Genomic DNA, 57,032 nt, shown 5'->3' on the forward strand with positions numbered 1-57,032 from the left:
GGTCGATGAGCTGCTTGGCTCCTTCTTCTTTCGAGAGAAACCGGACTTGCGGCTGCCCATCCTTCACGGCAATGTAGGGCTTGCGGGAAAGGTCTTGCTGCAGCCGCAGAAGCTGCGTTTCGGGCAGGCCGCGCTCCAAATACACCTGCATTTCCAGGTTTTCCTTTACCAGCGTTGAAATCTTGTGCGCGTGAATCAGCAGCAGTCCAAACAGCCCGATTACTAGCAACGCCAGTGTAATGCTGAACACCACCATAGTGTGCGGGTAGCTGCCTAGCTTTTTCTTACGAGTCGGGCGGGGTTGCGGCATTGGTGAAATTGTGAGAAGTGAAGTTGTGAAAAAGCGTGGAGAGTGACTGGTGGTATGCACAACTTCACCCTTCACAATTTCACCTTTACATTACGGTACGAGGATCATCGTCAATCTGTAGTTCGCGGGCTTTGCGGGCATTCCGGTCGCGGCGACTGAGGCGCTTACGGGCAAACAACTCGCGGAAAGAGTCAAACTGCTCCGTGTGCAGCAACGAGACGCCAGCCCGCGCCTGGTTGGTGTTCTGGTTCAGGCCCGTAAGGTCGCGCGGCGTGGTTTCGTAGCGCAGCTTGGCCCGAAACTTACCATCGGGTCGCAGGTAATATTCCAGGCTCAGGTCGCCGAGCACCGAGGACTGGGCATTCGGGATAGGCTGCGGGCCGTTGGTGCCGTTGGAGTTGTTGCCGAAGCTGCCTTCCCGCGTAATGCGTAGGCGTCCGTTCATAAACGAATAGCTCAAGCGCAGCTGCAAAGCCTGCAAGTCTTCGGCTGTAAGGCCCGTCAGGTTAAAGCTGATTTCCAGGTTTGGGTCGATTTGAGACGTAAGCAGGCCTAGCTGGGTGGAAATAATCTGGCCCAGGCTGTTGCCGATGGCGTTATTTTCTCCCTGCAAGCGCGTCACGGCCAATGAGCCAATCGGGGTCAGCTGTCGGAATACTACTAAGCTAAATACCTGTCGGTTCAGCTCCTGTTCATCATTTCGCAGCGCCGAAAAGAAGGCCGCCAAGTCTCCTTCCAAGGAGGATGGAATGTCGTTGAACTCCAGGTTAAGTCGAATGATGGGCTGCAGCAGTGGCCCCGTCAGGTTCATGACGGCCGTAACGGGTACTACGGCCGTGTTGGTAGCCAGTACAGGGGCTAGGGAGGTGCGCTGGGTATACGTGGCTGTTACGTTCATCTCGCCGGCCAGCGGGTCGCCGTTCCAGGAAATGGTGCCACCGGGCCGCACCACAAACTCCTTATTCACGAGGCCTTGCAGCGTGAAATTGTAGGCTCCGCGCACAATCTCTACCTGCCCGTACATGTTAAAGTCGCCGCGGGTATCAATGTTGAGGCGCAGTTGGCCGGCCGCCGTACCCCGGATAATGTCGCCGGTACTTTCATCCAGCAGCAACTCCACGTACGCATCCGGCGTGATATCCAGGTTCATGTTCAGCCGAATGCCCGATAGGTCGGAGGTGCCGGCTATTTCCACTGGCCTGGTGCGGGCCGTATCCGGAATGTTGCGGTTCACAAACCGGATGTACTTGGCCTGCTCGGCTTTGGCGGCGTTGTCAAAGGGAAGCGAAACGCGAGTGCCCGCGTCGCTACGTGCCGTCACGTTTATGAATAAGTTATCGGAGGGACCGCGCACAATGGCTGTGCCGGTGGCATACGCCTGCCCAAAATACAGCTCGTTGTCTTTGCGGGTGGTATTAAGCACCTGCAGCTTTCGGAAAGAGGCATTCAGATCCAGCCGCATGTTCTGGAAGCCCTGTTCGTAAATGCTGCCGCTTACTACCCCCGTATTGCCCTGCGGGTCGCGCAGCGTGATATTCTGCAGCGCAATCCGGTCTTGCAGGAAGCTGATGCGGTCCGAGAACGTGTACGTGGTGCCTAGGTAAATAAACGTGAGCTGCCCATCGGTAACATCAATATTGCCGGTGAGCACGGGCGCTTTCAGTAGGCCACTCAAGCGCAGCGTGCCGCGGGCGCTACCCCCCAGGTCGCGGAAAATCGTGTTCAGAAAAGGCTCCGCCAGCTTTACCGGCGCATCGGCCAGCACACCGGTTAGGTTGAGTTGCTGGGTTTCAGAGCCTGGGGAATAATAGCCAGTAAGGGCCACTACTCGTGTCTGGTCGCGCTCCACATCTAGGTTCACGGCCAGGCGTTTGGACCCGTTTTCCCAATCACCCCGGCCTTTCACGTTGCCAATGAGCACGTTGTCCATGCTCAGAGAATCAACGCTCAGTGTGGAGTTGATAACCAGTGGGCCAAATACGCCACTGATGGTGCTGAGCGCATTCACCCGCCCCCCAAATTTCTGACTGCCGGTTAGCCCGTTGAGCGTAGCTAGCTCGAAGTTACTTACCGTCAGGGCCAGCGGCTTGTTAACGTTTTCCGACAGAAAGCCTTGGGCACTAATGCTCTGTGGCCCGTTGCTGAGCGTTACATTCTGAAAATCGAACTCGCGACCGCCGCCCGAAATTACCAGGGAGTTGTCGGGGGCAATAGCCCATTCCTTGCCCAGCACATTCACGCCCGACTGTCGGAAGGTAATTTTGATGGCATCTTCCAGGAAAGCCAGGGCACCGTTGATCTGGGCTTTGTTGGTAGTGCCGGTTTGAGCTAGGGAGGTAGAGAAGTTGATGCGTTCCTGGTCCCAGACGCCTTCTACATAAAACTTCTCAGTAGCGCCCAACCCCGGCACTCGCTGTTGCTCTGAGGTCACGCTGGCCTGGGCCAGTATTTCGGGTCGATAGGGGAGCTTGGAGGTAGTCAGGTCAAACTCGTTGTTGCGCAGCTGCACACTATCGTAGCGCAGCTCGCGCACGCGGCCACCCAGCTGTAAAATAGAAGTCTGGCCGTTGCGGAACGTGCCATCAATGCGGGTGGAGTCGGAAATGGTAAGCTGCGGCACAAACAGGTGCAACACCGGATTCGGCTGCTTCAGATACAAATCCAGCGCAATCTGGTAGTCTTTCAGCGGCACCTGGCGCTTGCGGCGGTAGTAGGCAGCCAGTGCTGCGTCGTTGCTCTCAAAGTTGAGGCGATACTCCGTCAGCAGGGTGTTCACGTCCCGGATGACGGTGGTGGGTGTGAAGTTGCCGTCGAGGTTCAGGTTTAGTACTTCGGAGCGAACCGTAAGGCTGCGTTGTCCGGCTTTGTAGCGGCTGAAAATGTCCAGCGTGTCAACAGGCACGGTGCGGCCCGCGTAGCTGATACGGGAGTTTCGCAGGCGCGCATAGCCTAGCAGCGCATCCAGGCGCAGGCCTTCAAACTTGACATCAGCCGTTGTTGCCACCGTTACACTTTGTCTGGTCAGGCCAAGCGCGCGCAGGTCGGCGCGCCGGATGCGGGCGCGCAGGTCGAAGGCCTGGCGAGCTTTATTGAGGCTGATGGTGCCGTCGGCGTCAAACTGCAGGCTAGGGTCGTTGGCGGCCAGCTTGCCCGTGAACGACTCGCGGCTGAACTGCCCGTTGGTGGTGATGTTGCGGTAGCGGTAGCCATTGAGCCAAATGCTCTGCACTGTGGCGTTGGCCGTGAGGCGGGCCGTGCGCATATCAAAGCCCACGCCCTCTACCTTGCCATTCATGGTGATGTCGCGAATGGTCCTTTCATCACCGAGCAGCTTGCCCAGCTGGAAGCCGGTGGTGCGCACTTGGCCTTCGTAGCTGGAGTAGCGCGGGTCGGTTTTGAACTTGAGGTTAACGTCGGAGACGACTGAACCCAGGGCCGTTTGGAACGAGCCATTGGCCACAAAGTCGTTGTAGAAACCGAGGAATTGGCCTTTCAGCTTTACTACCCCTAGGCGCTGCACATACGGCCAGCCCGAAGCCGGAATGTAGCGCCGGATGTCGCGCCCATCGAGCACCGAGGGCTGCAGGCGCATTTCCACGAAGCTTTCCTTGATGTTAGGCAAGCCCTCCACGTTGATGTCGCCTTTCACGCGGGAGTTTTTGCCGTACTGGATGTCGAGGTTTTTGGTGGTGAAATTGCGCACGTAACCTTTGGCCTCGCCCGAAATCAGCACGGTTTCCTTCAGGTCGCGCATGAACGGCTGAGGCGCAAACTTGGCAATATCATCGGAGTACACGCGGCTGGGCTTGAGCCGTGCCACTACCCGCACGGAGTCGTTGAAGTCTGTGAAATTCAGGAAGTGCTGGTATTCAAAGCGCAGATAATCATGGAGCTGACTGTTTTGCACGCGCAGCATCAGCTTATCAAACTCCCAGAATTTATCGGCGTAGGTCATGTTTGCCGTCAGCTCGCGCAGGCGCGTGCCGGAAGGCGTATCCACGGTGCGCAGGCCCCGAATATTGGCGTGAATGGTGTCGCCTTTAATCCACAGCTGGTCAGCATCGGCATAGATGCTGTCGAGGTACATATGGGCGTAATCCATGGTGCGGCCGTATTCCGGAATGCGGGGCACGTGCTGGCGGTCGAGCACAAAACGGCCGTTGCGCAGCCCAATAGCGTCAATCTTGAAGTCGAAGGGCTTGCTGACTTTGGTCGTGTCTGAAGGACCAATCAGGCGCTTTACCGACTTGATGAACTGATCGAGGGTAGTGGAATCAGGCTGATCCTTATAGGTGATAAGGTTAAAGCGCGGCTCTTCCAGCGTGAGCTTGCCCACGTGCAAGTGGCTAGGATCCAGAACGGTAAAAAGCCGGATGTCGGCATCGGCCCGCCCAATGTTGAAGAGCTCGTTGCCGCGCCGATCCAGTACTCGCACGCCTTCCAGCAACACCCGAGAGAAGGGGCGAACATCTACGCGGCCTACCAGCACTTTCTGGCCCAGCTTATCGGTAAGGATGCGGGCGGCGCGCTGAGCAATATCCGTCTGCACACTCGGAATGCGCAATGCCACCAAGGCACCCACCACCGCCAGCACTACCAGCAGCAGCAGAGCAAACAAGACCTTAAGGGTGACGGATAGGAAACGAGGCACGAGCGGCAGATAGGGAAAGGTCAGCGGCAGACCGCAACAAAGATACAGGGTTAGGCCCGACCGTTGCCTGGGCAAAAAACGTTTCTGCGGCAGCGAAGGTTAGCTATAAAACGCACCTAGCGGCAATCTGGTGTTTTGCTCCGACCTTTGCTAGTAAGTTTGGTATTCCGCCGACTTTTCTGGTGGCGCGGGCCGCAATGGGTTTGCGGCGCCAGATAAGTTAGGGGGCTGCTTGGGCATCAGCCCCCGTCCTGCGTTAGTGGTGGTTACTATGCTGCTTCAGCAAGCAAACCGCCGACGCCTTTACTTTTGACACTTACTATAGTAGTATGCATCCTGTAATTCTGGCCATTGAGTCTTCCTGCGATGATACCTCGGCAGCCGTGTTGGTGGGCGGTGAAATCCGCGCTAATGTGGTGGCCACCCAGCAGGTACACGTGCAATACGGTGGCGTAGTGCCCGAGCTGGCCTCGCGGGCCCATCAGCAGCACCTGATTCCGGTAGTAGAAGCGGCCCTGCAAAAAGCCGGCGTTTCAAAGCAGGACCTCGATGCAGTGGCCTTCACGCAAGGCCCCGGCCTGCTGGGCTCTTTGCTGGTAGGTGGCATGTTCGCCAAAACGCTGGCCCTCGCCCTGGGCAAACCCTTAATTGCCGTAAACCACATGCGGGCCCATATTCTGGCGCATTTTATTGACGCGCCCCGGCCAGTATTTCCGTTTCTGTGCCTGACCGTGAGCGGCGGCCATACCCAGCTGGTAGTAGTGCGCAGCGCGCTGGATATGGAAATCATCGGCCAGACTATTGACGATGCCGCCGGCGAAGCCTTCGACAAAACCGCCAAGCTGCTAGGCCTGCCGTACCCCGGAGGCCCCCACCTCGATAAGCTAGCGCGCCAAGGCAACCCCACACGCTTTCCGTTTCCGGTAGGCGCCATGTCTGGCTACGATTTCTCATTCAGCGGGCTCAAAACGGCCGTGCTGTACTTTCTGAAAAAGGAAACCGCTCAGAACCCCGACTTTGTGCAGGAAAACCTAGCCGACCTCTGCGCCAGCATTCAGTACACCATCATCCAGACTCTGTTGCGCCAGCTGCGCCGCGCCGCTCACGATCAAGGCCTGACTCAGATTGCCCTGGCGGGTGGGGTTGCGGCCAACAGCGGCTTGCGCGAAGCATTACAGCAGGAAGCCGAAGCGCAAGGTTGGCAGGTGTTTATTCCGGCCTTCCAGTACTGCACCGACAACGCCGGCATGGTAGCCATGACGGCCCAGTTCCAGTACGAAGCCGGCGACTTTGCCACGCAGCTCGTCAGCTCCGATCCGCGCCTGAAGCTGGCCTAGGCCGCTGCTGCTCCTAAACCCCTCGTTTAAATTCGCAACCTTGCTGCCCGCATTTGCGAATCCTGCTTACGCCGCCTCTTCTGCGGCTCCTTTCTCATGGCCAAACAAAAAGACGATACACCCAAACGGGTAAATATTTTAAACCGCCGTGCCAGCCACGAGTATGCTTTCCTGGTGAAGTACGATGCGGGCATTATGCTGCAAGGCACGGAAATCAAGAGCATTCGGGATGGCAGTGTCCAGATTCAGGACGGCTTCTGCAGCTTCCACCCCGATGGCAGCCTGTGGGTGCATAATCTCACCATTGCCAAATACACCGAGGGCACCTACAACAACCACGAGCCCACTCGCCCCCGCAAGCTGCTGCTTAATAAGCGCGAGCTGAAGCAACTGGCCAACAAAAACCAGGAGCAGGGCCTCACGATTATCCCAATCCGGATGTTTGTGAACGACCGGGGGTTTGCCAAGTTGGAAATTGCCCTGGCCAAAGGCAAAAAGCTGTTCGATAAGCGCGACGACCTGAAAGCCAAAGACCAGAAGCGCGAAATGGACCGCGCCAAAGACTACTAGCCTACCGGGCGAGCCAAAGGTGTTTTCCAGCAGAAGTTTGGCTAGCTGGAGTTTAAGCAGCAGCTTCGTGCAAAAATCAAAAAGTAGACGCGGCCTCCGGCTTACCTTTACGCCCGATGAGCAGCCAGCTCATCGTGTCACTATTTCACTATTTCACCACTTTGGAACACGGAGTCTGCGCTCTGAGCGCCGTGCCAGTGCGGGCCGAACCGACAGATAAGGCCGAAATTGTTACTCAGCTCATCTTCGGGGAGTGCTATTCTATTCTGCTCACCCAGGGCAACTGGTATCAGGTGCGTCTAGCCGCCGATCAGTATGTGGGCTGGATTGACGTGAAGCAGCATTTGCCCGTGTCGGCGGAGTACTTGCACGCCTGGCAAGGCCAAGACCACCCCCGCACCTTAGATGTGGTACAAATGGTAAGCGACCATGGCTCGCGGATTCCCGTCACGCTAGGGGCTAGGTTGCCGTTTTTCGATGGCATGACGCTGCGCCTCGGCGAGCGGCAGTTTTTCTATAACGGGGCCGCTACTAACCCCCAGAACGGGCACGGTCCGCACGGCCCCGTTGACCAGCGTCTGCGTTTGGTGGTCAAAATGGCCCATACTTTTCTGAAATCGCCTTATTTGTGGGGCGGCAAAACGCTATTTGGTATTGATTGCTCGGGCCTGATGCAGCAGCTCTATGGCCTGGTAGGCGTGCAACTGCCCCGCGACGCGCATCAGCAAATTAATTTGGGCCAGCCGGTCCATTTTGTGGCCCAAACCCGCCCCGGCGACTTGGCCTTTTTCGATAATGCCGACGGTCGTATTGTACACGTGGGGCTGCTGCTGGAAGACCAGCAGATTCTGCATGCTAGCGGGGAAGTTCGCATTGACCCCCTAGACCATAACGGTATCTTCCGCCGCGACTTGCAGAAGTACTCCCACAAACTGCGCCTCATCAAGCGCATCCTGCCCGAGGATTAAGCTGTTTCGCAGCATAGCGGGGCTCGGCGTAGCTGCCTTCGTGAACTAGGCTTGGCCCATCTCGGATACCTAGTAAATGGCCACGACCACTTGGCCGAACTAAACGGTTTGGCTATTGTTAATGCGCTAAGAATCATCTAGCTTTCTGGCAGACCAGATTCTTTTCTCTTAGCGTGTATGGACCAAAAAGTGCTTGTGTTGAACGGTGACTACACGGCTATTACGCTGTGCAGTGTACAGAAGGCCTTCGTACTTCTGTTTTTGGAGAAAGCCGAATTGATTGCCAAGTCGGATGGGGTGTTGCGTTCGGTCAGCAAAGCGTTTCCGAAGCCCAGCATCATCCGGTTGCAGCGCTACGTGCGTGTGCCCTATAAAGGCATTGCGCTGAGCCGGCATAACATCATGAAGCGAGACCATTTTGAGTGCCAGTATTGCGGCTCTACAAAAAACCTGACGCTAGACCACGTACTGCCTCGAAGTAGGGGCGGCGACTCCAGTTGGAGTAACCTGCTGACGGCCTGCTCCCGCTGCAACCACGCCAAGGGCCACCGTACCCCGCAGGAAGCTGGCCTCACCATCAGGCAGCAGCCCAAAAAACCAACCCTCACGGGGTTCCTCAAACTCAGCGCCGGTACCCTCGACCAAAACTGGCACCCCTATCTGCACTAAAGCCGGCAGCCCTCTGGGCCGACCGGCTTTTTTGTTGCTTGCTAGGGGTATGGCTATATAGCTACCTAGCTGAACAGGTGTATAAAAGCCAAAACGCGTCGTTGCAAGAGCAACAACGCGTTTTGGTAGTGCAGTAAGTAACAGCCTTTAGCTGGCGCTATTAGATACTTTACCTCCGCTCGCAAATGCAAGCAGGTCGCGGTTCAGGCGCTCTTTCTCTGTTACGAATAGGCCGTGAGGCGCACCGCTGTATTCAATAAACTGAGCGTGCGGTACATATTGTGTCATCCGCTCGCCGCTTACTTTGGCCGGTACTGTTTCATCAGAACTGCCATGAATAACAAGGGTAGGAACCTTCAGCGCTGCTAGGTCTTCGCGGAAGTCAGTAGCCGCAAAAGCATATACGCACTGTTCCGTTGCGCGGGGCGAGGCTAGTTGGCAGATCGACTGCATCCAGTCGAGGGTAGCTTGGCTTACGGGGTGTTTGATGGTGCCCACGCCAAAGAATTGCTTGCCAAAGGTCTGCAGAAAGTCAAACCGGTCTTCCTGAATACCAGCAACCATTTTATCGAAGTTGGCTTTAGCCGCACCGTCGGGGTTATCGTCGGTTTTAAGCAGAAAGGGCGTTACGGCCGAGACGAAAGCCACACGGCTCACGCGGGCACCGCCGTAGCGGCTCATGTAGCGGGCCACTTCGCCGCCTCCCATCGAGAAGCCAACCAGCGTTACGTTTTGTAGATCCAAAGTATCCAGCACGGATTTCAGGTCGTCGGCAAACGTGTCATAGTCGTTGCCTTCCCACGTTTTCGAGGAATTACCGAATCCTCTGCGAGTGTAGGCAATTACGCGGTTGCCATGCTTAGGTAGCTCGGCCAATTGGTATTCCCACATTTCGTAGGTAGCTGGCCAGCCATGAATCAGCACGATAGGATTGCCTTGACCCTGATCGATATAGTGCAGTTTGACGTCGTTGCCATGGGCATCGGTGCCCGCCTTTATGTAACTCATAACCGAAAGAAAAAGTGGTGTTGGTGAATAGGTTAGGGGTAGTATGTTGCTACATACGGCCGTGCTTAATGCCACGGATAAGCAATGCCAAGATGTTGCACCCGGTTGGAAGGCTAGCCTGATTCTGCTTTCTTTGAGCTAATGAGCAACTCGTATTCCTTTCGACTCCCCGCTTTGGCCCGCTTTCTGGCTGCGCCACTAGGCCTTGGCTTACTCCTGACCGCCTGTAACTCAGGCTCCGATTCCTCGGCCTCGCAAACTACGGCTACTACCCCCGCTGGCCCCGCCGACTCTCCTGGCACGTGGTACCGCCAATACCGCGGCTTGCTGCCCGGCTCCGCTGATAGCGTTACGATTCATCTGCAAAACCTGGGCGACATTCCCGAAGAATCTACGCTGGGGCCGGTAGTGGGCTACTATGCTACTTCCGATGGGCGCCCCTACGAGCTATCCGGTGTGCCCGGCATAAACCCCGACAGCCTGTACTTGCGCGATGTAAGCGTGGAAGTAGTAGGTGACAAGGAATCGGGCCCGCGCTGGATGCTCAAGCAGGACGGTACGCGCCTGGTAGGCACCCGCGACGGGCAGCCCGTGGTACTGCGGCGTTTGCAGCCGCCCATTGGCGTCAGCTTTGTTTCGCGCAGCTTCTCTTCGGAAGTTCCGGCTCGTCCGGGTCAGCCACAGGATAGCGTTTCAGGCCGCATTACCATGCAGGCACTTATTCCGGTTTCGGGAGCTAGTAAAGATGCGTTGGCAGCCAACATCGTGCGTGGCCTGCGCGGCGACTCCGTAGAAACCAAGCCAGCTCCGGCGCTGGAAGATGTATGGAAAGAGCAGTCGGCCACGTTCACGCGTGACTATCAAAAGGAAGTTGGTCCTCTGGTTGCTAAGCCTAAAACACCGGGCGAATACAGCCCCCAGGCCGCGCTAGCCTATGAGCAGTCTTCCAACACCTATGTACTCTGGAACGCCGGCAACCTGCTGAGCCTGGGCTATTTCGGCTACGACTTCTCGGGGGGCGCGCATGGCATGTATGGCACCTACGTCCGGAGCTATGATACCCGCACCGGCCGCGGCCTGGGCTATGATGATATCTTCCGCGAGGGCACCAAAAAGCAACTGGAAGCGGTAATCGGCCGCTATGCCCGCCCGGCCTTGGGTCTGCAGCCCAATGAGCCCCTTTCAACCGAACTGACGACGAACACGCTGCCCGTTACGCGCAATGTGTACCTGACCAGCGGCGGTGCGGTGTTTGTGTATCTGCCTTTTGAAGTGGCCTCGTTTGACCAAGGTGAAATCAAAGTGTTTGTGCCGATGGTAGCGTTGCAGTCTTTCCTAAAGCCTGGCCTGCCGATTGGCGGTGGGGGAGCGGTAGCAACGCGGTAGGTCCGGTTACTACCCCCTCCAATCAGTTAAACTGCTCTGTTTGCTTGCTGCCCTACTGGCCGAAGCAAACAGAGCAGTTTGGTTTATAACGGTATGTATTGAACATAGTGTCGAGCCTAGGCGTTAATGAATGAAATAAGAACCCTCCCTGTACGCTTGTGCAAAATCCGGCCCTTTTCTGGCTGTTCATTCGGCAGCTAAGCAGAAGCGGTATCTTTGTAGCCGTTTCTCTTACCCACCCCGTATGCAAGCACCCAAATTCGCAGCCTCTCGTTCCTTTCATCAGGAACTGAAGCGCCGCACTAATGCCTATTTCCAGGAAGCTGGCAAATCCACCACTGGCGATGCTAGCTTATTCATCAAGGCCGTCATCCTGACGGTTTCGTTTGTGGCAGTATATCTGCACCTGGTTTTCCTTACGCCCTCTACTTGGGTTGCTCTGGCTGAGTGCGCGTTACTAGGCCTTATTGGCTCGGCAATCGGTTTCAACGTCATGCACGATGGCGCCCACGGCTCGTTCAGCAAGAAGCGTTGGGTCAATCAGTTTGCCTCGTTCACGCTTAACGTGCTAGGCGGTAACAGCTTTATGTGGAACGTAAAGCACAACCTCATTCACCACATGTACACCAACGTGGACGGCGTGGATGATGACCTGGACGCGCAGCCGTGGCTGCGCCTGAGCAGCACGCAGCCTCGCCACCGCCTGCACCGCTTTCAGCACCTGTATTTCTGGTTTTTCTATGCCCTGCTGTTCATTGCCTGGGTATTCTTCATGGATTACCAGAAGTACTTTAAGGGCAAAGTAGGCGAGATGCCGCTTAAGAAAATGACGGCTGCCGACCAGGGCGTGTTCTGGGGCTTCAAAGCCTTGCACCTGTTCCTGTTTGTAGCACTTCCTATTTACACTACTGGGTTTGTGGCGTGGCTGCTTGGGTTCATCGTGTTTACCACAGTAGTAGGCTTCACCATGAGCATCGTGTTTCAGTTGGCACACACGGTAGAGCACACTGCCTTCCCGATGCCCGACGAAATCACGAACAAGCTAGAAGATGAGTGGGCTATTCACCAGATCAAGACGACGGCCAACTTCGCTACCGACAGCAAGGTTATCAGCTGGTTGGTAGGTGGCCTGAACTTCCAGGTAGAGCACCACTTGTTCCCGACCATCTCGCACGTACACTACCCCGCCCTGAACAAAATCATCCGTCAGGCCTGTGAGGAATTTGGCGTTGAGTACAACGAGTATCCGAAGATGCGCTACGCTGTTGCCTCACACGTTGCCCACCTGCGGCAGCTAGGCCGAGTGTAAGCTGAGAGTACATTAAAAAAGGGCTGCTTTACCAAAAGCAGCCCTTTTTTAATGTACTTATGGTCTGAAGCAACTAGTTATTTGTATCTGCCTGTTTCTATTGAGCTTCCACTTGTCTTGGGGCCAAACAGGAAGTATCCGGGGTGTATTATTTAACAAACCTGAAAATAAGGGCTTTGCATACAACGCTACGATTGTATTACCTGAGTTGAAGATGGGGGATATGTCAGACTCGTTAGGGCATTTTGCCATTAAAAACATCCCTATAGGTATTTACGAAGTAGAAATTTATAGTCCTGGATATCGTGATACAACGATTACAAGCGTTCGAGTCGTTGACAATACGGTAACGCCATTGAATATCAATTTCCCAATAGGATGTCACGTACTCAATCATGAGAATGGTAGGTGCCCCTACTGTAAGAAATCTGATGAATCAATTCCTATCATTTATGGCTTTCCTAATAAACGGATGATGGATCGTGCTAAAAGGAATAAAGTGAGGCTAGGAGGTTGTCAGCTAACGGGTTGTGACCCTCAATGGTATTGCAAAAGAGACGAACGGGAGTTCTAACACAACTTATTATAAACACAAATACTCTGCGGCAAACTCCTTATCTTTGCGCCCCCGCCAGGGTGGCGAGGCCGGTGCAATAGCGCTGTGTATCAAACAAAAACGCGTTCCGGAGGCGGGCCCTGCGCCGGACGTGTACACGAGGGCCAATGCTAATATCATGGCAGAAGTAGTAGACAACTTCGACTGGGACAACGTTTCAGCCAGCAGCTTTGGTGGTAACTATACCGCTGAGCAGCGCGCTGAAATGGAGCAGATGTACAGCGAAACGCTGACCACTGTTCAGGAGGAAGAAGTAATCAAAGGCACCGTTGTAGGCATCACTGAGCGCGACGTAATCCTGAACATCGGCTTCAAATCCGATGGTCTGGTGCCCCTTTCTGAATTCCGCGACCTGCCCGAGCTGAAAATCGGCGACGAGGTTGAGGTATTCATCGAAGACCAGGAAGACCAGAACGGTCAGCTAATCCTGAGCCGTAAGAAGGCTAAGATTAAGCAGGCTTGGAAAGCTATTTACGACGCTCTGGAGAACGACACAGTTCTCGAAGGTGTAGTAAAGCGTCGTACCAAAGGTGGTCTGATCATGGATCTGGACGGCGTTGAAGCCTTCCTGCCCGGCTCGCAGATTGACGTGAAGCCTATCCGTGACTTCGACATCTATGTTGGTCGTCGTATGGAAGTGAAAGTGGTAAAAATCAACGCCGCTTTCGACAACGTGGTAGTTTCGCACAAAGTCCTGATCGAGAAAGACCTCGAGAAGCAGCGCGAAGCCATCCTCAACAACCTGGAAAAAGGCCAGATCCTCGAGGGCGTTATCAAGAACATGACCAACTTCGGTGTGTTCATCGACCTTGGTGGCGTAGACGGTCTGCTGCACATCACGGACATCTCGTGGGGCCGCATCGCTCACCCGAGCGAAGTACTGCAGCTCGACCAGAAGCTGAACATCGTAGTTCTGGACTTCGACGAAGCTAAGAAGCGTATCAGCCTCGGTCTGAAGCAGCTGACTCCTCACCCATGGGATTCGCTGCCCGCCGATATGGGCGTAGGCTCGAAGGTGAAAGGCCGCATCGTGAACGTTGCCGACTATGGCGCGTTCATGGAAATTATCCCTGGCGTAGAAGGCCTGATCCACGTTTCAGAAATGAGCTGGAGCCAGCACCTGCGTAACCCGCAGGACTTCATCAAGCAGGGCGACGTAGTAGAGGCTCAGATCCTGACCCTCGACCGCGAAGACCGTAAGATGAGCCTGGGCATCAAGCAACTGAGCGAAGATCCATGGACTCGCGGCGACTTCGGCACGAAGTACGCTGTAGGTACCAAGCACAACGGTCTGGTGCGTAACCTGACCAACTTCGGCCTGTTCGTAGAGCTGGAAGAAGGTGTGGATGGCCTCGTGCACGTTTCGGACCTGTCGTGGACCAAGAAGATCAAGCATCCTTCAGAAGTTGTGAAGGTAGGTGACCGTCTGGACGTAGTAGTTCTGGAACTGGACGTAGCTAACCGTCGTCTGGCCCTGGGCCACAAGCAGCTGGAAGAAAACCCCTGGGATACGTTCCAGACGGTGTTCACTCCTGGCTCGGTGCACAAGGCTACCATCACCGAGAAAAACGACCGTGGTGCCGTGCTCGAGTTGCCATACGGCATCGAGGGCTTCGCATATCCTAAGTCGCTGGTGAAGGAAGACAACAGCAACGCTGAGAACGGCGAGACGCTGGACTTCCGCGTAGTTGAGTTCTCGAAGGATGACCGTCGCATCGTGCTGTCGCACACTGCGGTGTTCAACCAGCAGCAGGAAGAAGATAGCCGCGCTGCCAAGTTCGCGAAGAAGAAGCCCGCTACTGGTGCAGCTGCTGCCCAAGGCGAAGGCAAACTCAGCGACCTGAAGAAGCCTGCAACGGCTGAAAAGTCGACCCTCGGTGACCTGGACGCTCTGTCGGCTCTGCGCGACAAGATGATGGGCAACGAGCGTGACGCTGAGTAGTCATGGCTTTAGCTCTCCTGCCTACCTAGGAAGGAATAGCTAGAAGTTGTAACAAGAGGCCCCGGAGCAATCCGGGGCCTTTTTGTTGCGGCCTAGTTGAAGGCGGTACGGTTGGGGCGAATGCAAGGGGTAGTAGAAAATTTCCTGCACAATGCCAAGTACTTACCCAAACACTAGGCTAAAAACCGGTGTCTATCTTGGCATAAGTCAGATTAAGCCGTATGTTTGCATCCTCAAAACCACTGGTGACGTGACCGAGTGGCTAGGTAGAGGTCTGCAAAACCTCCTACAGCGGTTCGAATCCGCTCGTCACCTCTTTTCCTGTTTTCAGAGTGCCTAGTGCCCCGGTTGATTAGCCCCGACCGGGGTTTTTTGCGTGTAGGGGGGGTAGGGCACGAGAAATTTTTAGGTGGCATATTGCCTGAAAATGACGTAGGTACGGGAAGCGACTAGTGAAAGGCGAAAATGTATTTCCTGACGCATTATCCCTACATTTCATTCTCGCGTAGAAACGCGCACGTAAGTATAGTTTCCACCTCTCTCCCGTATGAAGATAATTGACCTCCGCACTATGCGCGGCCCCAGCTACTGGTCCGTGAAGCATCACAAACTGATTGTGATGAAAGTGGACTTAGAGGACCTAGCTGATGTGTGGTCGAATAGCGTGCCGGCCTTGGCTGAGCAACTGCCGCTGCTGCTGCCTGAACTAGGCCAGCCCCAGCCCGCAGAAACTGAGAAGTCGCTGCAGAAGCACCCGCCGCTTACCGAAGAGCAGCTGACGGATGGTGAGCCAATCGGCCATGTCATTCAGCACGTAGCACTGGCGTTGCAGCGCATGGCCGGTATGCCCGTGTACTGGGGAAAATCGTATCCGGCATACCAGCCAGGTGTAGAATTTGTAGTATTCAGCTACCAAGAAGAGCGCGCCGGCCGAGTAGCAGCCGAAGCTGCCGTACAGCTAGTAGACGACGTAAGCCAGGGCCGCCCGGTAAACGTGAAGGCCATTGTTGATGAGCTGCACGAGATTCGGGAGGATGAGTTTTTCGGGCCCAGCACCTGGAGCATTGTTTCTGAGGCTGCCTCGCGCAACATTCCATACATCCAGCTTAAGAACAGCAGCATCATCCAGCTTGGGTACGGCGTCAACCAGAAACGCATCTGGGCCACTACCACTAGCTACACCTCGCACGCAGGGGTGGAGGTAGCCGGCAATAAAAACCGCACCAAAGCCATGCTCAAAGACTCCGGAGTGCCGGTACCTAATGGTACCACGGTGTACTCGGAGGATGGGCTGCGCGACGCGGTAGAAGAACTAGGCTTCCCAATCGTAACGAAGCCCCTAGACGGCAACCACGGCAAAGGCGCCACCATTCGGATAATGAATTGGGAAGATGCCGTGGAGGGCCTTAAAGCAGCGCAGAAGTATTCGCGGGCTGTAATTGTAGAGCAATTCATTGAGGGCCACGACTACCGCATGCTAGTAGTGAACGGGCGACTGATTGCGGCTGCCAAGCGCACTCCCGCGGCCGTGAAAGGCGACGGCAGCAGCACGATTCAGCAGCTCATCGATAAGGTAAACGAAGATCCGCGCCGGGGTGTGGGCCACGAAAAGGTGCTCACTAGCATCAAGGCTGATCAGCACACCCAGGACCTGCTGAAAGCCAACGGGCTGACTCTTGAGTCGGTGCTGCCAGCTGGGCAGGAAGTGTACCTGAAGAGTACCGCTAACATCAGCACCGGGGGCACCGCTACCGATGTAACGGACCTAGTGCATCCGTACAACGTGCTGCTAGCAGAACGCGTGGCCGGCATCGTAGGCCTAGACATTTGCGGCATCGATTTGCTGACCTCCGACATTGCCATTCCGCTGAATGAAACGCGCGGTGCCGTTATCGAGGTGAATGCGGCCCCGGGCTTCCGGATGCACATTTCTCCTACCGAAGGCCTGCCGCGCAACGTAGCGGCTCCGGTGGTAGATATGCTGTTTCCGCAAGGTAGCACGGCCCGCATCCCGATTATTGCCATTACAGGCACCAATGGCAAAACCACCACTACTCAGCTTATAGCGCACATTGTGGGCTCGAAGGGGTATAAGGTGGGCCACACCACTACCAATGGCATCTATATACAAGGCGTGCAGCTGCAAAGCGGCGACTGTACGGGCGGCCAGAGTGCGGAATTTGTCCTGAAAGATCCGACCGTAAACTTTGCGGTGCTAGAAACGGCACGGGGCGGAATGCTGCGCTCGGGGCTGGGGTTCCATACCTGCGATGTGGCTGTGGTGACCAACGTAGCCGCCGACCACTTGGGCATGCGCGATATTTACACGGTAGAGGAAATGGCCGCCGTAAAAGGTGTACTACCCCGCACCGTGCGTAAAAACGGCTGGGCCGTGCTGAATGCCGACAACGACCTAGTGTACGCTATGCGCGAGAAACTGGAGTGCCGCGTGGCGCTATTCAGCATGAATGAGCACAGCCCGCGCATCAGGGAGCATGCTGAAAATGGTGGCCTAGCTGCCGTGTATGAGGAAGGCTACATCACGATTTATAAAAACAGCTATAAGCTCCGTATCGACCGGGCTTCCGAGTTCCCCATCACGTTCGGTGGGAGGGCCACGTTTAACATTGAAAACTCGTTGGCGGCGGCCCTGGCCTGCTATTGCTACGGATTCGATAAGGACGATATCAAACAGGCGCTACGCACGTTTGTGTCGTCGGCGGCCAAAACGCCGGGCCGAATGAACGTGTACAAATTCCCGGACTTCGAGGTGATTGTCGACTACGCGCACAATACGCACGGTATCGAGAAGTTCGGCGAATTCTTGGAGGCCACTCAGGCAACACGCAAGGTGGGCGTCATTTCAGGGCTAGGCGACCGGCGCGACGAAGACACGATAGGCTTCTCTCGGATAGCCGGCCGTATTTTCGATGAGATTGTGCTACGCCAAGACCGTGACCTTCGTGGTAAAACGGCTGAGGAACTGAAAGAAATTATGACCCGCGGCCTGCGGCTAGATGCTCCGGAGGTACCCATTACATACATCGAAAACGAGATGGAAGCCATTGACCACGTGTTGCATACCGCTGTGCCTGGCTCCGTTATCGTGCTCTTCACGGAGAATATTAAAGGCACTATTCAGAAGCTAGATGAGTTTGAGGCTTCTTTGAAGGTTTAAGCCCAAAAGACACCTAGTAGCTACACAGAAAAAGCCCCGACTGGTACCAGTTGGGGCTTTTTCTGTTTTGGGTACTTAGCAGAATGGCTTTCACCATCTGCTAGGGTTCAGGATAGGCTACTTCAGCGTGAACGTGGTTTTGCCGATCATCACACCACCTTCGTAGAGTTCTACAGTGTGCAGACCAGTTTTGTACGGAGCACCTTTGGCGTAAAGGAACTGCACGGGCTGGCGGGTATTGTCATACACGATGTCTTGCTTAGCTGTGTAGAAGGCTTCAGCGCCATCAATCATGAAGGTGCCACCGCCAGTGCTCAGGTTGTACAGAGCAGCGCCATCGGGCTCAATCAGACGCATCATGATCTGCTTGGTTTCCTTCGGCGATACATCGTTGCGGGCCAGGTTGAAGGTCACTTTAATCTTTTCGACCCGCTTCGCCTTGAATTCGTTGTCCTCATCCGCCTTTTCTTTCTCACGGCTGTTTACCACGCCAATGCGGATGTTTTCAGCTTGCAAGCGCGAGGCCACCGCTACTTTTTCGCTGAGCTCCTGGTTGGAGCGAACTACCGTCGAGATGGTGTCTGTCAGTTTGTTCTGACGCTCTTTCAGGGTAGTAGTTTCGGTGTACAGCGCTTCGTTGTCAGCTTTCAGCTGGGCGATTTCCTCGTCTTTCTTGCGCAGTTGTACTTCGAAGTTAGCGGCCCGCTGCTTAAAGCGGCGCTGCTCCGTAATGCTGAAGGAGCCGGCCCGGAAAGAGCGCAGCTTCAACAGGTCAGCATTGATCTGAGAGAGTTTGGCTTCCAATGAATCGTTGGCCAAGCCCATGCCCTGTACTTCCTGGCTCTGGCGCTCGTAATCGGCTTTCAGGGCCTCGTATTGTTTAATCTGCTCCTCCAACTTCGCGTCCTTCGTCACCACGTCAGCCTGGAGCTGCTCGTTCTGCTTGGTCTTTTGCTGGTTCATATAAAACAGCAAGCCATTGATGCCAAGCAGCACCAAGATAAGGGCCACAATCAGGAGTACGCGGTTATTGTTCTTCGGCTCGGGGTTGTGGTCTTGTTCCATCGAAAGAGGGGTTAAGTGAAGCCCGGAGAGTCCGGGCGCAGGTAGTACCTTTAGGGCAAAAATAACGGAGTTCCGTACCCAGGCAAGTGCCGAAGGTACAACCCTGCCACAATATGTCCCGGAAACTGCAATTTGATGCTGCGTATTGGCAAAATCGCTACACCACCAGCCAGACCGGCTGGGATGTGGGGGGCATAACGCCGCCGCTACAGGAATATTTTAGGCAGCTCGGCCCGCCTGATGACCGCCGCATCCTGATTCCGGGCGCGGGTAGGGGATATGAGGCTGAATTCCTGCATACGCAGGGCTGGCCGAATGTATTCGTAGTTGATCTGGCTCCGCAGCCGCTCCAAGACTTGCAGGCCCGCGTGCCGGACTTTCCGGCGGAGCATCTGCTGCTTCAAGATTTTTTTGACCTAGCGCCAGACCAGCCTTTTGATCTGCTGGTAGAGCAAACTTTCTTTTGCGCCCTCGACCCCAGCTTGCGGCCCGCGTATGCCCGGCAGTGCTCTACCCTCTTGCGGCCCGGCGGAACCCTGATGGGACTGTTGTTCGATACGGAGTTTACGCAGCCTGGACCCCCATTTGGCGGTACCCGTGAGGAATATCGGCAGTACTTTGAGCCGTACTTTACCCTAGTACATTTCGATACGGCCACAAACTCCATTCCGCCCCGCCAAGGCCGCGAGTTGTTTATTTGCCTTACCAAAAAGTAGCGCGCATTCCAGCTTCGTGCATTCTGGCTTGATTTCACTAGCTAGGCTACTTTCACTACTACCTTGGGCGCGGCGCTGGAGCTGCGCGCTACCTACTACCCTCCAAAATGCTTGAAACCCTCGCTAAAGCCCTACCAAACTTTCGCCATACTGATTCCGGCCAGTTTTTTCTGATGGCAGGCCCCTGCGTGATTGAAGGCGAAGATATGGCCCTGCGTATTGCGGAGCAGGTGCGCCAGCTCACCGATAAGCTCCAGATTCCGTTCATCTTCAAGGGCTCGTACCGCAAGGCCAACCGCTCCCGCCTCGACTCTTACACCGGCATCGGCGACGAAAAAGCGCTGCGGATTCTGCAGAAGGTAAGCCGCGAAATTGGCGTGCCCACGGTCACGGATATCCACGAGTCGGATGAGGCGGCGCTGGCGGCTGAATACGTAGATGTGCTCCAGATCCCGGCTTTCCTGTGCCGCCAAACCGATTTGCTGATTGCCGCCGCCAAAACCGGTAAGGTGGTTAACATCAAAAAAGGCCAGTTTTTAAGCGGCGAATCAATGCAGTTTGCCGTTGACAAGGTGCAGCAGTCGGGCAATGAGCACGTAATCCTGACGGACCGTGGCAACTCGTTCGGCTATTCCGACCTAGTAGTGGACTTCCGTAACCTGCCCGCCATGCGCGCGTTTGGCGTGCCTGTAGTGATGGACGTAACGCACTCCTTGCAGCAGCCCAACCAAAGCAGCGGCGTGACGGGCGGCAAGCCGGCTCTCATCGAAACGATTGCTAAAGCGGCCATTGCCGTAGGTGCCGATGGCCTGTTCATCGAAACTCACCCAACGCCCGCCACAGCCAAATCTGATGGCGCCAATATGCTAGCTCTCGACCAATTGGAGCAACTTTTAGTGAAGCTAACCCGGGTGCGAGAAGCAATTCGCTAGGGTCTAAAAATTAGCAAACAGGTTTCCTTTTAGCTGAGCTTAAGGGCAGCCTGATTGTGAAAACATCCGGTATATTTGTTTCGTTGTAAACGAAAGTAGCAGGAAGCATACGCCTCCTGCTACCGATGCCACTAGGTGCTGAACAAGAGGTAAAGTCCTCCTATTCCGCCTAGCGCGGCCACTACCCTTACTACAAAAGTAGTGGTGACATGGAGTGAGCATTGGAAACGAAGCCCATCCATATCAGTACGACCCTGTCCCATACCAATGGATTTGAGGGTGGCCAAATCACCCACTTATCCTGAAGCCCGTGCTCGCAACACGGGCTTCACTGCTTTTTAAGCAGCCGCATTGGCGGGGTGACAACCGTACGCGTGCTAAATATAATAGTATTTAACCGGTTTGTTTTGCTATTAAATTTAGTAATCAGTCATTTGCTAGATGCGGTTTAAGCAGAAAGCCACTTTGTCTTTTCTAACAGCATATCTACCACGTTATCAAACCGCAGTGAGAAGTGCTGCTTTGGCTGATTGCGGCGGAAGAAAACCAAGCCGATATAAAACAGGTCAATAGTCAAGGTTACGTCAGGATGCTGCTTGATGGCTTCCCAGGCTCGTTCCATTTCCGCTGACCAGTGAATGTCATCCAGCACGAACACGCTGTGTTCCATGCGGTGTTGGTTCATGAGCTCAAAGTAGCGCAGCGTCGGTTCGTAGCGGTGGTTGCCATCGAAAAACGCAAAATCGACGGGGGCTTTTAAGGCGGCTAGGGCGGGGGCCAAGGTAGCATCCAGGTTGCCTTCTACCAGTTCCACATTCCGCAGGCCAAGCTTCGTGAACGTATCCTGGGCCACTGATGCTGTTTGCGGGCAGCCCTCAAAGGTGAGCACGTGGGCGCGGGTGTTGGCGGTGGCCAAGTAGCTAGTCGTCAGGCCCAGAGATGTGCCGAGTTCCAGCACCGTGCGCGGTTGGAAATGATTGACCAAGCGAAACAGCAGCTGCCCTAGCTTGGGCGGTTTGGCGGCTGTGCGCGCAATGTCGCGCACCTGACGTACGCGCCCGGCGCCCGTGTGCGAGCCGGCCCCAAAATCTTGTACCTGAATGCTGCCTGGGTCAGCCAGTAGCTCTTGCCGCCTGGCTTCTACGGCGTCGTAGGCTCTAAAGTGGCCGGTGTGGTTTACTACGTGCGTATACAGCCCAAACACGAATGGAGAGTGCAATCCGTGCGCATTGCCGGAATGAAGTAAAAAGCGGAGGTAGCTAACAGCCTGAAACAGCAACGGCAGAAGTAAAACGTGGGCAAAGCGATGCTTCGGCCTGATTTGAAAAAGGAGGGGGTAGTGGGCGGATGTTCTTTCTCACGAAAAGCCGCGGCCCGTGCGGCCGGCGAAGATACCGAACGCCACAAAAAAAGCCGCCCCGATCTGCATCGGGGCGGCCTGAAAGAAGTGCGCCTAGGGTTAGTTCAGGCGGTAAGGCACCACCAAGGTGAACTCCGGAATATCAACCGTGAATTCGCTGCCGTCCATAACGCGCTCCATCTGGTAGGTGCCACGCATCTTGCCCAGCCCCGATTTCAGATTACAGCCAGAAACGTACTGGTGTGCTTCGCCGGGTTCCAGCACGGGTTGCTGGCCCACCACGCCTTCGCCCTCCACCTCGCGCACTACGCCGTTGGCATCGTAGATGTACCAATGACGGCGTAGTAGCTTTACAGTGAATTCGCTGTTGTTGCGGATATCGATTTTGTAAGCAAAAACGTAGTGTTCCTGACCCGGGCTCGAGTAATCGGGCAGGTAGTTGGTGGTAACGCTGACGGTTACTCCCTGGGTGGTGGTAGTATTCATAACGCCTGGGGTCCGGGGTAGAAAAAAGCTAACAGCCGTATGCGGGATTTGGTTTATCTACGCAGCCGGAGCACACAATGGCCTACCAAACTGAAAAAATAATCCTCTCCTGTATGTCTGTAAAGATAGAAGAAAGCTGGCGCAAGGTACTAGCTCCCGAGTTTGAAAAACCGTACTTCCAACACCTGATTGCCTTCATAAAAGGCGAATACGCTACGGCTACGGTATATCCGGGCGGCTCGCAAATTTTTCACGCCTTCGATGCTTGCCCCTTCGATAAAGTTAAGGTAGTGATTCTTGGTCAAGACCCCTATCATGGTAAGGGTCAGGCGCATGGACTTAGTTTCTCGGTGGCCGATGGGGTGCGTACGCCGCCTTCACTACAAAATATTTTCAAGGAACTGCAGAGCGACTTGCCCGGTACGCCGCCCGCTCCGAACGGCAACCTCGACCGATGGGCGCAACAAGGAGTGCTACTGCTCAACGCAACGCTTACCGTTCGGGCCGGCGACCCAGGTAGCCACCAGAAGAAAGGTTGGGAGCAGTTTACGGATGCCGTTATTCAGCAGATTTCAGACCTCAAGGAGAACGTTGTGTTCATTTTGTGGGGCGCGTACGCTCAAAAGAAGGGCGAGGTAATTGACACCCGTAAACACCTAGTCCTGAAAGCAGCGCACCCCTCTCCGTACGCTGCGGACCGCGGCTTTTTTGGCTCCCGTCCGTTCAGTCAAACCAACGCCTACCTCGAACAGCACGGCGAAGCGCCCATTCAGTGGTAAATTAAATCACTGATTGAAACGGATTACACGGATTCAGTGATTTGGCTGATGCTGTTCAAAATGCAAAAGGCCTTTCTCCTAGGAGAAAGGCCTTTTGCATGCGCTGGATTTACTAGGTAGCCAAAGCAGGCAAACCCACGGTAACACGCTAGCTTAGTCAACCAAGTTAAACAGGCGGTTCCAGCGGATTTTGTTGGCGAACGTAGCATTCGGGTCAACGGACAGCCAGATGAGCACGGCTTTGCCCACGATGTGGTCTTCGGGTACAAAACCCCAGAAACGCGAGTCAAGAGAGTTGTGGCGGTTGTCGCCCATCATGAAGTAGTAGTTCTGCTTGAACGTGTAGCTCTGCAGTGGCTTTCCGTTCTGCAAAATCTGGCCATTATCAGCCACGCTCATACCCTCGTTGTGCTCATAGCGCAGAATGATTTTCTGGTATTGCGGCGAGTTCTGGGGCGTAAGCTGCACCGTCTGGCCTTCTTTCGGAATTTGGAGCGGGCCGTAGTTATCCTTGTTCCAGGTTGGGAAGGGCGGAGAGGCTAGTGTTTGGCTGTACGGCGAGTCGGGGTTGTTGGGGAACACCTGCTGGCGCTCCGGCTGACCGATAGGCGTTTTTAGATCCACAATGCCCTTTACGTAAGGCTGCTGCTTGAAGTACTCATACGCCGCCTGCGTCATGTGCACCTCGTAGCCCTGCCCATACTGAGCAGTCATCATCGGATACGGCAGCCCGTCGGGCGTGCTTTGTTCCCACACGCCAAAGCGCTTGAAAGCGTCGTTCAGGTCGTCGTTGGGCTGGGGCACCTGCATAAAGTAGCTGCTCTGCATTTCCGGGTAGTTCTTGGCGGGCTTGCCGTTGATGAACACCTGGCCTTGCTTGATTTCGAGCACGTCGCCGGCAATGGCAATGCAGCGCTTGATGTAGTTCGTCCGCAGGTCAGCGGGGTGCTCCGCCTCAAAAGGCACATTGAACACCACCACATCGTTGTTTTTTATTTCCGAGAAGCCCGGCAGGCGGTAGCTCGGCAACTGAATCAGCTCGGAGTAGCTCTTAAGGCTAGTGCCCCAAATAGTTTGGTGCGTAAGCGGCACCTGCAGTGGGGTTTGCGGTGTGCGCGGGCCATAGTGAAGCTTGCTTACAAACAAATAGTCGCCGACCAGCAGGGAGTGCTCCATGGACGGCGTCGGGATGGTGTATGCCTCGAAGGTGGCCCAACGGATAAGGGTAGCGGCAACTACCGCAAACAGAATGGCGTCGCCCCACTCACGAGCGGCGCTTTTACGCTTCTTCGGTGCCCCGTTGGGGGTAGCGGGCGGCGTCGACTTATTCTTTTCGAGGTATTTCTCCCAGGATTGTACTGCCATAATGAGTCAGAGGCCAGAAAAAACGAGCAGCCGGCACACGCCAGCTCCTTTCCGGTTTGAACGCCGGAAGATGCGAAATAATGCGTGAAGTAAGATGAAATAGTAGGGTCGTACTACTGTAGTTGGCCCTAGGGCACCGCCAGCACGCCAGAAGCGCCGGTTTACTACCCCCTTGCCGAGCTTAAAGCCCGAGCAAGTCGTTCATCCCAAACACGCCTTGGCGGCCCGGCAACCACTCTGCTGCCAGCAACGCGCCTTGCACAAATCCGTCGCGGGTGTGTGCTTCGTGCTTCAGCTCAATGGTATCGGCCGGGGAGGAATACGTGACAATGTGAGTACCCACCACGGCGCCTTCGCGCTCCGAGAGAATGGCCAGTTCCCCGGCTGCTTCCGTAGCCTCGTTGCGCCACGTAGTTTTGGCTGGGAAATGACGCAGGATTCCTTCGGCGGCCGTAATGGCGGTGCCGCTGGGCTGGTCAACCTTCTGGGTATGATGGATTTCCCGAACCTGCACATCGTACCCGCCAAACTGGTGCATTTTGGCGGCGATGTACTCATTGAAGTGAAAGAACAGGTTTACGCCCACACTGTAGTTGGAGGCATAGAACAGCGGAGTGCCGGTTTGCTGGCTTAGAGCTTGGGCTTCGGGGAAATGGTGAAGCCAGCCCGTAGAGCCGCACACCACCGGAATGCCCTGGCGCAGGCAAGCCGTTACGTTCTGGAAAGCAGCATCAGGGTGCGTAAACTCAATGGCGGCGTCGGCTTCAGCAGCGGTAAAATCGGAGATGCGTACATCGGGCCGGCTAGGGTCGACGATGCCGACAATCTGGTGGCCCCGGGCAATGGCCTGGGCTTCGATGGCCCGGCCCATTTTGCCGTAGCCAATCAGCAGGAGCTTCATGAGGAAAGTTTAGGTAGAAAGAACGGCGGGAGAGTTGGGTTCGGAAAAAGCAGCCCCGCCGGTTTATTTGAAATATAATGTAACGGCCAGGCCCGTGCGGGGCACTGCCGTAGTGGTGGGCAGCAACGCCGGATCAAGGCGCAGCCCTAGGTCGTCGCTGATGTCAAAGTCGCGCAGGTGGGCATCAACCAGTGCATCCAGCACCGTAATGCCATAGGCCAGAGCCGTGTAAGCAATATAGGTGTCGCGGTTGCGGCGATAAAATACAATGCCCCGCTGCACATTTTCGGCGCTGGTTTCCTTGCGCACGTTTTCACCCGAAAGTTCGGCTAGTGGCACCCCCTTCAACAGCTGCTCTTTGCCTTGTACGTACTCCTTGTAGCGACTCTGGTAGAAAAACAAGACGTAGCCCGTTCCACCCAGCGCGCCATACACCAGCGGTAATTTCCAGTAGCGGTGGTTATAGATCTGGCCGGCTCCCGGCAACACCAAGGCTAGTAATGTAGCCTTCTGAGGCCGCGTGACGCGCATACCAAACAACCGCTCCGTACGCCGAAGTGAGTCTGACACGGCCGATGACCTAGTGGCTACCCGAGCCGAATCGGGACCGGTGGTAACCGTTTGGGCATGGGTTGAAACGCTTAATAGCAGCAGCACTATCCCAAGCCCCTGCCGAAAAAAACGGAATGCCTTTGATGGTGTCATAAGCAACGGGTGGTTTTGGCTGGCGCCTTTATTCGAAGTTGCCATTGCATACTAGGCGCTACGCTTCCGGTGGCAATCAGTTGAAGAGTAGGCCGCATATGCAGGGTCAGATTATCATTGACATCAAAGTCATGCAAGTGGGCATCTACCAGCGCATCCAGCACCGTGATGCCGTACGCTAGGGCCGTATAACCGATAAACCTATCCCGCTGCGTGCGGTAACGGTCTAAGCCAACCAGCACCCCTTGGTTGGTAAGCTCCAGCCGAACGGTAGAGCCGCTGAGGTTCTTTACGGAGCTGCCTTCTAGCAGCTCACGCTTGCCGGTAGCATATTCCTTATAAAGCCGCTGATAATGAACCAACCCATAAGTGGTTCCGCCCAGCAATCCATACACAATCGGCAGCTTCCAGTACGTGCGGTTGTACACCTGTCCGGCACCTGGCAGTGCAAGAGCTAGTACCATTGCTATACGCGGCCGTGTGAGGGCGCGCCTCAAAAACCGCTCGGTGTACTTCGTTGAGTCTGGAGTAGGCACTATTTGCTGCGCTTTGCCACTGAGCGGAAGCGCTACCAACAGCGGACTCACAAGCAAGGCAAAAGCGCGGGCGGAATACATGGCAGTAGAAACAAAGGGGCGGAACTAGGTTCCGCCCTTCATGTCTGGTTAGGCTGGTTGCAGGATGTGGAGGATGCGTTGCATGTCTTCCACGGAGTCAAAGGCAATTTTGATTTCGCCTCTTCCCTGTGGCCCAGGCTTCACGAGCACCCGGCTGCCAAATCGTTCGGAAAGGTGGCGTTCGGCGCGTTTCAGCTCAGCGGGCGGCACGGCAGGCGTGGCGGGCTGAGCAGGCTTCTTGTCCGTTTCTGGGCTAGCACCGGCGCCATTGCGTACCAGTTGCTCTACGCGGCGCACGGAAAGGTCTTCATCTACAATGCGGCGGAACAGGTTCAGCTGCTGCTCCGTGTCCTCTACGTTTACTAGGGCGCGGGCGTGGCCCATGCTGATAACGTTGTCGCGTAGGCCAATTTGAATATCGGGCGGGAGCTTGAGCAGACGCAGGTAATTAGTTACCGTAGAGCGGTTTTTGCCAACCCGGTCGCCGAGTTCTTCTTGCTTGAGGTTACACTCGCTTACTAGGCGCTGGTAGCTCAGGGCAATTTCAATGGCGTTGAGGTTTTCGCGCTGGATATTCTCGATCAGCGCCATTTCCAGCATCTGCTGGTCATCAGCCTTCCGGATGTAGGCCGGAATGGCATCGAGGCCGGCTAGTTTAGAGGCCTGTAAGCGCCGTTCTCCACTAATGAGCTGATAGGAGTTGGTGCCCATCTGGCGTACCGTCACGGGCTGGATAATGCCCTGAATCCGGATGCTTTCGGCTAGCTCCTGCAGCGCTGCTTGATCAAAGTGCGTGCGGGGCTGGTAGGGGTTGGCTTGGATGTGGCCCACCTGAATCAGGCCCACCGAGTTCACCGGATGCGGAACTAGGCCCAGCCGCTCGCTTTTCTTTTCGTAGCTGCCTTCAATCAGGGCATTCAGGCCCCGGCCCAAACCACCAATTTTGCGCTTTGCTGGGGCAGAAGCTGCTGCCGGAATATTCTTCTCTTCGTTTTTCTCTGACATACCTGCAATCAGCCCTCGCCCAATAGCACGGGGCGAAAGCGGGATTCAAAAATACACAAACGCCCGGGATGACCCGGATATTTTTGTTCCACGCCAAAAATAACGTGGAACATAGGAGTAAAAGAAAAGTCGGCCAGCAACTTAAGCTGCTGGCCGACTTTTATAATAGGGTCTGTATGGTGACTATTTGATGAGTACGAGCATCAAATTATGCGAGTAGCCCACGCATTTCGTGTGCAAGAGGCAACGTCTGCCAAGTGGTGCGTTTGTCCCAAGAAAGTGACTCGGCAGTCGAGATTATAAGATATATTCTCGACCAAATCCCACCTGATGATTACGCCGCCGTATCCTCGGTAGCCTGTTCTGGCTCGTCGGCGGCTTCCACATTCTTTTCCACGATTTCGCGGGCCAGGTTGAGGTAGCTGATGCTGCCCTTGCTGTCAGCATCGTGCAGAATAACCGGAATGCCAAAGCTCGGTGACTCCGACAGCTTCACGTTGCGTGGAATGATGGTATCGAACACCAACTGCTGGAAGTGCAGCTTTACTTCTTCTACTACCTGGTTGCTGAGGCGCAAGCGCACATCGTACATCGTGAGCAGAATGCCTTCAATTTCGAGGTTCTCGTTGAGGCGGCTCTGAATGATTTTGATGGTGTTGAGTAGTTTCCCCAAGCCTTCCAAGGCAAAGTACTCGCACTGCACCGGAATAATAACCGAGTGGGCAGCCGTGAGGGCATTTACTGTAATCAGACCTAGCGAAGGGGAGCAGTCAATAATAATGAAATCGTACTGCTCGGCGAGGGGGCGCAGGGCCTCCTTCATTTTTTCTTCGCGGTTAGGCAGGTTAATCATCTCTACCTCAGCGCCCACTAAGTCAATGTGGGAAGGCATTAGGTCGAGGTGAGGCAGGAGGGTAGTTTGCAGGATGATATCCTGGGCATTAATGCCATCTACCATGCACTCATAAATGCTATTCTGAATATCCTTCGGGTCGAAGCCCACGCCGGAAGTAGCGTTGGCCTGCGGATCGGCGTCCACGAGCAGGGTCCGATATTCCAGCGCGGCCAGCGAGGCTGCGAGGTTGATCGAGGAAGTGGTTTTGCCCACTCCGCCCTTCTGGTTGGCTACCGCAATGATTTTGCCCATTTTCGTCAGTTGTGAGTTGTCAGTTGCCGGTTGTCAGTGGGTGCAAGCTGCGATTTAAGCTACTAAATAAGCAACGGGCAACTGACAACTGGAAACTCATATGGTAATCGTTTCGCCAATGTTCAGCAGCACTAGCTCTTTACCAGCCTGCTGAGCCTTGGTTTTTACTTCGTCGTGGTTGATGGTAATGGGCGGGAAGGAGTCGAAGTGCATCCCGATTATTTTAGAAGCGCCGGTCCAGTCGGCGGCAATCAGCGCGTCATCGATGCCCATAGTGAAGTGGCCACCGATTGGTAAAATGGCAAAGTCGAGCTGGTGCCGCTCACCAATCAACTTCATGTCGTAAGTCAGGGCGGTGTCGCCGGCAAAGTAAAAGGTTTTGCCTTCCGCCTCTACCACAAAACCCGCCGCCAGCCCGCCGTACGAGCCATCGGGCATAGAGCTAGAGTGCGCCGCTGCTACCATTTTCACGGAGCCGAAGGGCAGCTGTACGGTGCCACCTAGGTTCATGGCATAAGTAGCTTTCAGGCCTTTCTGCCCAAACCACCCTAGTACCTCCACCATACCTAGCAGCTCAGCGCCAGTGCGCTTGCCAATTTCCTCAGCATCAGCTACATGGTCGGCGTGGCCGTGGCTAAGCAGAATATAATCCGCCTGAATTTTGTCCACGTCAATGGCTGCAGCCAACGGATTGGGGCGGATAAACGGGTCAAAAAGAACGTTGCTGCCGCCGGCCTCGAGGAGGAAGCAGGAGTGGCCGTAGTAGGTCAAGTTCATAAAGTGTGGGCAGTTATGCGGCGTGGTGGCTGCAAACCCCGGATGTGGGATACCTTTGCAAATATACACTGTTTCGTCGTTCCCATGCTCCCGTTTTCGCGCTGTGCCGCCGGTTCTGCTTTGCTTCTGACTTGCCTGCTCACGGCCTGCTCTGAACCTGCCACTACCACCGATGCGCGCCGCGTATTTCGCTACAACCAGCCCGAAAGCCTGACTTCCTTGGATCCGGCTTTTGCCCGTAATCAAGCCAATACCTGGGCTGTGACGCAGCTCTATAATGGCCTAGTGGAGCTGGATGATCAGTTAAAGCCGGGGCCTTCCGTAGCCCGCCGCTACACCATCAGTCCCGATGGCCGCCAGTACACATTTACGCTGCGCCCCGACGTGTTCTTTCATGATGCTGAGGTGTTTCCGGGTGGCAAAGGCCGGCGCGTGACGGCGCAAGACTTCGTGTATAGTTTTAAGCGCCTGCTGGATGGGGCGACGGCTAGCCCGGGCGGCTGGATTTTCCGAGGCAAGGTGCTGGAAAACAGCCAAGGCGAACCGTCGGATACCTGCTTTGTGGCGGTAAATGACACCACCTTGCGCATTCATTTGAAAGAGCCCTTCATTCCCTTTCTGGGTATCCTGACGATGCCTTACGCCTATGTGGTGCCTAGGGAAGCGGTGCAGAAATACGGAAAAGATTTTCGGGAGCATCCGGTGGGATCGGGGCCGTTCCGGTTTAAGGAGTGGGATGAAGGCAACGCCATCATCTACCACCGCAACCCAACCTACTGGAAGAAAGACGAAAAAGGCCAGCAGCTGCCGTATCTGGAGGCCGTGCAAATCAGCTTTGTCCAGGACCGCAAAACCGAGTTCCTGACGTTTATGCAGGGGAAGCTGGACTTTCTGAGCGGCATCCGGAGCGGCTCCCGAGACCTGATTCTGTACCCCGATGGCACCGTGCGTGAGGACTTCCGGGGCAAGTTCCGGCTCCAGAAGGTGCCGTATCTGAACACTGAATATCTGGGGATGCAGCAGGACCCCGCCAACCTGCGCGGCGACAACGCCGAAACCGGCCGCGCCCTCCGCGATAAACGGGTACGCCAAGCCCTGAATTATGCGCTTAATAAGCCTGAGTTTCTGGCGTACTTCCTGAATAATGTGGGCAAGCCCGGCAGCTCAGGGTTTGTGCCGGCTTCGCTGCCTTCCTTCAGCCAGCAACTGGTGCCCGGCTACACCTATCAACCCGACAAAGCCCGACAGTTGCTCAAAGAAGCCGGCTACGGCCCGGGCAAGCCGCTGCACTTGCGCCTGAGCACCGTGGCCGAAACCAAAGAGTACTGCGAGTACTACCAGAAAAAATGGGCCGAAGTTGGGGTGCAGGTAGATATTGACGTAAACCAGGGCGCGGCCCATGGCGAGCTGATTGACAACGGACGCGCTGCCTTTTTCACCCGCAGCTGGCTCGGCGACTATCCTGACGCAGAAAACTACCTCGCCCTGTTCTATAGCAAAAACTTCGCGCCGGCGGGCCCCAATAAAACGCACTTCAAAAACGCGGCTTATGACCGCCTCTACGAGCAGGCCAAGCTGGAGCAAAACACTGAAAAGCGCTACGCCCTCTATCAGCAAATGGACCGCCTGATAGTGGAGGAAAGCCCAGTTATTGCTGTGTATTATGATGAGGTAGTGCGCCTCACCCAAAACAATGTTCAGGGCCTAACGCCCAACCCCATGAACCAACTAGTGCTAGAGCGCGTCCGGAAAGAGTAAGAATAGCACTAGAATTGGTCCTCAATTACAAAAGCGCGGCGCATCTCAATACGAGAGATGCGCCGCGCTTTTGTAATTGAGGGAGGTTTAGCTCTTTTCCCGCCCTAATGTCTTGCTACTACCGTTCAGCCAACACACCGAGAGCTTTTTCCACTTCAGTATTTACTAGGGTATACAGGCGCTGCAAGGCCTCTGGCGTGCCATCTTCGGCCCGCACGGCTTTGGTCGTTCCGTTGGGGTAGCGAATACTCAGGGTAGTGGATGGCATGTCGGAGGCGCCGCTGGAATACTCGGCTTTCAGCTTGCGAAACCCGATTTTGTCGGCCTCGCGCAAAATGCGCTCTATGCTGGCTACCGGCATTTTTACGTCGTGCTTGCCCTGTACCGGTGCGTGCTCAAATCCCTCATATTGCACGCGGCCATCGGGGAAGATGCGGGCCGTGAAGTGGGGGCAACGGCCTAGGCAAGGCGTACGGCCAAACGTAATAACCGGCTGCGTGGCAGCGGCTGGCTTGGCAGTCAGGGGTTTCGGTTTCTTGCTTTTTACTTTGGCCTTAACCATTTTCTGGTTTTTAGGCGCTTGCTGCGCCCCGGCTGAACAGGCAAGCAGAAAGAACACGAGCAAAAAGGAAGACCAACGGAGTTGCATATGCAGGGAGGTTAGGAGAAGCTGAGCGGTAAATGCCAAAAACCAAGCCGAAACGCAATCAGCATGAGCCTAAAGGTAGTCCTGCGCACTAGGTGCTTGATTACTTTAAACCCAAACGCCCCGCTGCCGGAGGGGCAACAGGGCGTTTGAAGGTACTAGAATGCTAGCTTACGAGCGGCGCGTTTTGCGCGGCGGCTTCGGCGAAATATCAGAGGCGCCAGTGCCGGGCTCCGAGTCCGTGTCATCGTTGGTGTTATCCGAAGCAGCGGAGCGGCCACCTTTGCGGTCCTGGACTTCGCGCTCCTGAGCCGTTTTCATGGCTTCGGCCAAGCGTGCCTGGAAACCGCCGGGCTTCTTGTCTTTGTTTTTCACCTTGTTGGCTTCCAGCTTGGCGCGCACCTTGTTGTCATCCACAAAGCGGCGCGTCAGGGCTTGCTGGCCCAGGGTTACTAGGTTCGAAACGAGGTAGTACCACGTAAGGCCGGCAGCGAAATCATTCAGCACAAAGAAGAACACCAGCGGCATGAGGTAGCTGTAGAACTTCATCGGGCCCTGCATGGCTGAAGGGTTCGTCTGGTTGGTCTGGTACGTCATGGCCAGCGTCGAAATCGTCATCAGCAGCGTGAACAGGCTGATGTGGTTTCCGAGGAAGGGCAGGCTGAACGGCAGCTTAATCAGGTCGTCGTAGGTGCTCAGGTCATTCGCCCACAGGAAGTGCTCCTGCCGCAGCTCAATGGCGTTGGGGAAGAACTGGAACATGGCGAACAGAATCGGGATGGTCAGCAGCGTGGGTACGCAACCGCTCAGCGGCGACACGCCCATGGTCTGGTACAGCTTCATCTGCTCCTGCTGCTGCTTCATGGCGTCATCAGGATACTTTTCCTTAATGGCGTCCAGCTCTGGCTTCAGCACTTTCATGCGTGCCTGCGACTCGTACGTTTTGTACGTGAGGGGCCAGGTAACCAGCTTAATCAGCACCACCAGCAGCGCAATGATGATACCGTAGTTGCTGATGAAGTTCTCCAGGAAGTGGAACACGGGCAGAATCACGAACTGGTTTACCCAGCGGAACAGGCCCCAGCCTAGGTACACGTTGCGGTCGAAGCCCGGCGTCACATCTTTCAGGATGCTGTAAGAGTTAGGGCCGAAGTAAAAGCGGAACTGACCTTTGCCACCCAGCACATCGGCTGCCGGAATGGTCAGCGTGGTGCTCAGCGTTTTGATGAAGGTGGTATCTTCTAGATTAACCGTAGAGTTGAACTGGCCGTTGCTGAACTGGTTATCCGCAATGATGCCGGCTACAAAGAAGTCGTGCTTATGAGCCGCCCACTTCAGGGGCTCAGCAACCTTTATTTCCTCGGGTTTTTCTGAGGCCTCGGCCTGCGCATAGTCGCCGGAAACGAGGTAGTGGTTGATGGTGGTATGGTTGCGGTTCTGCTTGGCCTCCTTTTCCGTCTGACGCACATGGTCGAGGAAGGTGAAGGTGATGGGCTCCTGCGCTACAGCGTTGCTCAGGTTCACCATCCGCAGGTCGTATGCCACTTCAAAGCTGTTGGCCAGCAGCGTGTAGCTCTGCTCAATCTGGCCGCCGGCCACGGGCGCCGAGAACGTCAGGCGCTGGCCCTGCTTATCGCCAACCGTAACAGCCTGTACGGCCGAGGGCTGGAAATACAGGTCCGACAGCTTCACCTGGCGGCCATCGGTCGTGCGGAAACGGGTATCAATCTGGGCACTGCGAGCGTCCAGCAGGTCGAGGGGCAAGCCCCGGAACGTCTTGTATTTATTCAGGCGTACAGCCTCCACGCGGCCACCCTTCGAGGAGAAGGTAACGGTCAGGTTTTCGTTCTGAAGCTGGGTAGTCTGGGCCGTGCCTTGGGCCGCAGCAGCAAACGAGCCAAGCTGGCTCGCTAAGGCCGCCGAATCAGGAGCCGCAGGCGTGACGGCAGTAGAGGCCGTGGCAGCGGCTGCGGTGGTTTTCGCGGGGCTGGCTGCCTGCTCCGGTTTCGGCTTAGGCGCAAACTGAAGGTAAATCAGAAGCAAGGCTGCCATCAAAAACAGGCCAATTGCTGAATTTCTGTCCATTAGAAGAGGGTAGTACGGAAAAAAAAGTAGTGCAGCACGTACAATGCAGGGCTGAGCCGTAGTCAATAATCCGGCTACACTACCGCAAAGGTCGGACTTGTCAGGCGAATATTTTTCGCGCCGGCATTTTTGTCAGGCGAAATGGCAAAATAGTGCGGGGCCGTGGCCATAACTGCTATAAAAAAGCGGTCATGCAGCATGCTGCATGACCGCTTTTTTATGGGCCGGAACCTGCGCTAGCCCTTCCGGAACTGGATAGCCGCCCGCACGAAGCGCACAAACAGCGGATGTGGGTTCTGAACGGTGCTTTTAAGCTCGGGGTGAAACTGGCCAGCCACAAACCACGGGTGGTTGGCAATTTCTACCACTTCTACTAGGCCAGTTTCGGGGTTAAGGCCCGAGGGAATCATGCCGGCTGCCTCATACTGCTCCAGGTACTCGTTGTTGAACTCGTAGCGGTGGCGGTGGCGCTCACTGATGTGGTTACGGCCGTAGGCTTTGGCTGCTTTCGAGCCCTTCCGGAGCTCACACGCATAGGAGCCCAGGCGCATGGTACCGCCTTTCTGAGTAATATTCTTTTGTTCCTCCATCATGGCAATGACGGGGTTCGGTGTCTGCGGGTGCATTTCCGTCGACGAGGCTTCGGGCAACCCGAGCACGTTGCGGGCAAACTCCACTACCGCTACCTGCATGCCCAGGCATATGCCGAAGAACGGAATGTTGTTTTCGCGCACGTGCTTCACCGCCAGAATCTTGCCCTCAAAGCCCCGCTCGCCAAAACCAGGGGCCACCAGCACGCCGTCTACGCCGTGCAGCAGCGTCGCAACGTTGTCCTCGTTAATGTGGTCTGACTGAATGCTGCGCACAGTTACCTTGCACTCGTTCTGGGCGCCGGCGTGCACAAACGACTCGTTGATAGACTTGTAAGCATCGGGCAGCTCTACGTATTTGCCTACCAGCGCAATGGTCACTTCTTCGGTTGGGTTCTTCAGCCGACCTAGGAAATCTTTCCATGTTTCCAGATCCGGATGCACCGCGCCTCCGCTCAGCTTCAGCTTCTTGATAACCCGGTCATCGAGCTGCTCTTTCAGCATCAGCAGCGGCACCGAGTAGATGCTGTCCGCATCCAAGGACTCGATAACGGAGTTGATTTTTACGTTGCAGAACAGCGCAATTTTGCGGCGCATATCCGCTGGAATCGGGTACTCAGAGCGGCACACCAAAATGTCGGGCTGCAGGCCGGCTTCGCGCAGGTCGCGCACAGAGTGCTGGGTAGGCTTGGTTTTCAGCTCGCCGGCCGCCTTCAGGTACGGCAGCAGCGTGAGGTGAATTACGAGCGAATCGTTCGGGGGCAGCTCCCAACGCAACTGGCGCACGGCCTCCACAAATGGTAACGACTCAATATCGCCAATGCAGCCGCCAATTTCAGTGATGACCACATCATAGTTGCCCGTCTCGCCGAGCAGCAGCATGCGCCGCTTAATCTCGTCGGTGATGTGCGGTACTACTTGCACCGTTTTGCCGAGGTAGGCGCCCTCACGTTCCTGCCGAATTACGTGGTCGTAGATGCGGCCCGTGGTAACGTTGTTGGCCTGCGACGTCGGGACGTTCAGGAACCGCTCGTAGTGGCCCAGGTCGAGGTCGGTTTCGGCCCCGTCGTCGGTTACGTAGCACTCCCCGTGTTCGTAGGGGTTGAGCGTGCCCGGGTCAATGTTGATGTAGGGGTCAAACTTCTGGATGGTCACCCGGAAGCCCCGGGCCTGCAGTAGCTTGGCCAGCGAGGCCGAGATAATGCCTTTGCCCAGTGAGGAAGTAACGCCGCCCGTTACAAAAATAAATTTGGCCGTAGTGGCAGCCGCGGAGGTGGGGGTTCGGTCTGGCATAACGGGAAACAAAGGTAGAGGTTATATCCGGCGGAGCAGGGTTGCAACTTGTTTTTTTAAGTGTAAGAAGACCCGCTAATAAGATTTTATGAGGCCTATACTGCCTGAGTATAAAGCCCCCACAAAACCAGCCGCGGTAAGCTGAACCAGACGCGGACTAGTTCATGCCCGCCGACTGGCTAGTGTTTTTTTCTAGTGGGCCGGCGCTAATCAGCTCCCGTCGTAGCGTGTCAGAGGCCGCATTCAGTTTGGGCCGAATCTGGTCAAGGGCCAAGCGCAAGGCCTGCACATCGGAAACCCGCGGCGCGGCGGTTTGGGAGTACCCGTGGTACATAGCTACGCGCACTTTGCTGCGTCCGGTGCCCGTGTAGGAGGCTAGTAGATTCCCTTTGGCATCCAGAATTTGTACCTCCGCTTTCACGCTGGTACGGTACCACTCCAGAGGCAGGCCCAGTAGGCTGGGGGTCATTAGAGTCAGCATTTGGAAGCCCTGCAGAAACCGCCCTGTTCGCTCTAGTTTGGCCTGCGTTACCACCATCCGGGCATGGCCGTAGGTGTTGGAGTCGGGCTGCGGCTCGGCAAGGTGGAATGCTAGTTCCTGCCGAAATACCTTGCTGGCATCATCGGGCAAGGCCCCATCGGTGGCGGCCAGCGGCCCTGGTTCAATAATGGCTTCCAGGCGGGGCAGGCGCCCTAGCTCCACCGAGTTGTTGGAGCGAATAGCATGGAAGATGGCTTTTTCCGAAGACTTACAAGACCCTAGTCCCAGGCTCAATACCGATAGCAGCAATAGGTAGCGGGACGTCATAGGTGCTTATGTTATAAGATAGCCGCTCAGGCGATGTTCAAAATTACACCGCAAGCCGCCAGAAAGGGTTAGAGGCAGGTAGAATTACGCAGAATACCGATGAAAGCCTCAGGAACAAGGCTAAAAAGCAACTATAAACAAGCAGCGCCCCCACAACCGAGGCTGTGAGGGCGCTGCATACCATTGCTTACGTGCTGTTTCTCGAGCAAGAAGACAGCGTTTAGTAAGTTCTTAATGAGGTTGGTGGACTAGGGCGCTATCGGCTTCCGCAAGGTCATCTACCGGGTCGGGGGCCACGTAGTTATCCACGAACTCACCTTCCCAGCGGGCTACTACGGCCGTGGCCAAGCAGTTGCCCATTACGTTAACGGCGGTGCGGGCCATATCCATCAGGGCATCAATACCCAGAATGATGAATACCGGCCAAGCGGGCAGGTTAAACGAAGCCACGGTAGCCAGCAGAATCACAAGCGAGGCGCGCGGCACCCCTGCTACACCCTTCGAGGTGAGCATCAACGTGAACACCATCACGAGCTGCTGCCCAAACGACAACTCCACGCCCGCGGCCTGCGCCACAAACACAGCCGCTAAGGAAAGGTACAGCGTGGTGCCATCGAGGTTAAAGGAGTAGCCCGTAGGCATCACGAAGGCCACAATGCGGCGCGGTACGCCAATGCTTTCCATGGCTTCCATGGCGCGGGGCAGCGCGGCTTCTGAGGAGGTAGTAGCAAAGGCAATGCTAACGGGCTCTGCAATGGCCTGCACGAAGCGCTTCAGCGGGATGCGGGCAATCAGGGCAATTGGGACGAGCACCAGCAGCACGAAAACGGCCAGAGCGCCATAGAGCGTCAGGAGTAGCTTAAAGGCATTCAAAAGTGGCGCAAAGCCCATTTTGCCCACCGTATAGGCCAGGGCGCCGCCTACCCCAAACGGGGCAAAAAACATCACCACGTTGGTGAACTTGAACATTACTTCCGAGAGGCTTTCCGTAACCTGCAGCAGCGGAATGCGGTGGCGCTGGTGCACCATGGCCAGGCCAATGGCGAAGATGATGGCAAATACCACTACCTGCAATACCTGACCCTCGGCCACCGACTTGGCAATGTTTTCGGGGAAGATGTGCAGGATGATGTCGGCGGTGCTTTGCTTAACGGTTTCCAGTTTTTCGGTGTCGGCGGCAATGCCGCTGCGGTCAACACCTTCGCCGGCCCTTGTCAGGTTGATGGCGCCTAGGCCAATGAACAGGGCAAAGGTGGTGACTACTTCAAAGTAAATCAGGGCCTTGAGTCCCATTTTGCCTACCTGCTTTAGGTCAGCGTGGCCCGCAATACCTACCACTAGGGTAGCGAATACCAGCGGGGCAATAATGGTTTTCACCAGCCGCAGGAATACGTCGCTGAGCACTTTCAGCTGTACGGCCTGGGTTGGGAAGTCATGACCAATTTCGGCGCCTACCAGCATGCTGACCACAATCCAGAAGGTAATAGAGCGGCGCTGCGTGGCAACGGCAATGATACCAAGCAGCGCAATCCAGCGGGAGGCCATCGCAATGCTGGGGTCGAGCGCTAGCCAACCCTGCGCGGTGGCTGTGGTCAGGAAAGCAGCTAGTACAAAGAGGATAAGGACTAGGGGGGCGAGTCGCGAAAACTTCATGCGCGGCAATTCAAGGAAAAGAGGGTAGCGGGAATGCAGCAAAGATAGGTTTCTGCGGGCAGTAGTGTGGCGTTAGCTGCGGCGTTGCCTACTTGCCTGTAGCGTACCACCAGCAACACTAGCCCCCGCAAGCCACTAAACCGGCGGTAGTTGCCGCGCCAGCCGTATCTTTCGCTACCCTCTGTTTTCTTCCAAACCCCACTCAATGCTCACCTGGACGCTTACGCCGCTGGAGTTACCGCTACGCTACACCTGGAAAATTTCGCGCAACGCATCCACTACCAAAACCAACCTGCTGGTGCGGGTGCAAGGCGTAGGAAGTGCCCTGGTAGGGCAAGGCGAAGCCGCCCCGAACGTACGCTACGGCGAAACGCCGGAAGGCTTGCAAGCGCAGTTTGAGCAGTTGCAGGCCGCAGGGCTTGGCCACTGCAAGAGCTTAGTAGAGCTGACTGCTTTCCTGGCCGAACACCAGCCGGCCCAGGCGCTGCGGTTTGCGCTGGAGTCGGCGCTGGTGCATTGGGAGGCGGCCCGAGATGGCCAATCAGTAGCGCGCTGGCTCGGCATTCCGGAGCCATCGGGAGCGGTGCCAACGGCTTTTTCGCTGCCCATTATGGAGCCGGGCGCCATAGCAGCCTTTGCGCGGGAACAGGACCTAGGCCGTTTTCCCCTCCTGAAAATAAAAGTAAACCGCGACGGCGCCCTAGATCTGCTGCGCGAAGTAACCCGCCTCTTTCCGAGGCGGCCGCTTATCATTGATGGCAACGAAGCCTGGCCTGATGCCGACAGCTTGCGCTACAGCTGGGAAAGTATTCAGCAATTGCCGGGCCTGCACGTGCGCCTGCTCGAGCAGCCCATGCCCGCCGCCTGCCACGATGATTACCGCGCGCTGAAAGGCCAGCTCAACTGCCCCATATTTGCCGATGAATCCGTCACGGATGACGCTGATTTCGCCGCTATTGCCCGGCAGTTTGATGGCGTGAACATGAAGCTGATGAAGGCCGGCGGCTACCTTAACGGGCTGCGCATTCTGCGTGAAACCCGCACTCACGGCCTCCAAACCATGCTCGGTTGCATGGTCGAAACCTCCTTGGGTATTTGGTCGGCGCTGCAGGTGAGTAGCCTTGCTGATGTGTGCGACCTAGATGGCTTTCTGATTGTGCGGGATGAGCCATTTGGGCTGGTGCGCGAGACGGAAGGCCGGCTGGAAGCCGTAGCGCAAAACAACGAGGTGCCAAACCAATAGTACCAAAGCGCATGTTGGCTTTTTCCTACTGGTCTCGCACCTCGTATTGGGCGCGGCCACTTGGCAGCTTACTTCAGCTTGGCGTCAATGGCCTGGATTTTCTGGTCAATGGCCGAGGTTTCAGTAGGGGTTTTTGCGTTGGAGCTCAGCAAGCTGATTTTTTGGTTCAGCAGCTGAATTTTCTCCGCCATCAGGCTGATTTTGGTGTTCATCTCCGTGAGACGGCTTTCCATGGCAGCCGGGGTAGCGGGGGAGGGGCGCGGGTCTATGTAGGTGTCGAACTTAGCCGTGGCGGGCACGGAGTTGTCGCCGCGAGCCTGAGCGGCGCTAGCAGGGGTAGCAAACACAATATCGCCGTTGGGGCGCACGTAGTCGCCTTCTTTCAGCGTGGTTTTCTTGCCGCCGGGTAGCTCAACAATGCCGCTTTTGTAATTGATTTTCGTTCCGTTCGATAACAGCACGTTTTTTGTAAGCGGAGTTGGGCGCTTATCCTGTACTAGCACCACCTCCCCGTTTTGTAACATAAACCGGTCGGAGGGGTTGGTAGCAACGGGGCCGGCTACTGTGGAGCTGGCCGCAGTTTGAGCCGTAGCAGCCGTAGCAGTTAACAAGCTGAAGGCTACGATGGGGAGCAGCAGTTTCTTCATGATAAGTAGGGAAGAGAGAATGAATGCGCTTGCTTACGGTATTTGCGGTGTGGTGTTTACATTTTTCTAATGTGCTCACTCGCAGACCATAGTTAAGGAGGATTATTATTTTTGATCAAATTTTCAGAACTGTGTTGTTACATTAAATGTATGTACATATATTTGCAACGCATTCTGGCATTTCCATATGCTTATGAAGATAGAGGACGAAATCAAACAGCCCACCTTTAAGGACCAACACCAAAAAGCCTACATCAATCTGGTGTTTACGGCCGGGTGGCTGCAGCTGCGGCAAGGGGCCATGTTCAAGGAGTATGGTCTTACACTGCCTCAGTTTAACGTTTTGCGCATCCTGCGAGGACAGCACCCTAAGCCGGCTACCGTGAATCTGCTAATTGAGCGAATGCTTGATAAAACCAGCAATGCTTCTCGCATTGTAGATAAGCTGGAAGCTAAAGAGCTGGTTACCCGCAAAGTGTGCCCTAGCAACCGCCGCGCTGTGGATATCCGCATAACCGAGGCGGGCCTGGAGCTGCTGCGCCGCATTGATGCGGTGATGGACGTGCAAAGCAACGGGCTTCATAACCTTACTCCTGAGGAAGCTGCTCAGCTCAGCGACCTACTCGATAAAGTCCGCGACTAGCGGTTACAGATTTTCCCTATTGCCATTTTCTTTTTTCGTTAAAACCCATGAAAAAAATCATTCTGCCAGCTCTGCTGGTCGCCTCGCTGCTAGCTGCTCCGGCCTTCGCTCAACAGCCAGCGGTAAAGAAAACCAACGCGGGCACCTCTAAGGCTGCCTCTACTGCCTACAAAGTGCAGCCACAGCTGAGCACGCTGGGTTGGGTAGGCAAAAAAGTAACGGGCCAGCACAACGGCAACGTGCAGATTCAGGGCGGCGACGTGCTGGTGCGTGGCAACCAAATCGTAGGCGGTACTTTCACCGTTGACATGAACTCGCTGAAAGTTGAGGACATCAAGGAGAAAGAGTACAACGATAAGCTGGTGGGCCACCTGCGCTCCGATGACTTCTTCAGCATCGACAAAAACCCAACTTCGACGTTCAAAATCACGAGCCTGGCTCCGCTGAAAGGCGATGCCAACGGCAACAACGCCACTGTTACCGGCGACCTGACCATCAAGGGCATCACCAAGCCTGTTTCGTTCCCCGCTAAAGTGGGCGTGAAAAACGGCGTGGCTTCAGCTAGCGGCACCGCTACCATCGACCGCACGAAGTACGACATCAAGTACGGCTCTAAGTCGTTCTTCGAAAGCATCGGCGACAAAGCCATCATGGATGAGTTCACCATGAGCTTTAACGTAATTGCCAAGAAGTAATCTGAGGTGCCTTTCCTAGGTGCCGAAACAGTAAAAAGCCCCGCCAACAGCTGTTGGCGGGGCTTTTTGGGTTTAAGCGGAAACGCTACCTAGTCAGGCAGCTCCAACTCCCGGGGCAGCTCAAACTTTAGGCTGCGGCTTTTGGCACGGGCGTGTAGCTGCTGCAAAAAGTCATCAACCTCGGCTTTGTACTCCAGCCAAAGGTCTTCGTGCAGGTTTTGCAGAATCAGTTGGGTAGTGCGCGCCGCCAGCCGGGCCGTACTGGTATAGAAACCCGCGTACACGCTCTCAAACTGGCCCGTATAGTTTTCAAAGATGTGGCGTAGCGTGTAGAGGTTCAGATCTACCTCCAGGCGCTTGTCTTTGGTGATGCGGCGGGCGCGGGCTACTTCTTTGGTGGCTTTCTGGAGGGCTTTGGTGAGGCTGCGGTTGAGCAGGCGGCCGGTAGCGCCCACCGAAAACAATTCATGAATCTGGTCAGAGGCCTGCTCAAACACGGTTTCGCTCGTCACGTCGGGTAGCAGCTCAAAGCAGAGTGTATCGTAGAGCTCGGCGTCGCGGCGGGAGGCGCGCAGGAGCAGGGCTTCCTTCTCTTTGTCAGACAGGCGTTTGAGGGCGCGCTTGAACTCAGCGGACGGAACAGGCATAAGCAGAAGGGAGGCAAATAGAGCGGAACGGAAGAATAGAACAGGAAAAGTACGTACGGAACGCAAAAATGAACTGACCCGCCAGGTGCAGCGGCCAGGTTCCGCACACTTTAGCAACACAAGAGGCCTAGCAGGCTACCAGCGTATTTTTCAGCTATAATCTTTCCGAAACCGGGAAACGATTCAGCCTTTCAGCGGGTTATACTAGGCCGAGTCAAACTAAGAAATCCGGCTTTCTGCCTGTTTCTCCGTATTTTTGTGCCATGAACACCAATCCACAAATCGAGTACGACGAGGACGTTCTGCTCCTGGAAGAAACCATCGATGTGCGTGACCTGATCGTGTACAATGATGACATCAATACCTTCGACCACGTTATCAAAACGCTGATTGATGTGTGTGGCCACGGGCCGGAGCAGGCCGAGCAGTGCACGCTGCTGATTCATTACAAAGGCCAGTGCACCGTAAAGCACGGCTCTTACGACGAGCTGGCCGGCATGTGCACCGCCATTCACGACCGGGGCATCTCGGCCGATGTTATTTAGTTGTCGGGAGGTAGTTGTTAGGTAGGGGCGTTTCAGTACGCTGCACGCCAACGTCCGTCCTGACAACAGGCAACTAAACACGAACTACTTACAAACTGAATGGAATTTCCTTCCAAACTGATCGAAAACGCGGTTGGCGAGTTGTCGAAGCTGCCGGGGGTAGGCAAAAAAACGGCGTTGCGGCTGGCGTTGCACCTGCTGAAGGCCGAAGCTGATACTACAGCTACGTTGGCGGAGGCCTTGGCCAAAATGCGCTTCGAGATTCGGTACTGTGATACGTGCCACAACATTTCGGATACGCCGGTGTGCAGCATTTGCGCCAACCAGCTCCGCGACCAAAGCACGGTTTGTGTGGTGTCGGATATTCGCGACGTAATTGCCATCGAAAATACGGCGCAGTACCAGGGCATGTACCACGTGCTGGGCGGCGTGATTTCGCCTATCGAGGGTATCGGGCCGAGTGACCTGACCATTGACTCGTTGGTGGAGCGCGTAACCAAAGACGGCTCGGAAATTCGGGAAGTGATTTTGGCCATTAGCCCCACCATGGAAGGCGACACCACGGCATTCTATCTTTCCCGCAAGCTCCGCGACCTGCCCGAGCTCAACGTCAGCACCATTGCTCGCGGCATCCCGATGGGCGGGGAGCTGGAATACGCCGATGAAATTACCCTGGGCCGCAGCATTGTAGAACGCCAGCGCCAAGCGCGGTAACCGCGCTAAAGCAACCGCAGGCGCATTTTCAGGCTATCTTCGAAAGTACTAGGCCCCGAAAAACAATAACCCCCTGATGCTTGTCCGAGTGTCAAGGGGTTATTGTTTTTCGGGGCCTAGTACTTTTGCCAGCTGGTTTGCGTTGCGCCACCTCAACATTAACCGGCACTCTGTGTACCTTTCGTGGTATTTGCCTTTTTCTTGTGCCGCCCACCATTACGCTGTCCGTCGTTATTGTTAACTACAACGTGTGCTTCTTTCTGGAGCAGGCGCTGCTGTCGGTACGGTGGGCTATAGAAAAGCTGGGGCAGCCAGTGGAGGTATTCGTGGTGGATAATAACTCCGTGGATGGCTCGGTAGCTATGGTGCAAGCGCGCTTTCCGGAGGTAATTCTTATCGAGAACAAGGAGAACCTAGGCTTCTCGAAAGCCAATAACCAAGCCCTAGCCCAGGCGCGCGGCCAGTATGTGCTGTTGCTCAACCCCGACACCGTAGTAGAGGAAAACACGTTCCGGTTGTGCTGCGAGTTTATGCAGCAGCACCCTGAGGCCGGTGGGCTAGGGGTAAAGATGCTGGACGGGCAAGGCAAATTTCTGCCCGAGAGCAAGCGCAGTCTGCCCACGCCGTGGGTAGCGTTTTACAAGATTTTTTGGCTTTCTAAGCTGTTTCCGAAGTCGCGGCGGTTTGGGCGCTACCACTTGGGTTTCCTGAGCCCCGAGCAAACCCACGAGGTGGAAGTGCTCAGCGGCGCGTTTATGTTTATGCGCAAAACGGCCCTGGACCAAGTAGGGCTGCTCGATGAAGATTACTTTATGTACGGCGAGGATATTGACCTCTCGTACCGGCTCACGCAAGGCGGCTGGAAAAATTATTACTACCCCGGCACGCGCATCATTCATTACAAAGGCGAAAGCACCCGGCGCACCAGCGTAAATTATGTGTTCGTGTTTTATCGGGCCATGGTGATTTTTGCGCGGAAGCACTTTGCCGCCGAGCAGGCCGGCACGTTTAGCTTCCTGATAAACCTCGCCATCTGGATTCGGGCCGGCGCAGCCATTGTGCAACGCTTGCTGATGCAGGCGGCCCTAGTGCTGCTGGATGCGGGCCTGATTTACGCCGGCATGTACTTTCTGAAAACGTACTGGGAGCAAAACCACCGCTACGTAAACGAACCGTACCCGGCCAACTACTTGGAGGTGGCCGTGCCGGTATACATTGCCGTGTGGCTGCTGTCGGCGTTTTTTAGTGGGGCCTACGATAAACCCACTCGCGCCGGTCGTATTGTGCGCGGGGTGTTTGTGGGCACAGTGCTTATTTCGGCGTTCAGCAACTTTCTCGATGCCTGGCGCTTTTCCAAAGCCCTGATTGTACTAGGGGGCGTGTGGGCTGCAACCGCGCTGCTGTTGCGGCAGCTGGTGTTCAACTTCATTCGCTACCGCAAGTTCAGCCTCTCCACGCATTACCTAAAAAACGTAGCCATTGTAGGCTCGCGGGCCGAAAGCAGGCGGGTGCGGCAGCTGCTGGAGCAAACCGGCGTGCCGGCGCGGGTAATCGGCTACATTGAGCCCGATGAATCGGAAAGTACCGCCGGCACGCATCCGGATGATTTACTAGGGGAGGTGCGCCAACTGGATGATATTATCCGCATCTATGGCCTGAACGAGCTGATTTTCTGTGGCCGCGACTTATCGGCCAGCCAGATCATTGAGCTGATGGTAACGCTAAACAGCCAGCCGCCAGTAGCCTACAAAATCCTGCCGCAGGGCAGCGAATACATCATTGGCAGCTCGGGCCGCAACTCGCCCGGCAACTATTATGCGCTTGATATCACGCTGAACCTGTTCCGGCCCGCCCAGGTGCGTAACAAGCGCCTGCTCGATATTGGGGTGAGCTTGCTGCTGCTCTTTACCGCGCCTGTCATCATCTGGACGCAGCAACACAAAGCTGGCTTCCTGCGCAACTGCCTGCGCGTGCTCAGCGGCTTCCGCACGTGGGTGGGCCTCCGCTATGCCGCCGACCCAGGCCGTGGTGCTCGCGCCATTATTTCACCCGCTGAAGCAACCCGCACCAAAGCCGCAGCCCTAACGGAACCTACGCGCCGGCGCCTGGAGCTGCTCTATGCCAAGGACTATGCCCCCAGCACCGATATGCGCTTGCTTTTGCGCCGCTTCCGGTGGTTGGGCCGGGAAAGCTAGCTAGCGGGTGCCGCCAGCAAGAGCGAAATTAGCGTGACACTCCGTACCTTCCGCGTACTTTTGCGGCCGTCCCTAACCACCCAATTCCCATGTCTGAAGCTACTGCCCTCGCGCCCCTAATTCTCTCTGATCGTATCAATGCCATGCAGGAGTCGCAGACAATTGCCATGGCCAAAAAAGCCCGTGCGCTGGCCGCCGAGGGCGTAGATGTGATTAGCTTAAGCTTCGGAGAACCTGATTTTCAGACGCCGCAGTACATCAAGGACGCCGCTAAAAAAGCGCTGGACGATGGTTACACGTTTTACACCCCCGTGCCCGGCTACCCCGATCTGCGCCAGGCCATCTGCGACAAATTTAAGCGCGATAATCACCTCGAATACAAGCCCGAAAACATAGTAGTAAGCACTGGCGCCAAGCAAGCCCTTGCCAATGCCGTGCTGAGCCTGGTGAATCCCGGCGACGAGGTGATTGTGTTTTCGCCGTATTGGGTAAGCTACGAAGAGATGGTGCGGCTGGCCGAAGGCACCACGGTGCAGCTGATGGGCTCTCTGGAAAACGGCTACAAAGTGACGGCCGCCGAGCTGGAAGCCGCCATTACGCCCCGTACTAAACTGGTTATGTACTCATCCCCCTGCAACCCCACGGGGGCTGTGTTTTCGCGCGAGGAGTTGCAGGCTATTGCCGAGGTAGTAGCCCGCCACCCGCAGGTGTACGTGCTGGCCGACGAAATCTATGAGTACATCAACTTCGTGGGCGAGCACACCAGCCTGGCGCAATTTGAGGAAGTGAAGGACCGCGTAATCACCGTCAACGGCTTCTCGAAAGGCTATGCCATGACGGGCTGGCGCGTGGGCTACTTGGCAGCACGCAAGGAAATTGCCAGCGCCTGTGAGAAAATGCAAAGCCAGATTACCTCGGGCACGTGCTCCATTACGCAGCGTGCGGCTCTGGCCGCCTTGCAAGGTGGTCGCTCCTCCGCTGACGAGATGGTGGCTGCCTACCGCCGCCGCCGCGACTTAGTGTTGGAGCTCGTGAAAGACATTCCCGGCTTCCGCACGCCTACGCCAAGCGGTGCGTTTTACATCTTCCCCGACGTGACGGGCTACTTCGGCAAAACCACCCCGAGCGGAGAGGTAATCAACAGCGCCTCTGATTTGGCCATGTTCATGCTCAATGATGCGCACGTAGCGGCCGTAGATGGCGGCGCTTTCGGCGCTCCAAACTGCATCCGATTCAGCACGGCCGCCGCCGATGAAAAGCTGCGCGAAGCGTTTATTCGCATCAAAAACAGCCTGGCTAAGCTGGTTTAACCCAAAAAGATACCTAGTGCAGCGCGGACTTTGTAGTTACAGTGCCCCACGTTTGGGCGGTGCTGGTTACCTGCAAAGTTCACGCTTGCAGGCTACCTTTGCGGCTTCGTTTACCCTGAATCTGCCGTAATGCCTGCTGCTGCCGTTCTGCCTGCTTCCCTGCCTGAGTTATTTGCCGCCTTCAACCACCTCACGGTGCTCATTGTGGGTGACGTGATGATGGATGCCTATGTGTGGGGCAAGGCGGCCCGCCTCTCGCCTGAAGCTCCGGTGCCGGTCGTGAACGTGAGTCGTACTGAGCAGCGCCTGGGCGGGGCCGCTAACGTAGCCCTGAACGTGCAGGCCTTGGGTGCAACGCCGCTGCTCTGCGCCGTAATCGGCGATGACCAGGGCGGCGACCAGCTACTAGGGCTGCTCCAGACCTCAGGCCTTTCAGCTGAGGGCATTGTGCGTTCATCATTTCGGCCAACTACCGTGAAGCAGCGCATCCTGGCCCACGGTCAGCAGTTGCTGCGCATCGACTCCGAGGTAGAAACCAACCTAAACCCAACCGAAAACGCCGAGCTTACCGCCCGCTTCGAGCAGTTGCTGAGCAAGGCCGACGTTGTTATTTTCGAGGACTACGACAAGGGGGTACTGAACGAAGCCAGCATTCAGCACTTTATCGGGCTGGCGCGGCACCTCAATATCCCAACTGTAGTCGACCCCAAGAAAAAGAACTTTCTGGCCTATAGTTTCTGCACCCTGTTCAAGCCCAACCTGAAAGAGCTTCGCGAAGGACTGAAGCTGGAATTTGGCGACACCGATGCCGACCGTCCGTACTTCGAGAATGCCGTAGCCAAACTGCGCGAGCTGCTAGTGCCGGAAATTGTGCTGGTTACGCTCTCGGAGCGCGGGGTATTTGTAGAAAATGGCGCCTTGGAGCGCACCTACATCCCGGCCCACTTACGCACTATTTCTGATGTATCGGGCGCCGGCGACACCGTTATCAGCATTGCGGCGCTGTGCGTGGCCCTAGGTCTCTCGGCGCCGGTAACCGCCGCGCTGGCCAACTTAGGTGGTGGGCTGGTGTGCGAGCAGGTAGGCGTGGTGCCCATTGAAAAGCAGCTGCTTTTGGCCGAGGCCGAAGAGGCCGGCTTGGCATTATAAGCAGGCTAGTACATATAAAAAAAGCGTCCGACTGAACTCAGCCGGACGCTTTTTTTATGGCCAGCACACTTACCGGCGGCTGTGTTCCTTTACTGTTTCGATAAAGACTTTTACGTTATCGGGATTGGTATCGGGGTACACGCCGTGGCCTAGGTTGGCAATGTGGCGGTGCTTGCCAAACTGGTTGAGCATCTGGAGGGTAGCGGCGCGCACCTGGGCCGGAGTACCGTAGAGAGCACATGGGTCGAGGTTGCCTTGCAGGGTTTTGTCGCCTACTAGGGGGCGCACGGTGCGTGGGTCTTGGTTCCAGTCGAGGCCGATGGTGCGGCAGGGCAGCTGGGCAAAGTCCTCCACGGCCCAGAAAGCGCCTTTAGCAAATACAGTTACTGGCACTTCCGGAATGGCCGCGCATATTTCAGCAATGTAGCGCGTGCTAAACTCCTTATAGTGCGCGGGCGGCAGAATGCCGGCCCACGAGTCGAATACCTGAATAATGTTGGCGCCGGCTTGCACCTGGGCGCGCAGGTAGGCAATGGTTGTAGCCGTGATTTTGCGTAGCAGCTCGTGGGCCAGTTCAGGCTCGGTGTAGAGCATGCGGCGGGCTTTGCTGAACGTTTTCGAGCCGTGGCCCTCCACCATGTAGGCCAGAATCGTCCAGGGGGCGCCGGCAAAACCGATGAGCGGTACGCGGCCGTTAAGCGCGCGTTTGGTTACCCGAATGGCTTCCAGTACGTAGCCCAGGTGCTCCTCGGGGTCAGCGATGCGCATGCGGGCTACGTCGTGCGCGGTTTTGATAGTTTCCGGAAACAGCGGACCGCGGGCTTCTATCATCTCGTAGGTAAGGCCCATGGCTTCGGGCACCACCAGAATGTCGGAGAAGATAATGGCAGCGTCCACATCCAGCGCATCAACGGGCTGAATAGTTACTTCAGCGGCTAGTTCAGGGGTTTCTACCAGTTCCTTGAAGCCACTCAGGCGGGCGCGCAGGGCGCGGTATTCGGGCAGGATGCGGCCAGCCTGGCGCATGAGCCACACCGGGGTGCGCTCGGTTTCTTCGCCACGGGCGGCACGGAGGAGGAGGTCGTTCTTAAGCACAGAATTTGCTGATTAGAGGCCGGAAAGCGGCGCTGGCCGCAAAGGTAAGCCTAGTAGCGCAGGAATACAGAGACTGCTCCCGCGAAATGCCAACTAGCTTGCCTACCGGCTCAGCCCCGGAAACAGCGCGACGATAGCTGTAGCCAGGAAATTAACGCCAATTGCCAGTGTAATAAAGCCCATGATGCGGGCCAGGGCTGCCATGCCGGGCCGACCTAGGAAGCGCGTTAGGCGCAACGACGACATGAGGATGATGTAGGCGGCCAGCGCTACCAGCACGAAGCCCAGGGAAATCATGCCCATATCCAGGATGCTGAGCTTCTCGGTAAACAAGCCGATGCACACGGCCATGGACCCTGGGCCCGACAGCATGGGCATGGCTAGCGGCGTGAAGCTGATATCGTCTTTGTGGCGGCTTTCTTCCAGGGTGGCATCCGAAACCTTGGCGCGGTTACCGCCGGGCGTAAGTAAATCGAAGGCGGAGCGCATAAGCAAAATACCGCCGGCAATGCGCAGGTGATGAATATTGATGCCGAAAAACCGCAGGACATATTGCCCCGCAAAAAACGATACCAACAGCACTCCAACCATGTAAAAACAGGCTCGCAGGCCGGTATTAGCGCGTTCAGCGGGCGAGTCTTCTTCTGTTAGAGTCAGGAACACGGGCATGGCCCCAAATGGGTTCACGACCGAAAAGAGGGTAGTAAAGGTGGCAACGAGAATTTCCATTCGCAGAAAAGCACAGCGGTACTGGGTAAAGGTACGAGCCTTTGAGAATCAGCAAACAGGGAAAATGCTATGTTTATAGGCTCAACCGCCGCTGCGTACGCTCGTAGAAGCCAATCCCGGCCAGGTTAGTCCTGTTTGCTACTCTCTTCCATGCATACCACACTTCCCGCCGCTACCGCGGCCGATGTTCCTGCTCCCCATGATACGCCGCTAGTGGGCATTATTATGGGCTCCCGAACCGATTTGAAAATAATGTCGGCCGCTGCGGAGGTGTTGCAGCAGTTTGGCGTCACCTACGAAATTACTCTGGTTTCGGCCCACCGCACGCCCCATCGGCTGATTGAGTACGCCGAAACGGCGCGCAAACGTGGCATACGGGTTCTTATTGCCGGTGGGGGCGGAGCCGCGCATCTGCCCGGCATGGTGGCTTCCCTTACTACGCTGCCTGTGATTGGAGTGCCCATCAACTCCACTACCTCCTTTCATGGCCTCGACTCTATTCTCTCGATGCTGCAGATGCCGGTGGGGGTGCCCGTGGCTACCGTGGCCCTAGATAGTGCTGCCAACGCGGCTGTGCTGGCTACCCAAATTCTAGCCCTGAGCAACGCCCGCCTCACCGATGTGCTGGAAAAGTACCGGACTTCGCTGAAAGATAAAGTTATGCGTACAATTGAGGAGCTTCGTAAAGGTGGTTTCAATGATGATTGAGCCTAGTAGACTGTATCGGAATACTTCTGTTTGACCCTGCCCGCCCCTGATTTTCCACACCCACCTCTCCTCCAGTGCCAGACCTCGACGTTCCCCTTTGGTTGCAATTTGCCCATGGCCTCACGCTGCTGCTGGTAGTGTTGAGCCTGATTGCAACGCTACTACCCCTGCTGCGTGAAACCGCCTGGTGGATTCGGGTGTTCGATTTTCCGCGCCTCCAGATTGTGGGCCTGTTGGCGGTGGTGCTAGTCCTGGGTTTCTTGCTAAAGTGGCACCAGCCGGTAGACGACACGTACTGGGGGCCCATTCTGCTAGGGGTGGTAGCGGTAGCCATTGGGTATCAGGCTTTCCGGATTCTGCCGTACACGCCGGTAGCCAAAAAGCAGGTCGGCGATAGTACCCACAAGGATGGCCGTCGCCACCTGAGCCTGACCATGATGAACGTTCTGCAGTACAACAAGCAAGGCAAAAAGGCCCTGCAGGTACTCCAGGAAACGAATTCGGACATCATTATGGCAGTGGAAACCGACGCCTGGTGGCTGGAGCAGCTAAAGCCGCTGGAAGAAACACACCCCTACACCTGCCACGAGCCCTTGGATAATACCTATGGCCTGCTGTTCTTTTCGCGCTTGCCGCTGCAGGGCTGCGAAATAAAGTACCTGCTGGATGATGACGTACCCTCGGTGCATACGCTGGTTGAGCTGCCCGATGGCCAGACCAAGGTGCGGATATATGGGTTGCACCCGAAACCACCAGCACCAGCCGAGTCGAAAACCAGCACTAAGCGCGACGCGGAGCTGCTGTTGGTAGGCAAGGCCATTGATAAAAACGATGAGCCCACCATTGTATTCGGGGATATGAACGACGTGGCGTGGTCGCACACGTCGGAGCTGTTTCGCCGCATCAGTGGCCTCATGGACCCACGCGTGGGCCGCGGCCTGCTGCCTACCTTTCACGCCGATTATCACCTGATGCGCTGGCCCCTCGACCATGTGTTCGTGTCAGCCCATTTCAAAGTAGATGATATGGAGCGCCTGCCGTACGTGGGCTCCGACCACTTTCCTATCTACATCAAGCTCAGCTATGAGCCGCATGACAAGGAAGTTCAGGAAGAAAACAGCGAACAGGCTGACGCCGATGACCACGAGGAGGCCGTAGAGAAGATTAAGGAAGGCTTTGAGGAAGAAGTAGAAGAAGAGGCTGAGGAGGCCGCCGACGAAACGCGCAAACAGGAAAAGCTGGTGCAGGCCCGCCAGATGCTAAAGGGCATCATATAGCCACGCCATTTGGCTTCGGCTCACCGCGGCAGGTAGCAGCCGCATCAGGCCGTTGCGCAGAGTAGTAAGCACAGGGTTCTCGAGCTGTCCGACCCGGCCCAATTGCCAGGAGGTTTGTACTACGCGGGTGGTACGCTTCAGGCGGCGCTGCTCAAATTGCAGGAAAGCGGCCGCTACATCGTCAGGGGTTTGCGCTATGCACTGGCCTAGTACGGCCGCGTCTTCAATGGCCATGCCGGCGCCCTGGCCCATATTGGGGGTAGTAGCATGGCCGGCATCCCCGAGGAGCAGCACGCGCCCATACGCTAGGTGCCGCAGCGGCTTCAGGTCCAGAATATCATTCCAGAGCAGCTGATCATCGTGGGTCAGATCCAGTAGTGCCGGAACGGGGGGCTGAAAGCCGGCGAATTCGCGCCGCAAATCTGCCGCCCGGTAGGCCTGGTATTTGGGGTTTCGCGGCTTCGCGCTGTTCAGGCAGGCAAACCAGTACACGCGCCCCTGGCCCACGGGTACGTAGCCAAACCGCCGGCCCCGTTCCCCCCACATCTCACACGATTCTCCCGCAGGCAACTGCAGCTCATGGGCATCGACTACGGCTCGCCAGCAGGTATAGCCGGCATACCGCGGCTCCGTGCTAGGCAAGAGCTGGCGCCGAACCCTCGAGCGAATGCCATCAGCCCCAATTAAGGCATCGGCCATCAAGGAGCTGCCGTCGGCAAAGTAGGCCGTGATACCAGCCGCGGAAGTCTCAAAGCGGTCGAATGCGCACCGAAGGCGTACGGTGTCAGTTGGTAAGCCAGCTAGCAGGGCGTGTTGCAGGGCTGCGCGGTGCAGGCCGAGGTTGTCGAAGCCGAGCTGGCTAGTAAATGCCGTAGTATCGGCGGCCTGAAGCAGTCGGCCGTGCTGGTCACGCAGATCAAGGCTTGTAACCGGTGAGCCATGCGGCTGCACGGCCTCGTGTAAGCCCAGGCTGCTGAGGGCACGCATAGCATTAGCCCCCAGTACAACGCCGGCTCCCACTTCGCGCAACTCCGGAGCCGCTTCCACAACTTGCACTTTGTGGCCCTGCCGGAGCAGGGCGTGGGCCGTGGCTAGCCCCCCAATTCCGGCACCTACAATCAGAAAGTCAGCCATAGTTTGAAGAGTTGGGCACGGTAGTGGAATAAAAGGATATAACAGGATTATCAATGAAAAAGCGGCTTTACTGTTGGGCTACGTGTATTTTGTGTCATATTATTAGGTAACTAGTATCACATTAGCTGAACTTTGCCTACGTACAGCGTTGTCCTTTCCTCCTGCTCTCCTTTCCATGCCCGGATCTACTACTCAATTTAAAATGCAATTGTACTTTGAGAATCCGTCGGGGCGCTTGCTAGAGCATACAGATGGCTATTTGATAGTGCAATATCACCCCGGCAAACGAAATTTTGCTGAGCTGCAAACGTTCCTCAACAAAGCGAGCGAACTGTTGCAGCGCCGAAGCTGGTATAAAATCCTCGGCGACCAGCGTGCCATGGCGGCTTTCACGGAAGAGGAGCGCCTCTGGATTACCGAAAACTGGCTGCAACGCACCTCCATTACTGGCAAGCCTTATTATGGCGCCGTATTGCTCTCGCACGATGTTTTTGCGCGGCTTTCCATGAATCTGGTGATGAATGAAGCCCGCGAGTCGAGCCTGATTTACCGCTTGTTTGAGGATGAGGCTGCTGCTATTGCATGGCTACGGCAGTTGCCGTAAGTACTAGCCCTAGCGCTGCCTCGAACCGCAGGATAATGCCCAAAAACAAAAAGGCCCGAAGCAATTGCTTCGGGCCTTTTCTGTGCTTCTGAGGCTAGTCAGCAATTACTTGCCTACTTCCTCGTAGTCTACGTCCGTCACGTTGTCGTGCGGCTGGCCTTGCTGGCCATTGCCACCGGGCTGGCCGGCACCACCGAAGGGGTTGCCACCGTCAGCGCCAGGCTGGCCCTCAGCACCACCTGCGGCGTACATCTCCTGCGAAGCAGCCTGCCATGCAGCGTTGATAGCCTCCATCGACGAGTCGATAGCGCTGATGTCCTTGCTCTCGTGTGCCTTCTTGAGGTCCGCCAGGGCATTTTCAACAGCCGTCTTGTTGCCTGCACTCAGTTTTTCACCGTACTCTTTTAGTTGCTTTTCCGTCTGGAAAATCATGGAGTCAGCGGCGTTGATTTTACCGATGCGCTCGGTTTCGGCTTTGTCGGCTTCGGCGTTGGCAGCAGCTTCATTGCGCATGCGCTCAATATCAGCGTCGGTGAGGCCGGAAGAGGCTTCGATACGAATTTTCTGCTCCTTGCCGGTGCCTTTGTCCTTGGCCGATACGTGCAGAATGCCGTTGGCGTCAATGTCAAAGGTTACTTCGATTTGCGGAACACCACGGGGTGCTGGCGGAATCGAGTCGAGGTGGAAGCGGCCGATAGTACGGTTCTGCGAAGCCAGCGGACGCTCGCCCTGCAGTACGTGAATCTCTACCGAAGGCTGGTTGTCAGAAGCCGTCGAGAAAGTCTCCGACTTCTTGGTAGGAATGGTCGTGTTCGACTCGATCAGCTTGGTCATTACGCCGCCCATCGTTTCGATACCCAGCGAAAGTGGGGTCACGTCGAGCAGGAGCACATCCTTCACTTCGCCGGTCAGTACACCACCCTGAATGGCAGCGCCCACGGCTACTACTTCGTCGGGGTTAACACCCTTTGAAGGCTTCTTGCCGAAGAACTTCTCCACTTCCTCCTGAATGCGGGGGATACGAGTCGAGCCACCTACCAAGATAACTTCATCGATATCCGAAGTGCTCAGGCCGGCATCTTGCAGCGCCTTTTTGCAAGGCTCCATCGAGCGACGCACCAGGTTATCAGCCAGCTGCTCGAATTTCGCGCGGCTCAGCTTTACTACTAAGTGCTTCGGGCCCGAGGCGGTAGCCGTTACGTAGGGCAGGTTAATTTCCGTTTCCGTCGAAGACGACAGCTCTACCTTGGCTTTCTCAGCGGCTTCTTTCAAGCGCTGCAGGGCCATTGCATCTTTGCGCAGGTCGAGGCCTTCGTTTTCGCTGGCGAAAGTCTCCGCCAGGAAGTTGATGATAACTTGGTCGAAGTCGTCGCCACCGAGGTGAGTGTCACCGTTGGTGCTCAGTACTTCGAATACGCCATCACCCAACTCTAGAATCGAGATGTCGAAGGTACCACCACCTAGGTCGTACACGGCAATCTTCTGGTCTTTGTGCTTCTTATCGAGGCCGTAGGCTAGGGCAGCAGCAGTAGGTTCGTTGATGATGCGCTTTACGTCGAGGCCGGCAATGGCACCAGCTTCTTTCGTAGCCTGACGCTGCGCGTCGTTGAAGTACGCAGGAACCGTAATTACAGCTTCCGTTACGGGCTGACCCAAGTAATCTTCAGCCGTCTGCTTCATTTTCTGAAGCACCATAGCCGAAATTTCCTGGGGCGTGTACTGCCGGTCGCCGATTTGTACGGCCACCGTGTTATTAGAACCACGCACCAGTTCGTACGAAACGTGCTTCGACTCTTCCGTTACTTCACCGAAGCCGCGGCCCATGAAGCGCTTGATCGACTGCAACGTGTTCTTGGGGTTGGTAATGGCCTGACGCTTAGCGGGGTCACCTACTTTACGTTCGCCTTTACCGTTATCGAGGAACGCCACGATCGAGGGAGTCGTGCGGCGGCCTTCGCTATTCGGAATCACCACCGGCTCGTTGCCTTCCATTACGGCCACGCACGAGTTGGTGGTGCCGAGGTCAATACCGATTATTTTGCCCATGTGAATGGTTGTTATAGAGGAGTTGAGGTGTCAGATACTACATGCGAATTACTCGCACAGGGGGAATTACAAGACGCGTACCAGCCCCAGAAAAGCGGGTTTTTCGTGACAGATTGTCACTTTGGGATACTACACCAGAAGTATTCGCGACGGTCTGACTTTTACGGGAACTAGTAGGAGAGGATAGCCTGACAGCTGGGCAGCAAGAAAGAATGAGTTTGTGCTGCTAAGTGGTTAGAGGTAGCAAATGCGTTGACGGTTTTAATAAGAGTAGCACCAATCCGCCACTGTCTGTTCCCAGAGTGCCTTATGCTTCCACCAGTAGGGCTCGTGGCCGGACCTAGGAAAATCCTGCCGTCGCTTGGGGCCGCGCAGAGCTGCAAAAACGGCGTCGGTTTCTTGGCGCGTTACGCGTGGGTCGGCTTCGCCCCACAGCAGTAGGGTAGGGGTAGTAATCTGGGTGGCATAGTGTGTCGCATCTAGGTCGAAGGCCCAGAAACGGTTCTCGAGGCCGCCCCACAGCACCAAGAGGTTTGCCATTGGGAAGGAGGGCACATGCATGGAGCGGAAGCGGCTTTGAGCCGTTTCGAGCATGCTGCCGTAAGGGCACTCCAGCAGGTTGGCGGTGGGCTTTACGCCTAGCTCGGCTTCAGCCCGCAACGTGGCTACTGCGCCCATAGAGTTAGCATAAATGAATACTAGGCCTGACCGGCGCTGCAACCACTTGGTAACGGTGGCAACGTCCTCGGCTTCATGGTGCCCTACGGTGCAGACGTTGCCTTCCGAGCCACCGTTGCCTGCAAAATCAGTGAGCAGCACATTATAGCCTAACCGACGAAACGTGCTGGCCTCGGTCAGGAGCTTGCTTTTGGAGCTGGTGTAGCCGTGAAAAAGTGCCACCGTACCACGGGCATTGGGCACCGCACTGTACCAACTTTCCAACCGGCCGTTCGGGCTCTGGAGGTAGATGGCGTTGTACGGAAAAGGCGGCCTAGTAACGTTTGCCGGCTTAGGGTTCT

Annotated in this window: 49 protein-coding genes and 1 tRNA gene (2 of these 50 only partly in view); 25 read left to right on the forward strand and 25 right to left on the reverse strand. The window is 55.9% G+C overall.

Annotated elements, in window-relative coordinates; all coding sequences use genetic code 11:
• Together ACYVGU_RS18940 and ACYVGU_RS18945 are read right to left on the reverse strand one after the other, a co-directional pair.
• Positions 1-310, reverse strand: partial view of a cell division protein FtsX gene (locus tag ACYVGU_RS18940; protein WP_460623330.1) — the 5' end (the start) only. It extends 584 nt beyond the left edge of the window; 310 of the gene's 894 nt are visible here — the first part of the coding sequence; its start codon is at positions 308-310; its stop codon lies off the left edge, out of view.
• 85 nt (positions 311-395) lie between these two features.
• Positions 396-4,961, reverse strand: a complete 4,566-nt coding sequence (locus ACYVGU_RS18945) for a translocation/assembly module TamB domain-containing protein (RefSeq protein WP_460623331.1) — start codon at positions 4,959-4,961, stop codon at positions 396-398.
• A 329-nt stretch (positions 4,962-5,290) separates the two neighbouring features.
• Here ACYVGU_RS18945 and tsaD point away from each other — a divergent pair, with 329 nt between their 5' ends.
• The 4 genes from tsaD to ACYVGU_RS18965 all read left to right on the forward strand — a co-directional run bounded on the left by tsaD (position 5,291) and on the right by ACYVGU_RS18965 (position 8,505).
• Entirely contained in the window at positions 5,291-6,298 is a 1,008-nt protein-coding gene (tsaD, locus tag ACYVGU_RS18950; RefSeq protein WP_460623332.1) for a tRNA (adenosine(37)-N6)-threonylcarbamoyltransferase complex transferase subunit TsaD, read from the forward strand.
• Positions 6,299-6,394: 96 nt separating this feature from the next.
• Complete coding sequence (gene smpB / locus ACYVGU_RS18955) at positions 6,395-6,868, forward strand: SsrA-binding protein (RefSeq protein WP_460623333.1); 474 nt, start codon at positions 6,395-6,397, stop codon at positions 6,866-6,868.
• A gap of 116 nt (positions 6,869-6,984) precedes the next feature.
• Complete coding sequence (locus ACYVGU_RS18960; RefSeq protein WP_460623334.1) at positions 6,985-7,836, forward strand: C40 family peptidase; 852 nt, start codon at positions 6,985-6,987, stop codon at positions 7,834-7,836.
• 177 nt (positions 7,837-8,013) lie between these two features.
• Positions 8,014-8,505 carry an HNH endonuclease gene (locus ACYVGU_RS18965; protein ID WP_460623336.1) on the forward strand — a complete coding sequence of 164 codons (492 nt, stop codon included), beginning with the start codon at positions 8,014-8,016 and terminating at the stop codon, positions 8,503-8,505.
• Between the two features lie 147 nt (positions 8,506-8,652).
• Here ACYVGU_RS18965 and ACYVGU_RS18970 read toward each other — a convergent pair whose 3' ends face one another.
• Positions 8,653-9,513, reverse strand: coding sequence for an alpha/beta fold hydrolase (locus ACYVGU_RS18970; RefSeq protein WP_460623337.1), 861 nt, complete (start codon positions 9,511-9,513; stop codon positions 8,653-8,655).
• A gap of 141 nt (positions 9,514-9,654) precedes the next feature.
• Here ACYVGU_RS18970 and ACYVGU_RS18975 point away from each other — a divergent pair, with 141 nt between their 5' ends.
• From ACYVGU_RS18975 to cphA, 6 genes are all read left to right on the forward strand, one after another.
• Positions 9,655-10,899, forward strand: coding sequence for a DUF3298 and DUF4163 domain-containing protein (locus tag ACYVGU_RS18975; RefSeq protein WP_460623338.1), 1,245 nt, complete (start codon positions 9,655-9,657; stop codon positions 10,897-10,899).
• A gap of 244 nt (positions 10,900-11,143) precedes the next feature.
• Positions 11,144-12,208 (forward strand): fatty acid desaturase family protein, encoded by a 1,065-nt coding sequence (locus ACYVGU_RS18980; protein WP_460623339.1) that lies wholly within the window; start codon positions 11,144-11,146, stop codon positions 12,206-12,208.
• A gap of 112 nt (positions 12,209-12,320) precedes the next feature.
• Positions 12,321-12,782 carry a carboxypeptidase-like regulatory domain-containing protein gene (locus ACYVGU_RS18985; RefSeq protein WP_460623410.1) on the forward strand — a complete coding sequence of 154 codons (462 nt, stop codon included), beginning with the start codon at positions 12,321-12,323 and terminating at the stop codon, positions 12,780-12,782.
• Positions 12,783-12,942: 160 nt separating this feature from the next.
• Complete coding sequence (gene rpsA, locus ACYVGU_RS18990) at positions 12,943-14,766, forward strand: 30S ribosomal protein S1 (protein WP_460614223.1); 1,824 nt, start codon at positions 12,943-12,945, stop codon at positions 14,764-14,766.
• A gap of 244 nt (positions 14,767-15,010) precedes the next feature.
• Positions 15,011-15,081: transfer RNA gene (locus ACYVGU_RS18995), tRNA-Cys, on the forward strand.
• Between the two features lie 232 nt (positions 15,082-15,313).
• The gene (gene cphA, locus ACYVGU_RS19000) at positions 15,314-17,944 is read left to right on the forward strand and encodes a cyanophycin synthetase (protein ID WP_460614224.1); all 2,631 of its coding nucleotides are present in this window, start codon (positions 15,314-15,316) and stop codon (positions 17,942-17,944) included.
• A gap of 117 nt (positions 17,945-18,061) precedes the next feature.
• Here the strand turns inward: cphA and ACYVGU_RS19005 are convergent, their stop codons facing one another.
• Positions 18,062-19,009: a hypothetical protein gene (locus ACYVGU_RS19005; protein ID WP_460614225.1), complete on the reverse strand. Its 948-nt coding sequence runs from the start codon at positions 19,007-19,009 to the stop codon at positions 18,062-18,064.
• Between the two features lie 113 nt (positions 19,010-19,122).
• On the opposite strand from ACYVGU_RS19005, the gene ACYVGU_RS19010 reads away from it, so the two are divergent.
• Complete coding sequence (locus tag ACYVGU_RS19010) at positions 19,123-19,725, forward strand: class I SAM-dependent methyltransferase (RefSeq protein ID WP_460623340.1); 603 nt, start codon at positions 19,123-19,125, stop codon at positions 19,723-19,725.
• A gap of 107 nt (positions 19,726-19,832) precedes the next feature.
• A complete protein-coding gene (gene kdsA / locus ACYVGU_RS19015; protein ID WP_460614228.1) occupies positions 19,833-20,657 on the forward strand; it encodes a 3-deoxy-8-phosphooctulonate synthase in 825 nt (274 codons plus the stop codon).
• Between the two features lie 448 nt (positions 20,658-21,105).
• On the opposite strand, the gene ACYVGU_RS19020 is transcribed toward kdsA, so the two are convergent.
• Positions 21,106-21,876 (reverse strand): O-methyltransferase, encoded by a 771-nt coding sequence (locus tag ACYVGU_RS19020; RefSeq protein WP_460623341.1) that lies wholly within the window; start codon positions 21,874-21,876, stop codon positions 21,106-21,108.
• Positions 21,877-22,116: 240 nt separating this feature from the next.
• A complete protein-coding gene (gene apaG / locus ACYVGU_RS19025) occupies positions 22,117-22,503 on the reverse strand; it encodes a Co(2+)/Mg(2+) efflux protein ApaG (protein ID WP_460614230.1) in 387 nt (128 codons plus the stop codon).
• 113 nt (positions 22,504-22,616) lie between these two features.
• On the opposite strand from apaG, the gene ACYVGU_RS19030 reads away from it, so the two are divergent.
• Entirely contained in the window at positions 22,617-23,282 is a 666-nt protein-coding gene (locus tag ACYVGU_RS19030; protein ID WP_460623342.1) for a uracil-DNA glycosylase, read from the forward strand.
• Between the two features lie 153 nt (positions 23,283-23,435).
• Here ACYVGU_RS19030 and lepB read toward each other — a convergent pair whose 3' ends face one another.
• From lepB to ACYVGU_RS19065, 7 genes are all read right to left on the reverse strand, one after another.
• Positions 23,436-24,647, reverse strand: coding sequence for a S26 family signal peptidase (gene lepB / locus ACYVGU_RS19035; protein WP_460623343.1), 1,212 nt, complete (start codon positions 24,645-24,647; stop codon positions 23,436-23,438).
• Between the two features lie 181 nt (positions 24,648-24,828).
• Positions 24,829-25,548, reverse strand: coding sequence for a 4-hydroxy-tetrahydrodipicolinate reductase (gene dapB / locus ACYVGU_RS19040; RefSeq protein WP_460623344.1), 720 nt, complete (start codon positions 25,546-25,548; stop codon positions 24,829-24,831).
• Positions 25,549-25,611: 63 nt separating this feature from the next.
• Positions 25,612-26,253 carry a DUF5683 domain-containing protein gene (locus ACYVGU_RS19045; RefSeq protein ID WP_460623345.1) on the reverse strand — a complete coding sequence of 214 codons (642 nt, stop codon included), beginning with the start codon at positions 26,251-26,253 and terminating at the stop codon, positions 25,612-25,614.
• Positions 26,250-26,870: a DUF5683 domain-containing protein gene (locus ACYVGU_RS19050; RefSeq protein WP_460623346.1), complete on the reverse strand. Its 621-nt coding sequence runs from the start codon at positions 26,868-26,870 to the stop codon at positions 26,250-26,252. The genes ACYVGU_RS19045 and ACYVGU_RS19050 overlap by 4 nt, the downstream gene beginning before the upstream one ends.
• 48 nt (positions 26,871-26,918) lie before the next feature.
• Positions 26,919-27,875: a ParB/RepB/Spo0J family partition protein gene (locus ACYVGU_RS19055; protein ID WP_460623347.1), complete on the reverse strand. Its 957-nt coding sequence runs from the start codon at positions 27,873-27,875 to the stop codon at positions 26,919-26,921.
• A 334-nt stretch (positions 27,876-28,209) separates the two neighbouring features.
• Positions 28,210-29,022, reverse strand: coding sequence for a ParA family protein (locus tag ACYVGU_RS19060; RefSeq protein ID WP_460614236.1), 813 nt, complete (start codon positions 29,020-29,022; stop codon positions 28,210-28,212).
• A gap of 96 nt (positions 29,023-29,118) precedes the next feature.
• Positions 29,119-29,799 carry an MBL fold metallo-hydrolase gene (locus ACYVGU_RS19065; RefSeq protein ID WP_460614237.1) on the reverse strand — a complete coding sequence of 227 codons (681 nt, stop codon included), beginning with the start codon at positions 29,797-29,799 and terminating at the stop codon, positions 29,119-29,121.
• An 84-nt stretch (positions 29,800-29,883) separates the two neighbouring features.
• On the opposite strand from ACYVGU_RS19065, the gene ACYVGU_RS19070 reads away from it, so the two are divergent.
• Positions 29,884-31,557 carry an ABC transporter substrate-binding protein gene (locus ACYVGU_RS19070; protein ID WP_460623348.1) on the forward strand — a complete coding sequence of 558 codons (1,674 nt, stop codon included), beginning with the start codon at positions 29,884-29,886 and terminating at the stop codon, positions 31,555-31,557.
• Between the two features lie 118 nt (positions 31,558-31,675).
• Here ACYVGU_RS19070 and ACYVGU_RS19075 read toward each other — a convergent pair whose 3' ends face one another.
• The 5 genes from ACYVGU_RS19075 to ACYVGU_RS19095 all read right to left on the reverse strand — a co-directional run bounded on the left by ACYVGU_RS19075 (position 31,676) and on the right by ACYVGU_RS19095 (position 38,632).
• The gene (locus ACYVGU_RS19075; RefSeq protein WP_460623349.1) at positions 31,676-32,206 is read right to left on the reverse strand and encodes a DUF6438 domain-containing protein; all 531 of its coding nucleotides are present in this window, start codon (positions 32,204-32,206) and stop codon (positions 31,676-31,678) included.
• 168 nt (positions 32,207-32,374) lie between these two features.
• Positions 32,375-34,288: a membrane protein insertase YidC gene (yidC, locus tag ACYVGU_RS19080; RefSeq protein WP_460623350.1), complete on the reverse strand. Its 1,914-nt coding sequence runs from the start codon at positions 34,286-34,288 to the stop codon at positions 32,375-32,377.
• A 236-nt stretch (positions 34,289-34,524) separates the two neighbouring features.
• Positions 34,525-36,171 (reverse strand): CTP synthase, encoded by a 1,647-nt coding sequence (locus ACYVGU_RS19085; RefSeq protein ID WP_460614241.1) that lies wholly within the window; start codon positions 36,169-36,171, stop codon positions 34,525-34,527.
• Positions 36,172-36,328: 157 nt separating this feature from the next.
• Complete coding sequence (locus ACYVGU_RS19090) at positions 36,329-36,979, reverse strand: hypothetical protein (protein ID WP_460623351.1); 651 nt, start codon at positions 36,977-36,979, stop codon at positions 36,329-36,331.
• A gap of 231 nt (positions 36,980-37,210) precedes the next feature.
• Positions 37,211-38,632 carry a dicarboxylate/amino acid:cation symporter gene (locus ACYVGU_RS19095; RefSeq protein ID WP_460623352.1) on the reverse strand — a complete coding sequence of 474 codons (1,422 nt, stop codon included), beginning with the start codon at positions 38,630-38,632 and terminating at the stop codon, positions 37,211-37,213.
• Between the two features lie 205 nt (positions 38,633-38,837).
• Between ACYVGU_RS19095 and ACYVGU_RS19100 the strand changes: the two genes are divergently transcribed.
• A complete protein-coding gene (locus ACYVGU_RS19100) occupies positions 38,838-39,875 on the forward strand; it encodes a dipeptide epimerase (protein WP_460623353.1) in 1,038 nt (345 codons plus the stop codon).
• 68 nt (positions 39,876-39,943) lie between these two features.
• Here ACYVGU_RS19100 and ACYVGU_RS19105 read toward each other — a convergent pair whose 3' ends face one another.
• Positions 39,944-40,522 carry a DUF6799 domain-containing protein gene (locus tag ACYVGU_RS19105; RefSeq protein ID WP_460623354.1) on the reverse strand — a complete coding sequence of 193 codons (579 nt, stop codon included), beginning with the start codon at positions 40,520-40,522 and terminating at the stop codon, positions 39,944-39,946.
• Between the two features lie 193 nt (positions 40,523-40,715).
• On the opposite strand from ACYVGU_RS19105, the gene ACYVGU_RS19110 reads away from it, so the two are divergent.
• Both ACYVGU_RS19110 and ACYVGU_RS19115 read left to right on the forward strand, forming a co-directional pair.
• Positions 40,716-41,165, forward strand: a complete 450-nt coding sequence (locus ACYVGU_RS19110) for a MarR family winged helix-turn-helix transcriptional regulator (RefSeq protein WP_460623355.1) — start codon at positions 40,716-40,718, stop codon at positions 41,163-41,165.
• Positions 41,166-41,212: 47 nt separating this feature from the next.
• Positions 41,213-41,860, forward strand: coding sequence for a YceI family protein (locus ACYVGU_RS19115; protein WP_460623356.1), 648 nt, complete (start codon positions 41,213-41,215; stop codon positions 41,858-41,860).
• An 89-nt stretch (positions 41,861-41,949) separates the two neighbouring features.
• Here ACYVGU_RS19115 and ACYVGU_RS19120 read toward each other — a convergent pair whose 3' ends face one another.
• A complete protein-coding gene (locus ACYVGU_RS19120; protein ID WP_460623357.1) occupies positions 41,950-42,507 on the reverse strand; it encodes a hypothetical protein in 558 nt (185 codons plus the stop codon).
• Positions 42,508-42,770: 263 nt separating this feature from the next.
• On the opposite strand from ACYVGU_RS19120, the gene ACYVGU_RS19125 reads away from it, so the two are divergent.
• From ACYVGU_RS19125 to ACYVGU_RS19145, 5 genes are all read left to right on the forward strand, one after another.
• On the forward strand, positions 42,771-43,052 hold the full coding sequence (locus ACYVGU_RS19125; protein WP_460614249.1) for an ATP-dependent Clp protease adaptor ClpS: 282 nt from the start codon (positions 42,771-42,773) through the stop codon (positions 43,050-43,052).
• Positions 43,053-43,151: 99 nt separating this feature from the next.
• The gene (gene recR / locus ACYVGU_RS19130; RefSeq protein ID WP_460614250.1) at positions 43,152-43,766 is read left to right on the forward strand and encodes a recombination mediator RecR; all 615 of its coding nucleotides are present in this window, start codon (positions 43,152-43,154) and stop codon (positions 43,764-43,766) included.
• Between the two features lie 203 nt (positions 43,767-43,969).
• A complete protein-coding gene (locus ACYVGU_RS19135; protein WP_460623358.1) occupies positions 43,970-45,961 on the forward strand; it encodes a glycosyltransferase in 1,992 nt (663 codons plus the stop codon).
• Positions 45,962-46,050: 89 nt separating this feature from the next.
• Positions 46,051-47,271 (forward strand): pyridoxal phosphate-dependent aminotransferase, encoded by a 1,221-nt coding sequence (locus ACYVGU_RS19140; protein WP_460623359.1) that lies wholly within the window; start codon positions 46,051-46,053, stop codon positions 47,269-47,271.
• Positions 47,272-47,400: 129 nt separating this feature from the next.
• On the forward strand, positions 47,401-48,420 hold the full coding sequence (locus ACYVGU_RS19145; RefSeq protein WP_460623360.1) for a bifunctional heptose 7-phosphate kinase/heptose 1-phosphate adenyltransferase: 1,020 nt from the start codon (positions 47,401-47,403) through the stop codon (positions 48,418-48,420).
• 69 nt (positions 48,421-48,489) lie between these two features.
• Here ACYVGU_RS19145 and hemE read toward each other — a convergent pair whose 3' ends face one another.
• Positions 48,490-49,515 (reverse strand): uroporphyrinogen decarboxylase, encoded by a 1,026-nt coding sequence (gene hemE, locus ACYVGU_RS19150; protein ID WP_460623361.1) that lies wholly within the window; start codon positions 49,513-49,515, stop codon positions 48,490-48,492.
• Positions 49,516-49,617: 102 nt separating this feature from the next.
• On the reverse strand, positions 49,618-50,244 hold the full coding sequence (locus ACYVGU_RS19155) for a MarC family protein (protein WP_460614257.1): 627 nt from the start codon (positions 50,242-50,244) through the stop codon (positions 49,618-49,620).
• 150 nt (positions 50,245-50,394) lie between these two features.
• Here ACYVGU_RS19155 and purE point away from each other — a divergent pair, with 150 nt between their 5' ends.
• Both purE and ACYVGU_RS19165 read left to right on the forward strand, forming a co-directional pair.
• Positions 50,395-50,952, forward strand: a complete 558-nt coding sequence (gene purE / locus ACYVGU_RS19160; protein ID WP_460614258.1) for a 5-(carboxyamino)imidazole ribonucleotide mutase — start codon at positions 50,395-50,397, stop codon at positions 50,950-50,952.
• A gap of 101 nt (positions 50,953-51,053) precedes the next feature.
• Entirely contained in the window at positions 51,054-52,229 is a 1,176-nt protein-coding gene (locus ACYVGU_RS19165; RefSeq protein ID WP_460623362.1) for an endonuclease/exonuclease/phosphatase family protein, read from the forward strand.
• Here ACYVGU_RS19165 and ACYVGU_RS19170 read toward each other — a convergent pair.
• Positions 52,212-53,363 carry a flavin-dependent monooxygenase gene (locus ACYVGU_RS19170; protein WP_460623363.1) on the reverse strand — a complete coding sequence of 384 codons (1,152 nt, stop codon included), beginning with the start codon at positions 53,361-53,363 and terminating at the stop codon, positions 52,212-52,214. The genes ACYVGU_RS19165 and ACYVGU_RS19170 overlap by 18 nt on opposite strands.
• A 202-nt stretch (positions 53,364-53,565) precedes the next feature.
• Between ACYVGU_RS19170 and ACYVGU_RS19175 the strand changes: the two genes are divergently transcribed.
• The gene (locus tag ACYVGU_RS19175; RefSeq protein WP_460623364.1) at positions 53,566-53,967 is read left to right on the forward strand and encodes a hypothetical protein; all 402 of its coding nucleotides are present in this window, start codon (positions 53,566-53,568) and stop codon (positions 53,965-53,967) included.
• A gap of 105 nt (positions 53,968-54,072) precedes the next feature.
• On the opposite strand, the gene dnaK is transcribed toward ACYVGU_RS19175, so the two are convergent.
• Together dnaK and ACYVGU_RS19185 are read right to left on the reverse strand one after the other, a co-directional pair.
• Entirely contained in the window at positions 54,073-56,013 is a 1,941-nt protein-coding gene (gene dnaK, locus ACYVGU_RS19180; RefSeq protein WP_460623365.1) for an Hsp70 family protein, read from the reverse strand.
• Between the two features lie 261 nt (positions 56,014-56,274).
• Positions 56,275-57,032, reverse strand: the 3' portion of a protein-coding gene (locus ACYVGU_RS19185; protein WP_460623366.1) for an alpha/beta hydrolase. 130 nt of this gene lie beyond the right edge of the window; only the last 758 of its 888 coding nucleotides appear in the window; its start codon lies beyond the right edge, outside the window; the stop codon is at positions 56,275-56,277.

This window comes from Hymenobacter tenuis (genome assembly GCF_054780495.1).

Coding starts and splice junctions, on each gene's coding strand:
- tsaD (WP_460623332.1), top strand. CDS start 5,291: ATGCATCCTGTAATTCTGGCCATTGAGTCTTCCTGCGATGATACCTCG.
- smpB (WP_460623333.1), top strand. CDS start 6,395: ATGGCCAAACAAAAAGACGATACACCCAAACGGGTAAATATTTTAAAC.
- ACYVGU_RS18960 (WP_460623334.1), top strand. CDS start 6,985: ATGAGCAGCCAGCTCATCGTGTCACTATTTCACTATTTCACCACTTTG.
- ACYVGU_RS18965 (WP_460623336.1), top strand. CDS start 8,014: ATGGACCAAAAAGTGCTTGTGTTGAACGGTGACTACACGGCTATTACG.
- ACYVGU_RS18970 (WP_460623337.1), bottom strand. CDS start 9,513: ATGAGTTACATAAAGGCGGGCACCGATGCCCATGGCAACGACGTCAAA.
- ACYVGU_RS18975 (WP_460623338.1), top strand. CDS start 9,655: ATGAGCAACTCGTATTCCTTTCGACTCCCCGCTTTGGCCCGCTTTCTG.
- ACYVGU_RS18980 (WP_460623339.1), top strand. CDS start 11,144: ATGCAAGCACCCAAATTCGCAGCCTCTCGTTCCTTTCATCAGGAACTG.
- rpsA (WP_460614223.1), top strand. CDS start 12,943: ATGGCAGAAGTAGTAGACAACTTCGACTGGGACAACGTTTCAGCCAGC.
- cphA (WP_460614224.1), top strand. CDS start 15,314: ATGAAGATAATTGACCTCCGCACTATGCGCGGCCCCAGCTACTGGTCC.
- ACYVGU_RS19005 (WP_460614225.1), bottom strand. CDS start 19,009: ATGGAACAAGACCACAACCCCGAGCCGAAGAACAATAACCGCGTACTC.
- ACYVGU_RS19010 (WP_460623340.1), top strand. CDS start 19,123: ATGTCCCGGAAACTGCAATTTGATGCTGCGTATTGGCAAAATCGCTAC.
- kdsA (WP_460614228.1), top strand. CDS start 19,833: ATGCTTGAAACCCTCGCTAAAGCCCTACCAAACTTTCGCCATACTGAT.
- apaG (WP_460614230.1), bottom strand. CDS start 22,503: ATGAATACTACCACCACCCAGGGAGTAACCGTCAGCGTTACCACCAAC.
- ACYVGU_RS19030 (WP_460623342.1), top strand. CDS start 22,617: ATGTCTGTAAAGATAGAAGAAAGCTGGCGCAAGGTACTAGCTCCCGAG.
- lepB (WP_460623343.1), bottom strand. CDS start 24,647: ATGGCAGTACAATCCTGGGAGAAATACCTCGAAAAGAATAAGTCGACG.
- dapB (WP_460623344.1), bottom strand. CDS start 25,548: ATGAAGCTCCTGCTGATTGGCTACGGCAAAATGGGCCGGGCCATCGAA.
- ACYVGU_RS19045 (WP_460623345.1), bottom strand. CDS start 26,253: ATGACACCATCAAAGGCATTCCGTTTTTTTCGGCAGGGGCTTGGGATA.
- ACYVGU_RS19050 (WP_460623346.1), bottom strand. CDS start 26,870: ATGTATTCCGCCCGCGCTTTTGCCTTGCTTGTGAGTCCGCTGTTGGTA.
- ACYVGU_RS19055 (WP_460623347.1), bottom strand. CDS start 27,875: ATGTCAGAGAAAAACGAAGAGAAGAATATTCCGGCAGCAGCTTCTGCC.
- ACYVGU_RS19060 (WP_460614236.1), bottom strand. CDS start 29,022: ATGGGCAAAATCATTGCGGTAGCCAACCAGAAGGGCGGAGTGGGCAAA.
- ACYVGU_RS19065 (WP_460614237.1), bottom strand. CDS start 29,799: ATGAACTTGACCTACTACGGCCACTCCTGCTTCCTCCTCGAGGCCGGC.
- ACYVGU_RS19070 (WP_460623348.1), top strand. CDS start 29,884: ATGCTCCCGTTTTCGCGCTGTGCCGCCGGTTCTGCTTTGCTTCTGACT.
- ACYVGU_RS19075 (WP_460623349.1), bottom strand. CDS start 32,206: ATGCAACTCCGTTGGTCTTCCTTTTTGCTCGTGTTCTTTCTGCTTGCC.
- yidC (WP_460623350.1), bottom strand. CDS start 34,288: ATGGACAGAAATTCAGCAATTGGCCTGTTTTTGATGGCAGCCTTGCTT.
- ACYVGU_RS19085 (WP_460614241.1), bottom strand. CDS start 36,171: ATGCCAGACCGAACCCCCACCTCCGCGGCTGCCACTACGGCCAAATTT.
- ACYVGU_RS19090 (WP_460623351.1), bottom strand. CDS start 36,979: ATGACGTCCCGCTACCTATTGCTGCTATCGGTATTGAGCCTGGGACTA.
- ACYVGU_RS19095 (WP_460623352.1), bottom strand. CDS start 38,632: ATGAAGTTTTCGCGACTCGCCCCCCTAGTCCTTATCCTCTTTGTACTA.
- ACYVGU_RS19100 (WP_460623353.1), top strand. CDS start 38,838: ATGCTCACCTGGACGCTTACGCCGCTGGAGTTACCGCTACGCTACACC.
- ACYVGU_RS19105 (WP_460623354.1), bottom strand. CDS start 40,522: ATGAAGAAACTGCTGCTCCCCATCGTAGCCTTCAGCTTGTTAACTGCT.
- ACYVGU_RS19110 (WP_460623355.1), top strand. CDS start 40,716: ATGAAGATAGAGGACGAAATCAAACAGCCCACCTTTAAGGACCAACAC.
- ACYVGU_RS19115 (WP_460623356.1), top strand. CDS start 41,213: ATGAAAAAAATCATTCTGCCAGCTCTGCTGGTCGCCTCGCTGCTAGCT.
- ACYVGU_RS19120 (WP_460623357.1), bottom strand. CDS start 42,507: ATGCCTGTTCCGTCCGCTGAGTTCAAGCGCGCCCTCAAACGCCTGTCT.
- ACYVGU_RS19125 (WP_460614249.1), top strand. CDS start 42,771: ATGAACACCAATCCACAAATCGAGTACGACGAGGACGTTCTGCTCCTG.
- recR (WP_460614250.1), top strand. CDS start 43,152: ATGGAATTTCCTTCCAAACTGATCGAAAACGCGGTTGGCGAGTTGTCG.
- ACYVGU_RS19140 (WP_460623359.1), top strand. CDS start 46,051: ATGTCTGAAGCTACTGCCCTCGCGCCCCTAATTCTCTCTGATCGTATC.
- ACYVGU_RS19145 (WP_460623360.1), top strand. CDS start 47,401: ATGCCTGCTGCTGCCGTTCTGCCTGCTTCCCTGCCTGAGTTATTTGCC.
- ACYVGU_RS19155 (WP_460614257.1), bottom strand. CDS start 50,244: ATGGAAATTCTCGTTGCCACCTTTACTACCCTCTTTTCGGTCGTGAAC.
- purE (WP_460614258.1), top strand. CDS start 50,395: ATGCATACCACACTTCCCGCCGCTACCGCGGCCGATGTTCCTGCTCCC.
- ACYVGU_RS19170 (WP_460623363.1), bottom strand. CDS start 53,363: ATGGCTGACTTTCTGATTGTAGGTGCCGGAATTGGGGGGCTAGCCACG.
- ACYVGU_RS19175 (WP_460623364.1), top strand. CDS start 53,566: ATGCAATTGTACTTTGAGAATCCGTCGGGGCGCTTGCTAGAGCATACA.
- dnaK (WP_460623365.1), bottom strand. CDS start 56,013: ATGGGCAAAATAATCGGTATTGACCTCGGCACCACCAACTCGTGCGTG.